The sequence below is a fragment of the Lonepinella sp. BR2474 genome, from assembly GCF_051851555.1.
GTDB lineage: Bacteria > Pseudomonadota > Gammaproteobacteria > Enterobacterales > Pasteurellaceae > Lonepinella.
Genome location: NZ_JBPDVH010000003.1, coordinates 115,344 through 172,154 on the forward strand (window position 1 = coordinate 115,344; position 56,811 = coordinate 172,154).

Genomic DNA, 56,811 nt, shown 5'->3' on the forward strand with positions numbered 1-56,811 from the left:
CAAGGCTGTTTAGGGCTAGATTTAAATTCAGGCGTGGAAAGTGCCAAAGGCATAAAAAGTGCGGAGAAATTGACCGCAGTTTTTGAGAAAATTCATCAATATTAACCTATAAAAACGCCCCAATACGCTCTACGCATTGGGGCTATGTGTATCATTTTAACAACTTATTTTTCAGTTTCGTTGGCACTATTATTCACAATATGCAAATCCATTTGATCATAAGGAATGGAAATGCCCGCCTCGTCATAAGCCACTTTCACGTCCTCTAACATGGCCCAATAGACTTTCCAATAATCTGAATTTTTCACCCAACCACGTGCAATTAATTGTACACTGCTCGCCTCTAAGGAACCCACTGCAATCACTGGCTCAGGAGTTTTTAACACCATGTCATTTTTCGCAAAAATGGCAGCCACAATGTCTTTCGCTTGTTTAATATTCGACTCATAAGAAATATCAAAAGTTAAATCCACACGACGAGTCTCATTCAAGGAATAGTTAGTAATGCTATCGGCAAACACTTTGCCGTTTGGCACTAATACGGTTTTATTGTCACCTGTTCTAAGCTCCAACATTAATAAGCCCATTTGATGAACCGTTCCCGTGGTGCCAGACGTTTCAATAAAATCACCTTTATTAAAAGGTTTGAAGATCAGCAACATCACGCCCGCTGCAAAATTCTGCAAGGAATTTTGTAAGGATAAACCAATGGCTAAACCCGCCGCACCAATTAATGCCACTAGCGAGCTAGTATTAATGCCTAACTGGGAAAGTGAGGCAATCACCGTGATTAAAAGCAATAAGAAATAACTGATGGAACGCACAAAACTTTGTAACATTTCATCTTTGGTCGAGGCTAAGGCGGCTCGTCCTAATAAATTACTCACCACTCGAGTGATGATTTTCCCCACATAAAAGATGACAATCGCCAATAAAATTTTGGTACCATAAGGAATAATCCAGTCGTTTAATAAAGTGCCTAAATCCATATTCGACACTTCTTTCAGAATTTTTCCTGTTTCACCAATCACATCTAACTGTGCGGTTTCCGTTGCATTTTCTGCAGCCATTTTTGTTTCCTCTTTTGATTAAAATAAATTGTGACAAACCTACGTTACAAATCTACGTTACAAGCCCACGGCGGCTTTAATTCTGTCCGCAAACATCCCCACACTCAAAGCATAATAATTAGATCGGTTCCAATCTAAAATCGTGCGGAAATTATTCGATACTAAGAATGCTCGTCCCACTTGCTTATCGGGTTGCACTAACCACAAATTCGCTGAAGATAAGGCATTCAGTTTTTGCGCCTCTGCGCTGTTTTTTAGCATAATACCTCGGGCTTGCCAATCTTTCAGCGAGCGTGCTTTACCTTTTTCTGTTCCCGATAAGGCTAAATCAACCGGTTGAGTAAGCTGTACTTCCACGCCCCATGGTAAACGGTGATCCCACCCTACGGTGTGCAAATAGTTGGCAATAGAGGCAAACACATCATATTCATTTTTCCAAATATCTTTACGCCCATCGCTGTCACCGTCTGCGGCATAGTTTAAATAAGAGGTCGGCATAAATTGGGTTTGTCCCATTGCACCAGCCCATGAACCTAGCATTTGAGTTCGATTTAAATAGCCTTGATCAAGCATTTTCATGGCATTAATAAATTCTTGGCTAAATAATTTTTCACGACGGCCATCAAACGCTAAGGTCGCTAATACGGAAAGCACATCAAAATTACCTTGATAATAACCAAAACTGCTTTCCATACCCCATAAGGCTAAAATAAATTCTTGCTGTACGCCATATTTTTGGCTCGCTTTTTGCAGGGATGTACGCACATCCCAATAATTATTTTCGGCTTTATTTACTTTGGCTTGCGTAAGGTGTTTGTTAATATAATTTGTCGCTCCATTTGGATTCGGTGGAGCGGGTGGCTGATTTTTACGACGTGCCGCATTGCCTGCTTGTTTTTGATCTAAACGCACCGCACTTTCAATATAACGAATATTATTTTGTGCATTTAAGGTTTTCGCAGATACGCCTTGTCCTGCTGCTTTTTGTTTTAAAAATTGCACGTAATCATTAAAGTTATTTAGGGTACGAGCCTTACTATAGGTGGCATTGCTCCCCAATGCGTTGATCGAATTAGTTGTCTGATTTGATGATGAAGAACAACCAGCTAAAATTAAACTCGCACAAAGTGCGGTGATTTTTAATAATGTTTTCATTTACTTCCCTATTTTCGAATAAATTTATATAAAATTTCTAAACATGCTTTGGGCAATAAGCGTGGTAGCATACGAGATAAAAAGATCGCAAAACCTGATACTGGATCTTGTAATTTCACTTGCGATTTTAATTGATAAAGTTGCCATTCAAATTTGGCTTGCTCAATGCCACGTCGGCGACCCACCATGCCATTCCCTACCCTTGCATAAACCAGTACATCAGGCAAATTGGCGACATTTGTCGGATGGTGAGCGACTAAGTTAATCCACAAATAATAATCTTCTTGCAATCCTTGATAGCCGCCTGCTTTTAATACGGCTTGGCGTTGGTAAGCCACGGTCATGTGATTAAATGGGCAGCGTTTTTTGGTAAATGTCACAATATCGGAGGCTGTGGTCGGCACTTTTCGATAGCTTACAATATCTTCAATGTTTGCACCGAATTCAGCAATTTGACCACCTAAAATCACCACTTCAGGATGTTGTTCAATAAAAGCCACTTGTTTTTCAAAACGGTCAGGATAGCAAATATCGTCCGTATCCATGCGGAAAATCCAATCATGACTGGCCGCTTGAATCCCTTGATTTAAGGCTTTACCTAACCCAACATTTTGGGCTAAGGGGAGCAATTTAAGCGGTAAAATGGCGGTAAATTCATCAATCACCGCTTGTAATGCTGGCGTAATGGCACCGTCTAACACTAACAGAATTTCATCCGCCGGACGTGTTTGCGTCACTAAACTTTGTAAACATGCCCGTAAATATTCGGGTTTTTCCTTAATATATAAGGACATTAATACTGAAAATTTCATTGATTGTTCCGTTTAAATATAGCGTTTTAAATTTATCGCTAATTGAGGCGATATTGTACTGATAATCGCAATCATCAAATGTTTCACGTTATGGCTTAAACCAAAGATTTTAAAATAATAATAACCGGCTTTACGAGATAAATTCATGGCATGTGGATAAGACAACATATATAGCGAATTGATCGCAAAATTTTTCGCTTGCTGTTCGGTTTTGACATATTGTCGTCCGATAATCTCAATGGCTTTCTCGGTATTGACTGTATTCGTCGATACACTGGATCTTTGCGTATGAAATTGACAAATACTTAACGGCAGATCAACATACTTCGGACGAAAATCTGCTGAACTTACGGCTTTTAATACAAAATCATAATCTTCCAATGATTTCAATTCAGTCGATAATCCGCCTAACTGCCAAAAGAATGTTTTCTTGATGGCGATCATCGGCATGCCACCTATTTTATTGGCCAATAAAATCTTCTCTAATGAAATTTCATTGTCTTTTATTGGTTGAGTGATGTAGCTAAATTTCTCATTTACCATTTCACATTTGGCAGGATGATAAATAAAGTTCAGCGTTGGATTTTGCTCAATGGTTTCGGCAATAATTTGACATTTTCGCTCATCAAAACGATCATCATCGTCTAAAAATAATAACCACTCGCCTGTTGCCATTTTGGCACCATTATTACGACTTTGAGCGGGTCCAACATTTTGTTCATTACGAATAAGTTTAACCTCAAAGCTAAAAGTGCGGTCAATTTTTAACGGATTTGGCGAACAATCATCAACCACAATGACATCAAAATTCTTTGCGGTTTGTTGTTCTAAACTCACCAATAAACTATTGACTTCCAGATTACGATTATAGGAAGGTATGATAATACTAAACATGATTTTTTCTCACAATTTGTTTACCCTGCCCACCAAACAACGAAATAAACATTAAAAAGATAAACATAATCCCAGGGTAAGCGTAGGTATCGGCTTTGACATTTAATAAACTCAACAATAACAAGCTAGATAAAATAAATTTCCAACTACCATTAAACCAGTTATCCGCAATCCGTTTCACAAAATAACCTGTCACCACAAAACAAACCGCAATATAACCGATACCACCATATAATGCCTGACGAATAAAGCCAGAGTCCGATCCGCCGTAATAACCTTTGCCGTTCAGATTATAATATAAGCCGTCACCTATCATCAGTTGTTTTAAACTTGGCATAAATAAATGTTTTTGCATTAGGGTATCCGTGGAAGAAGATAACCCAGTAGAAATACCAATAAATTTAGACGCTGGACGATCTGTCCCATAAATCAAATTAATCAAGGGTTCTAAAGCATGTTCAATATAAAGGCTTGATTGATAATTTATGGCTAAAACAAAAATTAATACACCAAACAATATTATCGGCAAAATATAATCTCGTTTAAAATAAAGGACTAAGCTGAAAACGGAGAGTAATAAAAATGTTCTGCCTGAAATCAATCCGATACATAACATTAAAAACACATAAATCCCTTGCAATTTAGCGTGCTTCTCGGCATAAGCTAATAAAAAATGCAAAAGCATTAAATAAAAGGCACTTAATTGGAAAAAGGCGGATGATGTTATGTTGTATAAACGATATTCCTGCTCCGATCCTGTAAACTGCGGTAAAATGGCACTGGCATTTGTACCTAATGCAATGCTGACTAAAAACGGAATACCCGTTAATGCTAAAACACCCATAATAGACTGTGCCACTATTCCTATTTTAATATCTCGAATAAATAGGCTTTTTTCTTGTTGCAGATAAAATAAATTATAAATTGCAATCCCCAATATAAATATCACCAACAGTTTAATATACATACTCAGTACACCAAACTCTGCTGTACCATTAATCAAAATCGGGATCACGGAAACAAGCACTAAAGCAGCACAAACGAATAAACTGTCTGCTGGAATAATCACTTGATTAATTTGTTTTTTATACCATTTATAAGCCAACCATAACACTGCAATAACACCAGCGACTAGACTCATTCGGATAAAATGAAAAGCCCAAGGATCATAAAGATAAAATAAATTAAATAATGCTGACATTATAAATTTCTCTTAATCGCTAATAGCTTTTTGGCTGGAAATTTCAGCCATTTTTGCCACCAACTATGTTTTAAGGCGGCACGTAAATCGGCTAAATTACTGGCTAATTTGGGGTTTTCAATCACCATTAACGGACGAATCACGATAATATCTAAGCCTAATTGTTTCTCAAACCAAATAAAATCATCTGCCAACCAAAAGATTTTTTGCTGTTGTTCAATGTAATCTAAGAACTTTTGACAAGCCGATTTTTTTATTAAATAAGCCACCGTGCCTGCAAAATAATTTTTATAAGGATAAGCATAACGATAACCCGTTGTCGCTATCTTCTTTTGCAGAAAACGAAATGTGGTTGGATAATTAATCTTCAACTCAATATCATCAAAGGTTGGGATTTTTGATTGTCCGACTAGAATAATATCGGCGGTGAAGTTTTCAGTTAAAAGTGCGGTCAAATTTTGCTGAAAATTTTCTGCCAACAACGCATCATCTTCACAGACTAAAGCATAGTCATTTGCTTGAACAGTCTCATCATCTACAATTTTTTGATAAATCGCTAAATGGCTTAAAGTACAACCAATTTCACCTTTAGTCACTTCTCGTCCGTAGGCTTGTTTAAACCCATTAAAATCAAAACGGCTTTCTAATTCTGATGGTGACAAATTCATGGTATTAATGGCATTAAATACGTTAAAATCTGCTGTATCTGGTTGAGAGAAAAATAATTCCCTACGCTGTATGTCTTTTTCTAAAGAAATTAAAAATTTTCGCATTTTACACCGCACTTTATTGTTCAGTTGTGTTAGTCACCAACATATCGGTGATCGGATATTTAAAATAATAAATTAACGAAATCAATAAACGAGTTAAACTGGCTCCAATAAGGGCATAAGCCAAACCATATAATTGAAGATCACGTAATAAATAAAATAAAACCACAAATACCACAATAGCAATTAATTGTCGCACAAACAATAAAATCTGTTTGCCAAATAGCAACATATTTTGTGATAGCACCCAAGATAGACCAGCAATAATCGCATTCACAATAAACCAAATTAACACCGGTGCGACTTCAATATATTTAGCACTGAAGAAAAACGCAATCACTGGCTTGGCTAACAACGGCACCAGAATTAATGCTCCAACGCTAATTAACGCAATCACGACTAACACGGATTTAATTCGATTTAATTTATTTAATAAGCCCGAATAATAATAATCCGCCAACATATTAATAAATTTGGTCATTAAGCTATCAAAAGCAATACACACCGTGTAAAGACCTAACGTATAATGGCCAAGAAAATACACCACCAAAAATTTATCTAAACTGGCAGTGGTCGCCCCAAAGGTTTGCAATACATTTTGCTTAAACCAAGTGGTGAAGAAAAATTTGCGATCAATGGAAACCACTTGATTACGTTGGGTAAAATCTTTATCAATTTGATATAAATAAATAAGACAAAAAATAGCCTGAATAGTGCTGTATAAGGTTAATAAATACAGGGCAATTTGGAGTGGTTGCTCCTGAAATAACAGATAAGTCACGCCATACACCAACACCAACAAAATCGGTTGTTGTAAGGTTAAACGACGATAAACGATCATCTTAGGATCAATTTTACTTTTTTCCAGCGTAACGGTTAACACGGCGGTTAATAGTACATTCAACATAAATAAGCCGTAATAATCCGTCACATTAAAGAAAAACACGGCGATACTTGCGACCAATACAGCTAAGGCTAAAAATAACAGAAAATAACCTTTCCAATGTGTATATTGGTTATTCCGCATACTCAAAGCAAACGCAAAACCAACTCCCCCAGTGGCAAACGTAGTCACATAAGAAACCGAAGTCACAAACAACTGATGTATTCCCCGAGCTTGTACCGATAACAAGCGAGCTAAGATAAAAGAGCTAACCAAGGTCAACCCCATACTGAATACCGTTACCGCAATGAGTTTAATAAAATGATTATTTTTCATAGAGCGTTGTGTAATCTATGTCTTTTGTCCATTGCTGATAATAACCTGAATTTTTACCATAGGAATTATCACACACTTGATTTGGAATACCCAATAAACAAGAAAAAATATGTCCATGTAATCGGCTGGTAATCACATTATCATAGCTTAAAAAAATCCTTTGACAGCGTTCGATCACGTTTAACGCATGTTGATACCACAGATCGTTAATTTTATTTTTCATAAACGCTAAATGAAATTTATTGGCGATTTTGGAAAAACGACTACACCATAATTCAAATTTCAAATCACTTGGTAATAAAATATCTTCCCAATCTTTCACGTTATCTAGGTTAGCTAATTGAGCTTGAATTTCTGTTTCAATATAGCTTTTTTCAATATCTTTGCGTAAAAAATAGAGTGTTTTTTGCACCGCACTTTGGTGCAAACTGCGGTCTTTTTGTAGCAAGTTTCCGTAAAGCTGATGAGCCATATCAGGCGACAAATAACTATTCTTCGAAAAATGGCTTTGCATTAATTGAAAGGTTTTACTATCACGTGCAAATAAATGCAGATCAGAATGAGAGGAAAATAATTCTGCGGCTGCCAACATGGCTTTTTGATTGGAAAAATGAGCGGTTTGTGGCAATAAAATGATCCGATTATGCGGAAATTCACGCACAATTTCTTCCCGCATTTGTTGAATGAGCGGATACAGATCACCAAAGTTTCCGCCACCATGACACAAAATCGTGGTATTCGGTTGAATATATTTTTTGACTTCATGAATATCAAAAGCCTGCAATGAGCGTCTTAAACGAATCTTGATGTGATAATCTTTGAAAAATTGTTCCGTGCCAGCATAGATTAATAAATCCCCGACATTTAAATGTAACGGATAATCAAAATACAGCACGTCATTTTTATCTATGATTAAGCTGTTAATTTGTTGTAATTTTTGTTTTAATGATTGTAAGATTTCATTCATTCGTCAATCAGGTTCCACAGCGAAAAGTCAGTTCACAAACGCATATCATAGCATTTTTCACACTGTTTGACAGCGTTTTAATGTGGGGAATTTCCCTGTGGCTAGATCGGAGAAGATGCGGAGCATCGTTACCATGCTTAACCCTGCACGTGAGTGCAGGGTATCTCACTTGCCCAACGCCCCAAAATCCCGTAAAATCCCCCTAAAAACCACCGCACTACAAGGTTCGCACAATGTCCTATTACGCTGATTCACCACTTAACACCTTAAAACACCGTTTTCATCTGTTGCCGGAATACGAAAAAATGTCTTTTGTGCGGTTTGCCAAAATCACCTTGGCGAAACCTAGCCCGAAAACCGTGACGACTTGTCCCCATTGTCAATCAGACCATTTTGTCAAAAATGGCTTTAAATATTGTGCGGATGACAGCGGCACGAAAACCCAGCGTTATTTGTGTCGGGGTTGTGGCAAGTCGTTTGTGGAAAATTCAGGGACGATTTTGTATGGCAGTAAACGGGATTTATCCACGTGGAAAGAATATATCCATTGTTTGATTAAAAAAGAAAGCTTGCGAGACGCCGCAGCGATTTGTGGCATTAGTCTCGCCACGTCGTTTGCGTGGCGGCATAAAATTCTCGACACCTTGCAATACATGATGGAAGATATCACCCTAGACGGCGTTGTGCAAGCGGATGAAACCTTTTTCAACATCTCACGCAAAGGTGCGCATCGGGCCTGTTTTCCCGAAGATGACAAAGATTATGGCGATCCGCTTAAGGTTTATGAAGAAACGGATGAAGATCTCGCCAAACAACAAGCAGAACGTGCCATCCTCAAAGCTGCTCAACAAGAGACGCAGAGAAAACGAGGGATCTCGGACCAAAAAGTGGCCGTAGTTTGTGCGGTGAGTTTAAACCGCTCCATTGCCAAAGCCGCCAATACAGGGCGAACCAGCTACCAACAATTAAAAAGCGTGTTAGACGGCAAAATCAAACCCAATTCGATTTTAGTCAGCGATTCGGCAGCGATTTACAAAAAATTTGCCAAAGAAAACAACCTAGAACACCACGCCATTCCGAGAGGCAAACATAAACAAGACGGTTATCATTTAGCTTATCTGGGTAGCTATCACGCCAAATTAAAAAATATGATTGAAAATCGGTTTAAATGTGTCGCCACCAAATATTTAAATAACTATTTGGCATATCACAATTTTATTGCTAGCGGTGCGAAAACGAATGCGGAAAAAGAAACCCTGTTATTAGATTTTATCCGCAACACGCCGTGCGTGTCCAAAGTACGAGATTTCGCCAAACGCCCCGCCTTTCCGTTTCCGATGGAAGACGATCCCGAAATCCTGAAAAAAGAGCAAGAAATAAAGGCGAAAGCCGCAGAAAAACGCAAACATACCATTGCCGTTCGTAAGGAATGGAAAGAGCGAGCGAAGAAATATACGTCATCGTAAATTTTTTCCACTCTTACATTAACTCCCAAAGAAAAAGGACACCTTTTACAGTGTCCTTCCCTTTACGACCTAAGCCGAAATTTAGCGCTCTAAGGCGATTGGGTTTATTATAAGATCGGTTTCATCATTTTTCAACAATATTTTTGCATTTAATGCGATTATGACGTGTTTTTGAATATCCGCTACGATGTTTTTAGGCAAATGCAGGCTTAATTTTTCTGCTCCATTGATGATGTAATAAAGCCTTTTAGTGCTAATCGTGGTAATCCGTTCACATAACGCCCAACGTTCTCTTTTATCATAAAAGTCCGTGATCTGAAATAATTCAGGATCTAGGGGAACGTGATATTTCATCAAATAATTTCGATTACTTTCATTTGACGAAATCGGCACAACTAACGCACTTTTACCATCAATATTGCCATTTAAAACCGCAACGATCCGTTTTTTACGCATTTCAGGCGGTATATGCCCATCACAATGTTCAGTTTCTGACCATTGACCGAAATCACATTCTAAAATTTCGCCCACTTTAGGACGATGTTTAATTGCCATTGTTATTATACCTAAATTTCAAATTAGTTGTATTTTAACACATTTGTTTTTTTATACAATGTATTTACTGCAATTTTCACCCCAACAGTTTATCACTTCACCTATTCAACTTGTATATTTTTCAATCACAACTTGTGCAAAAAAAAAACAATGATAGAATGCGAGCAAATTTTGTAAGTATAACTTCAAAATGAAATAAATCATTACCGACAAACGTATTAATAAAGGTGAAATTATGAATAATGTATGTACATCGTTTCCTTGGTCAACAGTCGAAATAGCCGCTTGGGTTGTAACAACGCTCATAGCTATTGTCCCTATCTGTTTAACAAGATATACAAATAACTTAAATACTAGAAGGGATCTCTCAAACGAATTAAAAGACTACCTAAATCAATTAGATAAATTAGAGAATGATCTAATTGATTATGTAAAACTAACCCAAAACACCTTAGAAGATATATTATTTAAAGATGAACAAAACTCTAATAATTCAATTCAAAATATCGCTATATATGTATTACATAAAAGTAGAGAACCTAGTGATTTTTTGAAAACATATTTACAAGAATATAGTGAAGATATAACCCTAGACATACTAGATGACATAAAAATAATAGATGAAGAACTAAATGAAATTGTAGGTAAATATAAAATAAAAAAACTATCTAAATATCACGAAAACCTAATAGAAAAAATAAAAACAAAGAGAAAATTTATCATTCTTATTAGATCAAAAATTTGGTATTCAAGGGATTTTTTACGAACATCGACCACAAATAATATAGAAAAATCAGATGAAAACATTCTCAAAGATATTCAAAAAAATATTGATGATATATTTGCTTGGTATTGGAAAAAATTAAACACTAGTCAAACTAAATTTAAACAATGTGTAGAGAAAGAACTCGAAGAATTCAATAAACAAAAACAGGAAAATAAAAAACACCGCCTAACAAAGACTGGTAACCCCCCCAAGACAAATCTTAAACGGCGTAGCCCAAACTGTTATAACTTAGTGTTGATGATTTGGGTGTTTTCCCTGATTATATTTACAAGGTATGTATTTTTAAATTAATTTTCAAATTTTTTTGTAAATAATTAAAAAATATCTTCCTTTTATTTTAATCTACGATAACATCCAAATTTAATAAATATTAAATAATCATAACAATAAATAATATTTGGAGAAAAGAAAAAAATGAAACTCATTAAATTAAGTTTAGCATTAATTGCATTATTATTTATACAATCAACTTTTGCAAAAACAAATTCAGATAATGAAAAATATGGTTGCCAAGCCAGCACTGCTTATCTTAAACAAACTTATTCTGATTTTTATTGCACACCTGATGGTACTAAGTTATTTACCTATGGTAAAGTTACTAAGGAAATGAAAAATATTAAAAGTACCTTTAGAAATAAAACATATACTTACAAAGACTTAATTAAACCACTAGACTATAATAAATTAATTGGGTTTGAAGAATTTAAAATGGATTTTGATAGCTTTTACTTTGAATTAGATAAAAAATTAAATAATCTAACAGAAGCACAATTTATGCAAGTTTTAAAAATAAGAGGCGATTACTTGGAAAAAATATTGAATAATAGATTTTATAACCAAGGTGTAGTAAATACATTATTTGGAATAGATAAAAGAATTATCTCTTTGTTTGATAAATTCAAAGTAAGCCAAGAAAATCAAAAATTATTTAAAACTGGTTCTGCTGAAAAAATAAAAACCCTAAGAGTTATGAGTAACTATATTGAACTTACTCCATATTAGTATGCTCAACTAAAAAGGCAATAATATTTATTATTGCCTTTTTATTATATATCTAAGTATTAAAAGATCCAGTATTTACATTATTTGTATAATTTAATGTATCTTGTTCTTCTTCATCTGTTTTAGAGGGTTGTGTCTGTTGTTGTATTGAATATCCATTTTTTTGTATTTCATTAAATGCCTGTCTGGTTTTATCCATATCAGCAACAGCCATAATTTTATTAGGGTTTTCACTAATATTACTGCTTAATCCATTTTTATTATGCTTTTCCAATATTTCATCAATAGTTAAATTTGTGGCTTGATGAAATTTTTCTAAAATTTCACTATTTGTAGCAGTTATAGAAGTTCCTCTTATTAGTGGTTTATATTGAATATTTGGATTATCTTCTAATGATTTAATTTTCCCTAAAATATACAAATCTTTCTTTGTTAATTCTTCACCATTATTAATTCTTCTAAACATATCATAAACTTCAGTCCCTTTAATATTTTCATCAATATGCTGGGAAATTGCCACTGTCACATGATAGTAATTATTTCTTTCTTCAAGTGTTTTTTGATAATAATCTTCATCAAAAATGGTTTGATCTGGTTGAATTTTAGGATTGTTTTCCAAATCTTTTTCCATCATCTTATAGATTTGTTTTCCTGCCTCTCTATCAAACCACATTCCCTCAAGAGCATTAAGCATTAAATTCTTATCTTGTTTTTTCTGACACTCTGCAAAAATTTCTCTAAAAATAGGATTATTGAGAATATCTTTATTTTCTCCAGCCAAATACATGGTCACCTGAGCATGAAGAAGTTGACCCATTGGGGTATTATGCTCTATTCTCATCACTGTGCAGGTGAATATTCTTATATCTACATTATAATCTTTTGTAATTTTTCCCACTTTTTCAAATTCTTGAGAAAAAGCAGAAAAACTTTCATAAAGTGATTTATTGGTAATTCCTTTTATTTCTTGGTTAAATAAATTTTGGCTTTTCATTTCATTATAAGCCACTTCATCTTGTAACCTATCTAAAGAAACTAAATCCAGAAAAGAATAATTTTTTGCTTTGGTTAAATATTGTTTTTCTTCCTCAATAGATTGTGCTAATTTTTTTCTATTTTCATAGGTGTCTGGCTCAATTATTAAATTTCCAGTTTGATGATCATAGAAAGCATATATTCCTTTTTCAGCACTTCTTGCTATGGTTTGCAAAGTCATTTTCACTTGTTCTGTGGTAACTTCTCTGCCAGATAAATAACTTTGTCTTTTTCTGACTAATTCAACATATTCAGGATCATAAATTGAATGACTAAAATTTTGTAATGCTTTTGGATTAGACTGTAAACCCTTATTTAAAATATTAGCATTTTTTTGATCATTCACATAATAAGCTGTGACTTCTGCTTTTCCTGCTTTAGTCAATTTATCACTATTTTCACCAAATGTGTTAATGGCTAAATCCAGTTTATTTTTTTCAGAAAGTTGATTAAAATCTTCTTGTGTTTTAATATGATCCAATACATATTTCACCATTTCCAATCCTTTCAACATATTCAACTGCTGCAGATTGAATTGCTGACTGGCTTGATTTTCTTGCTTTTGTTTTTTATTTTCTTCTTTTTTTTCTGCTGTAACTTGCACATTATTTCCAGCCAATATTTGCTGAAGTTGTTTTAATTGGAGTTGGTGAGTTTCTGCTATTTTTTGGAAATTTGGATTGTCTTTTAATTTGGTTTCCATTTGGCTTAATAAATGTTTTTTCAGGTCAATAGACAAAGGCATATTGGCCACCACATTCATAACATTAAACACCTGTTCAAGATCGGTTTCATTGGCTAATTTAGGGATTTGGGCAATAAATTGCTGAAGATTAAAATTCTGGCTCATAGGTTATTTTTTATCTTAGTTTTGCTGGATTATTGTTATTTTAGGATATTTTGTAAACAAATCCTAAAATCATCAACACTAAGTTATAACATGTTGGGAAAAGGGGTATACAATGATTGGAAAAGTTTAATTTTTTTCCACCGCACTCCACTGTTCAAAGACAAAAACTGCACATCTACCCAAATTTATTATCGAAAAAACCTCATGTCGGGAACCCCTTTCACCCCATTTTTGTGATCTTGATTCCAAATTTGATATGCCATTGTGGTGTTTAAATTGCTTTTCTTCTATATTCCGGCAAAACAACAGGAGAACCCAAATGAACCTCAAACCCACTCGCTACATAGACCTCACCACCGACTACGGTTTTAAACGTATTTTCGGCACGGAAGTCAATAAAGATTTACTCATTGCATTTTTAAACGAAATTTTCAAAGATCGCAAAGTGATTCAAGACTTAATCTACAACCAAAATGAACACCAAGGCGACAGCATTGAACAAGGTGCGGTGATTTTTGACCTCACTTGCACCGCTGAAAACGGTGAACAATTTATTATCGAAATGCAATGCAGTTCGCAAGTAAATTTAAAGAAACGTATGTTATACTATGGCAGTAAACTGATTGCCGACCAAGCCCCCAAAGGCGAACGGCGTTTTTGGACCTATAACATCAGCGAAGTCTATGTGATTGTGTTAATGGATGGCTTTCGCTTAACCCATCAAACCGAACAGTATTTGCACGACATTGCATTATGTGATAGAAATACAGGAACGGTATTTTATGAAGATTTAGGGTTTACTTATATTGAATTATTGAACTTCAATAAAACAGAAACCGAATTACAGGGCGATTTGGACAAATGGCTGTTTGTGTTAAGAAATATTTCCAAACTAGACAAACTCCCCGAATTCCTCAGCAAACCCGTATTTGAAAAAGTATTCAAAATCGCCGAATACGTCCAACTAAGCAAAGGAGAACGAGATATGTACAACGTCAGCTTAAAACGCAAATGGGATGAATATTCTTTGTTGGAGTCTGCGAAAATTGAAGGATTACAGCAGGGGTTAGAACGAGGAAAACTAGAAGGCATTTACGAAACAGCTAAAAATATGCTGGCTTTCAATATGGATCAGCAAATGGTGGAGAAGATAGTGAATTTGCCAGTGGAAGAAATTAAAAGACTATCTTGATTTGAAAACGTTTTAGCCTAAATCAGCAGATTAAACCCTAAATACAAAAGGCGGACTAATATGCCCGCCCATTAAAATTCCTCAATCTCAACTAAATCCGACTCACATCAAACTTCGCCAAATCAATCCGATCTACGGTTATTGTTCAAATACAATCAAATGATCTACCCCCAAAAGTTGGACTGATAACCAACCCAATAAGGTGCACAACTATTTTGCCTACAATCCCATTAGATTGTAAATTCACAGTCTATTAAGACAGAATTATTTCTTCCACAATCTCGGATCAAGCTGATATTTTTTCAAACTTGGATGTTCATCGACATAAAACACGGGTTCTTGTTTGGCTTTTAATTGACGTTGATAGTCTTTCAAAATAATCCACACCACTGGCGAAAGCAGAATGATTGCCACCAAGTTTACCATAGCCATAATCGCCATCACGGAATCTGCAAAATCCCACACAATCGTGGCGGAATTCACGGCACCAAAATACACAAAGAACAACACCACAAGACGGAAGACCAAGACTAACCAAGGGCGGTTTTTGATAAAACGAATGTTACTTTCCGCATAGGCATAGTTGCCGATAATGGAAGAAAAGGCAAATAGGAATAAAATAAACGCCAAGAAATGCAAACCAAACTCGCCCACATGAAACTGCAAGGCGTGTTGAGTGAGCGAAATACTTTGCAAGCCAGATGTAGCGTAGTCGTCGGATAATAAAATGATAATCGCCGTACAACTACACACCACAATGGTATCCACAAACACCCCCAACATTTGGATTAATCCTTGGCTAGCCGGATGTTTAACGTCTGCCGTGGCGGCCGCATTCGGTGCAGAACCCATACCCGCCTCATTGGAGAATAAGCCCCGTTTAATCCCCATCAGCATGGATTTTGACAACACGGCGCCAAAGAACCCACCCGCCATAGCAGAGAAATCAAAGGCGCTGGTGACGATATCGGATAAAATCGCTGGCACTTTTTGGATATTCATGCCTAAAATAATCACCGCAATAATCAAATAAAATAATGCCATAGTTGGCACTACTTTGGCCGAGAATCCGCCAATCCGTTTAATTCCACCAAAGATAATTAATCCGCTTAATACAACCAACACAATGCCGACATAATGAGCATCCCAATGCCAAGCGTTATGCGTGGCCTCTACAATTGAGTTGGCCTGCACTGCATTAAATGCAAAACCAAAGGTGAAAATTAACGACAAAGCAAAAATCACCGCCAACCAAGGTGCACGCAAGCCTTGTGTAATATAATAAGCAGGCCCACCACGGAAGGTGCCATCTTTATCTTGTACCTTAAACAACTGTGCCAAACTGGATTCAGCGAAAGCACTAGACATGCCCAACAATGCTGTCATCCACATCCAAAACACGGCACCCGCACCACCAATGGCAATGGCTGTCGCCACACCGCTGATGTTACCAACACCTACACGACTGGCCAATCCGGTTGTAAACGCCTGAAACGGACTTAAAGAATCCCCATCAGATACCCGTCCAGACCACATTTCACGCAAACTCTGTGGCAACAAGCGCAACTGCACTAGCCCCGTCGTAATGGTAAAAAATAACCCTGCTCCCAACAACAGCACAATGGTAATATCCCACAATGGCGTGCTCAGTGTTTGGTTAAACCAGTTAATGCCTGATTCAATTAGCTCAAAAAATTCTGTTAACATAATTGTTCCCCTATCAATAATAAAGTTTAGAATGATATTTACAGTTATTAATAATAATGTCTAGAGCTATATCTAGAATAATCAATAAAAATGAACGATGATTATATATTCCATAAAAAATATATTATTTTTGTGAGTTTTATTTAATTATCAATGAAGTTATTTGATAGAAACAGAAAAGCCTTGAAAACTCAAGGCCTTTGATACTTTCTGATACTTTATGAGATTTGTTAGTGGTGGAGCTGGCGGGAGTTGAACCCGCGTCCGAAATTACTCTATCTTCAGTACTACACGTTTAGTCAGTCTTTAATTTCGCTTACCCCCTGCGGACAGACACGCAAAGAATAAACTAGCTTGATTTAATTTAGTGTTTCGATCTCCAAGCCGAAGCGTCCACACGATCTCGTTTTGGTTTGACTCCGCTTGATCCCCGTCTTACGAGCGGAAGCTAGGGAGCGAAGGCTAAATACAGGTTATTAAGCTGCTAAAGCGTATTGTTCGTCGTTTGCGACTATTATTTTGCGGTTTATTTACAAGGCCTACCGCACCTTGACGTGCACTTTGGACTTCGCCAATCCCGTCGAATCCAGAATCAGCCCCAAAATTTTGACCAGTGTAACAGAGATAAGGAAAAAATTAAAGTGAAATGCACCACACTTTTTGGATTGTGTTCCAGTTGCTTAAAGTGCGGTCAATTTTTGCTGATTTTTATAAGGGAATGGACGAGAAAAACACCAACAAAATTGGTGGAGCGATATTCGTCACAAAACCAAAACTAATCGCAAGAGGGACAACCTCCATGCCACCAGAACGCTGAATAATCGGCAAGGTACAATCTAACGCCGTGGCACCCGCAAGGCCTACGGCGGTGGAGCGATAGTTAAACATAAAAAAGGGAATCACAAAGAGGCTGATAATTTCTCTGGAGAGATCGTTAAAAAAGGCAATACTGCCAAATTCAGCGCCCCAAGCGTTATTGATTACCACGCTGGATAAGGAATACCACCCCAAACCTGAGGAAATGGCAAGTCCTTGTGTCATCGGTAAATTGAGCAGCCAAGCGGAAATCAGGCCACCGATTAAGGAGGTGACGATCATAATCAGTCCAGTATAAATGCCTCGTTTATTGAATAAGACGTCACGTAGTGAAATGCCGTTATTGCGTAGTTGAATACCGACAAAGAAAATTAAAGCTATTAAGACATAGGTGCTAGTGCCGAAAGGTAAATGAATGGTGCCTTTGGTGAATAAGCCCACAAAAAAGCCAATGAACACCATGGAACATAATTTGGCACTGTCTAACAGTAATTTCCAACGGGGCGGAATATTATGTCCCAAATGTTTGAGTGGTTTGGGGTTAAGTTTATCAAAGCTGACTAACCCAATGATATTACAAGTAATAATACAGATACTAAAGGTAAACGCCGAAAAACCGATGACCGGTAATTTATGCGCCACATCCTCAAGTTGCCCAAGGGAAACGCCCATGACAAATAAAATCACGTAGAGCAGTAACATCACAATGCGATTAACTGCGGTTAAAAATGCGTGATTTTTTGATTTAATCAAATAGCCCAATAACATGGGAATTAACACAATAAGTAAGCCTTCGAGCATAATTTTCCTTGTAAAAAAATGGCGGAGTGGTATAACATCTATACAACCGAGGGAGAAATAATGTATTTACGTCAATTAGATATAACCAATTTTCGAGGCATTAAACGCTTATCCATTCATTTTAAACCAAATATGGTGTTAATCGGTGAAAATGCCTGGGGGCAGTCTAGTTTATTGTCTGCTTTAAGTTTAGTGTTAAATGGCAGCGACAGACTTTATCAATTTGTTGAACAAGATTTACATTTTTCTCCGCAAGATACACAAGATACACAAGATACACAAGATACACAAGATACACAAGATATTACCTTGTTATTTTGTTTTTGTGAACAGAAACAGCGTGAATATCGAGATAAACATGCTTTATATCGGCATTTATTGATTCCTCATCAAGATGGTTTACAACGATTATATTTACGTGTTTCGAGTGAAAAGCAAGGCGATAATCTCACCACGAGCTATACTTTTCTTAATGAATTAGGCGAAGTTGTAGCGGATAAAAATAACCAAAAAATCGTACAATATTTAATAAAGCATTATCCGGTTTATCGTTTTCGAGATGCTCGTTTAAATCAAGCTAAAATGGCTTATTTGCCATTATCTTGGCAAGGTGATGAAAGTTTAAAACATGAATTTATGGCTGTTGGCCGTTTGTTGCAATATTATTTTTTAGATCGTCAACATACCGCAGATTATGACGTGGATCCGACACTATTGTGGGAACAGTTAAATAGTCTATGTTTACGCTTGCGACAAGATCGCTCAAAGTATATTCAAAAACAATTTATACAATTTTTAAGCACCTTGTTTTTACCACAACCGAAAAATCCCCAAGCCATTCGCCCGATTATTTTGTTCGAAGATTTGGGTGCACATTTACATCCTCGTATGGTCTCCATTGTGTGGGAATTATCGCAATATCTCCCCATTCAACGGATTACTACCACGAATTCGGTGGAGTTAATTTCTCAGGTCAATTTACCTGATGTGTGTCGATTAGTGCGCTATTCAGATCGAACCGTCGCTTATCGTTTACGTCATGGTGATATGAGTAAAGAGGATTTACGCCGTTTAACCTTTCATATTCGACATAATCGTAGCCTTGCTTTATTTTCCAAAATGTGGATTTTAGTGGAGGGAGAAACGGAAGTATGGGTGTTGTCAGAATTGGCTAAATTATTGGATATTAATTTATCCGCCGAGGGCATTCGTATTGTGGAATTTGCGCAAGCGGGGTTAAAACCCTTGATCAAATATGCCAAAGCCATGGGTATTGAATGGTATGTGTTAACAGATGGTGATGAGGCTGGCCATAAATATGCGAATGTTGTGCGAGAATTAGTGGACGAACTGACGGATAGCGTCTCAAACCGCTTAACCACCTTACCTCGTCCTGATATTGAGCATTTCTTTTACACCGAGGGATTTGCCGACGTCTTTATTAAATTAGCGCATTGGCAAGACCATCCCCATCAACCTCGCCCTATGCGTAAAATTATTCAGCGAGCTATTCAACGCACTTCTAAACCAGATTTAGCCATTGCCTTATCAAATGAAATGGAAAAGCAAGGTGTTTCATCTATTCCATTATTATTCAAACGATTATTTTCGAAAGTATTGAATTTAAGCCGAACCCAGTAGGGTTATTTTCTAGGGCGGACAATATAAAGTGCGGTAAAAACTACGCTATTTTCACATGGAAATTTGCCCCAAATTATGCTATAATCTAACTCAAATTCTCCCACTCTCCTTAAGCATAACCGCATTAATTTTATCAAGGAAAAGCCAATGATTAATTCTTTCGTTGTGAGTATTTTTATTCTTATTCGCCTTATCCCACGTTTTCGCAAACTACGACTTGATATGTATCTTATTTTGATACTGATCGTCAGCCTTATCAATTTATGGGTGCCGGTTTCTTTGGGCAGTAATTTTATATTTGCGACATGGTTAGCTTTAATGATGGAGATTGTTTTATTTATCTTTGGTATCATGATCTTATTGGATGAATATGATAGCGAAATTTCTATTCCAGTATTACGTTTATTAAGCTATCTAATAAAACAGCCAAGTTGGCTTTGTTTGCCTTTTTTTCTGTTAAATGAAACACAATACCAACAACGTGATAAATTCATTTCCGAGTTAAATAACAATATTTATACGTTTTAAAATAGGTAAGGAACAATCTTATGCAACCAGATTCAGAGATCCATCAATTAGACGATATTATTGCCATTTTTAATCAATGTTTTTATAGCGAATTCAACACCAAATTAGTCAAAGGCGGTGATGAACCGATTTATTTACCGGCGGATGATCAAGTGCCTTACCATGCAATCCATTTTGCCCGAGGCTTTTACAGTAGCGCTTTGCACGAAATTGCACATTGGTTAGTGGCGGGCAAAGAACGCCGTAAACTGGAAGATTTTGGTTATTGGTATGAACCTGATGGCCGCTCTGAACAACGTCAACGGGATTTTGAACAAGCCGAAGTCAAACCTCAAGCGCTAGAATGGATTTTATCTACTGCGGCCAATTTCCGTTATTTTGCCAGTTCAGATAATTTAAATGGTGAAGTCGGGGATACCATGCCGTTTAAATTAGCGGTGTATGAACAAGTTAAAATCTACGCTGAAAAAGGCCTGCCAAAACGAGCAGAAACCTTACGCAAAGCCTTGTGTGCATTTTATGGTACGGAAGATAGGATTGATCTGGCGAAGTTTGATGTGAGTCGGATTTAGTTGAGATTAAGGAATTTTAATGGGCGGGCATATTAGTCCGCCTTTGAGCCTATAACAAAACTTGTGTAAATACCTGTTTCTGAGATAATAATCCCCCAAATAATCTACTCCCAAAAACTGTCTCTTTTTAGGCTAATTTTATCACCACTTTTCCGCTGCCATCAAATCACTTTCTCTCCCCTCAATCCACCGTTCACCCTGTGCTGTCTGTTCTTTTTTCCAAAAAGGCGCTTTGGTTTTCAGGTAATCCATTATAAATTCATTCGCCGCATAAGCATCACCACGGTGAGCGGTACTCACGCCAACTAGCACAATTTCATCTCCTGTATGCAGCAAGCCTACACGGTGAATCACGGCGATCCGTTGCAAATTCCAACGTTGTTTGGCCGCTAGTACGATTTCATGTAGCGCTTTTTCAGTCATGGCGGGGTAATGTTCTAAATATAAACTCGACACCTTGTCGCCCAAATTCATTTCCCGCACTTTGCCCACAAAAATCGTGGTTGCACCGACGCTATGTTGTTCCGATAACCAACGATACACCGCATTTTGATCAAAGGGTTGTTCTTGTACTGTAATTAAAATATCGTCCATTGCTTACCCCCCCGTCACCGGCGGAAAAAACGCAATTTCATCGCCCGATTGCACCGCACTTTCTAACGGCAACAAGGTTTGATTAATCGCCACCAGTAATTTACCTTTTTGCAACGCTAACGCCCATTTATCGCCTTGTTGAGCCAAATGCTGACGCACGCTTTCTGCGGTGTCAAATTCGGCATTCAGTTCCAACTGCTCCACGCCGAGCAATTCTCTGGTTTGAGCAAAAAATAAAATTTTTAGCATTATTCCGCCTTAAAATTCCCCGATTTTCCACCGCACTTTTCCAATAAACGTACGCCTGAAATAATCATATCTTTTTGCACCGCTTTGCACATATCGTAAATCGTCAACGCCGCCACACTCACTGCCGTTAAGGCTTCCATTTCCACGCCTGTTTTGCCCGTGAGTTTACAAAAACTTTCAATTCGCACCTGATTTTGCTCGGGAAGTGCGGTTAAATTCACTTCCACTTTTGACAGCAATAACGGATGACATAAAGGAATCAATTCCCACGTCCGTTTGGCGGCTTGAATCCCTGCAATTCGGGCGGTGGCAAACACATCCCCTTTGTGGTGATTGCCATTAACAATCATTGCCAAGGTTTCGGGTGACATTGTCACAAAGGCTTCTGCTCGTGCTTCTCGTACGGTATCTTGTTTCGCTGACACGTCCACCATATTGGCTTCACCGTTTTGATTAATATGAGTTAATTTTGTCATTCTGTTATCTCTTTTTTGGCTATGTTCGAATTTTATATTAATATTGTAGGGGCGTATTGCATACGCCCTTTTAATGCTTGCCCCTATTTTTTTAGGGCAAATTTGCAAATTCGAGATGAGGGCGTATGCAATACGCCCCTACAATCATCTCCTAAATTAAATATAATCAACACAAAAAAACAAATATTGACTATTCTTTACCCACCAATACTAGCTAAATTAGCTCTTACACCGCTATCGCCTTGATGTAAATAATGATGCTCACGCTTACCCTGTAACGCAGCAAAAAGCCTTGCTTGTAACAATAGTTGCTGATTATCCGATTGTAACAAATCCCGAATATCCGTCCCTTCTTCACCAAATAAACATAAATGTAATTTGCCTTTCGCCGACATGCGCAAGCGGTTACAACTGGTACAAAAATGTTTTTCATAAGGCATAATCAAGCCAATCTCCCCCTGATAATCGGGGTGAGAAAATACTTTCGCAGGGCCGTCTGTTCGCCCTTTGGGTTGTAATTGCCAACCTTGTTGCACTAATTTATCCGCTAAAAGCTGCCCTGAAAGATGATGACGTTGGAAAAAATGATCCATCTCCCCTGTTTGCATTAATTCAATAAACCGCATTTGAATCGGACGGTATTTAATCCACGCCAAAAACTGCGCAAGTTCGCCGTCATTGTAGTCTTTCATCAGTACGGAATTAATCTTAATTTTCTGATAGCCCACCTCAAAGGCACGCTCAATGCCTCGCATCACATCATCAAATTTATCTTCGCCTGTAATGCGGTGAAATTGGCGGGGGTTGAGGCTATCCACACTGACATTAATGGACGTAATCCCTGCTTTTCGCCACGCTGCCACGTCTTTTGCCATCCGATAGCCATTGGTGGTCAATGCCAAGGTGTGAATATTCTCTATATCGGCAATATTTTCCACGATTTCAACAAAATCTTTGCGTAAGGTTGGTTCGCCCCCCGTGATCCGCACTTTTTCTGTTCCCATGGCAGCAAAAGCACGCACCACACGGCGAATTTCGTCGACATTGAGGAATTTATCCCGTTCAGGATGGGGCTGATAACCATTGGGTAAACAATAGTTACAGCGAAAATTGCAGACATCCGTAATGGACAGCCGCAAATAGTAATATTCTCGTTGGAACGGATCAACTAACCGCGCCGACAAGTTTCGGATAGGAATATTGTGCATTAAATACCTTTATAAAAAGAATAGGACAAACCGTTTCCAGCGTATCCCCGAGCAACCGCCAACCCATTTGGCGATCACTGGCATTGCTACCTTATCTATATTGACGTAGGCACACAAGCTCGGTATATGAAATTATCTTTATTCTAAAAGAGATAGCTCAAAAGTACAACTTAAAAGCCGAGGATTAACGCCATTTAGGTATAAATATACAGAAATTCCTTTTCTTCAATTATAGCTTAATTTATATAGCGTAAAATAACCTTTCTAAACGTAGGGAAAAATGGTAAATTAACACCGCACTTTTATCACAGGAAAAATAAATTATGCCGAACAACAGCTCGCTCAAACAAGTTAAACACCTCGTCGCCATCGGGGGTGGTCATGGTTTAGGGCGTGTGATGTCGGCGTTAAGTTTTCTCAAAGAACAACTCACTGGCATTGTGGCGACCACCGATAATGGCGGGTCCACAGGACGCATTCGCCACGATCACGGCGGTATTGCATGGGGCGATTTACGCAACTGCTTAACTCAAATTATAGCCACCCCCACCACCGCCTCGGCTGTGTTTGAATATCGCTTTTCTGGCACGGGGGAATTGGCGGGGCATAATCTCGGTAATTTGATTTTAAAAGCCCTTGAAGATATGCAAATTCGGCCTACGGATGCGATTAATTTAATTCGTAACTTCTTGAGAGTAAAATCCTTTCTTTTACCCATGTCAGATGAACCTGTACATCTGGGTGCCACGTTGCCCTCGGGCGAAAATATTCTCGGCGAAGTGGCCATAGACAATCTACAACAGCTCCCAGCGCGACTTTTTCTCTACCCCAATGTCAACGCCTCCCCCGAGGCGATTCAAGCGATTTTACAAGCTGACGTCATTTTACTTGGCCCAGGCAGTTTTCTCACCAGTATTATGCCAACCCTTTTATTACCCGAAATTATCCAAGCGCTCAAACAAACCTCTGCGCATATTATTTTTATTGATAATGTAGAACACAGCCCCGCAGCCCATTTATCCTTACATGACCGCATTCAGTGGATTAATCAAACCGTAGGCGAAAATATTGTGGACGGTGCCATTACGCCAGTGCCGATTGATGAAACGGCATTAAATATTAAGCTGTTAGTCCGTAAACTAAACGCAGATGATGTCACCTATCGTCATGACCGTGATTTGCTTTGTTCAGCGATTAACGATATGCTCGTGGCGTTAAGATAAAAAAGCCATTCTATTGAATGGCTTATGTCGTGCTTAGGCTTTGGTTAAATCCTTAACCGTGGTGGTTGCCGCATTATTCATCACAGATTTCACGCCATTTTTAGCTGATTCTTGTAAGGAATAATATTGGCTACGGCCAATTTCTTGATGATTTTTGGCTTTTAACACAAAATAAGGCTTGTCGTTTTTCGCTACTCGATATTCAAATAGAGTTTCATCTGCCCCATTTTTTTGTACAGACGCAATACCATTTTCTGCTGCTGCACGGGTTTTATATAATTCACTGGTTAAAATAACCTGACTATTTGCGGCTTTTAAATTGAACATAAACTGTCCATCGCTCGCTAATTTTAATTCATACCAACCTAATGCCATTGTAAACTCCTTGTTAATAGAAATAATGTTCAAGATCAATCATAGGCTATTTGCTGATTTTTTCAACTGTTTTTTACAAAATTTAGTTAACTAAATTCAGTTGGTTTAATACAGAATTTCGCTGAAAAAATTCACCGCAGTTTGGCAAGTATTTCACATGAATGGGCTGATTTTGGTAAACAAAATCTAAACCGTAGGCATGCAAATAAGTGCGATCAATATTTTCCGTTTTATCGCCATACAGTTCGTCCCCTAAAATCGGGCTACCTAAACTTTTCATGGCGACTCGCAACTGATGGGTTTTGCCTGTTTGCGGTGTTAATACAAATAAGCGTAAATTTGGCTCACAACTGACGGAATAAAAACGAGTAATCGCTGGATTTTCTTTAGTCTTCAGCAATTTCCATGCACCACGCCGTGCCTTTTCCATATCTCCCACAATCAGGCCTTGTTTCTTTTTCGGTTTATGCGCTGACAACGCTAAATAGGTTTTCTGAATTTGATGTGCTGCAAACAAACCCGACAAGCGAACAGCCGCCGGTTGGTTTAAGGCTAACATCAGCAAGCCCGACGTCACTTTATCTAAACGATGAACCAACCAAACTTGCGCCACGCCAAGTTGATTTGCCACGATTTGCGTTAAGCCTCTCTCATTATCATCTTTGTGAACACTTAATCCGCAAGGTTTATTGATGATGATAAAATCTTGATGTTGATATATAATTTCTAGCATAATAACCTCATTACCCTATCTTAAAGGAAAATACATCATGAATAAAGATCTCCGCTTTTATTTTGTCCGTCACGGTCGCACCATTTGGAATGAAAAAGGTTTAATGCAAGGCTCAGGTAACTCCAATCTCACCGAACAAGGCGTACAAGGTGCGGTGAAAACGGGGGAAGTTTTGCAAACTATTCCTTTTGTCGCTGCCTATTCTAGCTGTTTACAACGGACTATCGACACAGCGCATCATATTTTAGGTGAGCGTGATGTACCTCTTTTTCAGCATAATGGGTTAAATGAACATCATTTTGGCAGTTGGGAGGGAACCTTAGTGGACAATATTCGTCAACATCCCGAATTTCAACAGATGGTCAATGATCCTAAGAATTATCAAGCCCGCTGTAATAACGGTGAAACATGGCAACAGTTAGCAGAACGTGCCACCAAAGCCATTCAAGACATTATTAAAATTCATGATAAAGGCAATATTCTAATTGTTTCACACGGCCATACACTACGTTTATTGATCGCCTTATTGAACGGTGCCACGTGGCAAAATCACCGTGAAAATGGGAAAAGTGAAACGCTAGCCAATACCTCGATTAGCGTGGTTCGTTATGTGCAAGAGGAAAATGCGCAAGGACGATTTATTGTGGAAAAAGTGAATGATGTGGGGCATTTGGGGTAAATAACCACAGCATATAAACAAAAAAGGACGCTAAACAGCGTCCTAATTTCCTATGCTTTAAATATTAAAGCGCAGATTTTGCTTTTTCAACTAAAGCAGCAAAAGCCACTTTATCGAATACAGCGATATCAGCTAAAATCTTACGGTCGATTTCAACAGAGGCTTTTTTCAAGCCATTGATGAATTTGCTGTAAGATAAACCGTTTTGACGAGCGGCAGCGTTGATACGAGCAATCCATAATTGACGGAATTGACGTTTACGTTGACGGCGGTCACGGTAAGCATATTGACCAGCTTTAATCACTGCTTGGAAAGCAACGCGATACACACGTGAACGTGCACCATAATAACCTTTAGCGGCCTTAAGAACTTTCTTATGACGCGCTCTTGCAATAACACCACGTTTTACACGAGCCATTATTTAATCTCCTAATGTATATGTTTAACTAAAATTTACTAATGAACGCTTGTGCTTAGGCGTATGGCAAGCACGCTACAACTAAAACTTGGTCTGCTTTCGCAACCATAGATTTATGTCGTAGATGACGTTTACGTTTAGTGGTTTTCTTAGTCAAAATATGACGTAAGTGAGATTGTTTACGCTTGAAACCGCCAGAAGCTGTTTTCTTGAAACGCTTCGCAGCACCACGTACTGTTTTAATTTTAGGCATTGTTTAATAACTCCGCATTGTTTTGTTTAAAAAAGATAAACAGGCGAATATCCGAGGATATTACTTGTAAGGCACTGATTTATCACGCTATTGACAGAAATGTTCATTTCTGTTTTCATAAAAACCCGTAGGCTGCTGAGTGTGCCTACGTGGCTTTAGATTTTTTATCGAATGATTGCTCAATTCAATAAAAAATTATTTCTTCTTCGGTGCAATCACCATAATAGCTTGGCGACCTTCTAATTTCCCTGGCGCCGACTCCACCACCGCAATGTCTGCGGTATCTTCTTTCACTCGAGCCAACACATCTAAACCAATGTCTTGGTGAGCCATTTCACGACCACGGAAACGTACAGTAATTTTTACTTTGTCGCCATCTTCTAAGAATCGAATAATGTTACGCAATTTGACTTGGTAATCACCAATATCGGTACCGGGACGGAATTTAATTTCTTTTATTTGAACGACTTTTTGCTTTTTCTTCTGTTCTTTAGCCGCTTTTTCTTTCTCGTAAATAAATTTACCGTAGTTCATAATACGACAAACTGGCGGTTCAGCATTTGGGCTAATCTCAACTAAGTCTAACTCAGCTTCTTCAGCTTTTGCTAATGCTTCTTGAATTGATACGATACCTACTTGTTCGCCGTCTTGGTCAGTTAAGCGAACTTCTTTCACACGAATTTCATCATTAAGGCGATGAGCTCGGTTGGTCTGAACACGTTTTACAGGTTTGATAGTCCTATTCCTCTCGTCAATTTATTTTACCTCATACTTTTCCGTTCATCACAGAATAGATGATTTCTTTCCTTGCTCCGTTAACATGAGCAAAACAGGCGAAATTCTACGAGATTTTTTGAATTTATGCAATAAAAGAATGCTTTTTGTACATAAAAATTTCACCGTTAATGGTTTTCCAATAGCTCACACAATTTTCGACCAAAAGGTTCACGCCAATCTCGCATTAAATCGGGCAATTTATTGGGATCTTTTTGTTTTAACCAAACCCATTTCATTAATTTCTCTAAACTTTTACGGCTTGCAATCACTTCACTGGCGAAATTGTGCGGTGCAATTTCTTGGAGTTTTTCACGTAAGGCTTTGATCGCTTTTTTATAACGAGGATCTTCGGAAAATCTCACCATGGGTGAGGGATAATCCGCAGGATCAAGGCGTTTTAATTGCTCAATAAGTTGTAGCATTTTTTTCCCATGAATACGGACTTCTTGCGGATTAATGCCAAGTTGTAATAATGCTGAGGTATTTTTCGGATTGTGCATGGCCACTAAAAATAAACTTTCTGCACGAACGACGAAATTTAATGCAAGATCACGTTTTATCGCCTCACCTTGTCGCCAACTTGCCAACAGTTTTAATCGCATTAATTGCTCTGCATTGAGTTTATAAGCATTGGGAATATTCACATAAGCCTTATCGGGGTCTTTGCTTTTTTGAGCTTTTTCCAGTAATAAATGGCAATCAAATTGCACCGCACTTTGTATGCTGCACTCCCCTTGCCATGGCATTTGCGCCAGTTGCGAGGCCATTTTATGATACAAAGGCAATAAATACCACACGTCAGCGGCCGCATATGCTAATTGTTTTGCGGATAATGGACGAGCAAGCCAATCCGTACGTGATGCCCCTTTATCCAAGGCAAGGTCAAAATAATGCTGAATCAAGCTAGCAAACCCTGTGGAATTGGGAAACGCCAAGAAATTCGCCATCATTTGCGTATCCAGTAATGGTGTGGGCAACTGTTGAAAATAATGCTGAAAAACCTCCAAATCTTCCGAACAAGCGTGTAACACTTTCAGCACATTCTGGTTCGCTAATAAAGCAATAAAAGGGGAAAAATCGCTGATATCATTCGGATCAATCAAGCTCACTTGCTCACCATCATACAGTTGAATTAAGCCTAATTTGGGGTAATAACTGCGTACACGAATAAATTCGGTATCTAAGGCGACAACCAAATGCTGTTGAGCTTGCTCACAAATTTGAGCAAGCCCCTGATTATCCGTGATTACCTGAAAGTGCGGTGTATTTTGGATTTCTTTTATCATCATTCATTATTCGGACGTTTGGCCAATTCTTCATCACGCAACACACGGCGTAAAATTTTGCCAATATTGCTTTTCGGCAACTCGTCACGGAATTCAATTTCTTTTGGAATTTTATAGCCAGTTAAATGCTGACGGCAATGTTGACGCAGTTCATCACGGGTTAGGCTATCGTCTTTTTTCACCACGAAAACTTTTATCGTTTCACCCGATACCTCGTGAGGCACACCAATGGCGACCACTTCTGCCACTTTGTTATTGAGCATGACCACATCTTCAATTTCATTTGGGTACACATTAAAACCTGAGACTAAAATCATGTCTTTCTTGCGATCCACAATACGTAAAATGCCTTTTTCATTTATTGTGACAATGTCACCGGTAGCCAACCACCCATCTTTTAACACTTCGCTAGTAGCCTCTGGACGTTGCCAATAGCCTTGCATCACTTGTGCGCCTTTGACCCAAAGCTCACCGGCCTCACCTAATGCCGCCTCACTACCCTCTTCTTTTAAAATCTTAATATCCGTATTCGGCACCGGTAACCCGATACTGCCATCATGTACCAAACAATCCACCGTTGAGGCGGCAACCAAAGGCGAACATTCGGTTAAGCCATAGCCCTCAATAATATTACAACCGGTCAACTCATGCCAACGTGTCGCAATGGCTTGCTGTACTGGCATGCCACCACCTACGGTTAATTTTAATGCAGAAAAATCTACTTCTTTGAAATTTTCATTATTTAACAATGCATTAAATAACGTATTCACGCCAGTTAAGGCCACAAAACGGTGTTTTTTCAATTCTTTAATAAAACCCTCAATATCACGTGGATTAGTAATCAATACAGCCGTAATGCCAAGCTCAATAAATAATAAACAGTTAGCACACAAAGCAAACACGTGATACAACGGCAACGGCAAAATAGCAGTACGCTCACGTTGATTACCTCCCACAAAAGGCTCGGCAATCCAACGGGCTTGCATGACGTTAGCGGTCATATTGCCATGGGACAACATAGCACCTTTCGCCACGCCGGTGGTGCCACCGGTATATTGCAAAAAGGCGAGATCCGAGGGTTCCAATTCAGGGCGCACATATTGACGATTTTTTCCCACGCTCAACACTTCACGAAAGGTCACTGCATTGGGCAATTTGTATTTTGGCACCAATTTTTTCACATATTTCACCACAAAATTGACCAACGTCCGCTTACCAAAAGAAAGCTGATCGCCCATACGGGTCAAAATCACATGCTTAACGGCGGTGTTAAACACCACTTTTTCCAAGGTGGAGGCAAAGTTAGACACCACCACAATGGCCACCGCACCGCTATCTTGTAACTGATGTTCTAATTCTCGTGGCGTATAAAGCGGATTGACATTCACCACCACTAAACCCGCACGCAACACGCCAAACAAAGCTATCGGATATTGCAATAAATTTGGCATCATTAAGGCCACTCGGTCGCCACGTTTAAGCTGTAATTCATTTTGTAGATAGGCCGCAAAAGCTCGGCTGCGTTCTTCCAGTTTACGGAAAGTTAGCACCTGTCCCATATTAATATAAGCGGGACGATCAGGGTGTTTTTGCACCGCACGTTCAAACATATCCAATAGATGATGATATTTCTGAATATCAATCTCTTTTTCTGCCCCTTGCGGATAATTATCAAGCCATAACTTTTCCATACCAATCCTTTTTATTCTTATTTAATGTTACTGTAAGACATAACGCACTTTAGGTTGCGCTAACCAAAGCCCGCCAAAACGTCCCCAACGCATACCAAAACCAAAGCGGTAATCGTCCCAATCATCAGGATCATAATAATATTCTTGCACAAAACGCCATTGTTTCAACGTATCCACAGCGACCACGGGATAATGATAATCCGCCTGATCAATTTTGCCGGTTTCTTTGCCGGTTAATTTGCCTTTCACCGTAATATATTGATCTTTCAAACTGATAGGATCCACAAAGCCGTCCACATAGGCAATAAAACGTCCATTACTGCTCCCGTCTATCACTGGTTTAGCTGAATAAGAGGACACTTGCAAACTCAACACTTCAATTTTGGTTTTATCTTTCAACGCATTTACCGCCAACACTTTGCCGCCCAAACGCACCTGTTTACATTGGCAAGCATAATGATCCGCCTCAATATCTTTTAGATTTTGAATGGTAAATTCATCTTTTTCCAACCCTTGCGGGGGATTGACACACCCCACTAACCCACTCACCGTCAATAAAAGTGCGGTGAAAAAAAGGCCTCTTTTTATCATAACTCCTCCTTTCTGGTTGGAACGCTATTCTCTACCTGGTAATTTCTGCCAAGTTACTTCATTGCGCAAATAAATCGGTTCAATGTCCGTGGCGGAAATCATCTCTTGATTAAACCACATTGGCATAGCGACAGATAGCATATATTTTGCAGATGGCAAGGTAATTTCACTGCTGTTGCCTAACTCGCTCAATAAAGGATAGGACTGCCACCCCGTGCCAACAGTCGCCCACGGCCCTGTTAAAGTTTGGCATTGTTCTAGCAAATTTTCTGGCGAACAAACTTGCTCACGCAACATTTCTTGCCAATGCAAAAACTCGCCAAATTCGCCCCGCACTTTTTCTGCTTTTAAGGCCGAAAAATACACTTCATTCATACGAGCGTCAATGGCACAAAGCACTTGCTCCGCCTGCTGTTGCACATAAGCCGCTTGTGCCATAGCCGTTAAATTGGACACCGCGATCACTGGCAAATCGGCCCCAAAGGCCAAACCTTGCGCCACGCTTGCCCCTACTCGCACGCCGGTAAAACTACCCGGCCCACGACCAAACACTAACGCATCCAACTGATTTAATGTCAAGCCAGACTGCCCTAAGATTTCATCCACCATAGGCAAAATACGTTTGGTATGGGTGCGCTGTGCCACTTCATCTAAATAAGTGATTTCGCCCTGATGTAACAACGCCACGGAACAGGCCTCAGTTGAGGTATCCAGTGCAAGTAAAGTCGGTTTTCCCATGATTATTTTATTTTTCCTTTGTCCTATTTGGGTGTTGTTTCCGCTAACACCTTATATATGGCGTTCATCTCGTCCGACCATTTTACTAGATTTGGAAAACTTTTGCCAAAATCTATGCCTAATTTTTCCGCACGAAATGCCCACCAATCAATCACACAGACCGCACAAATCGTGCCGATATTTAATTCGGTACCAAATTCCGCTAAATTTTGTTCCAACTGCGCAAAACTGCGTAAATTCCGATCCATTAATTGCTGATGACGACCTGTCCACCATTCGGTTTCTGGTCGTAGCATTTTTTCCGAAATAATCGGCAACGTATTTTCCATAATGCCATCAGCTAAATTATGCAACGCCAATACATTCCAACGGGCTTTGCCCTCTTTCGGAAACAAGGTCGTATTTTTGCCTTTATTATCCAAATATTCTGCAATCAACAAACTACCAAATAACCAACGCCCACAATTACGTTGCAACGCCGGCACACGTCCTAGCGGATTATCTTGATTATGGGGAGATTGGGGATCAAAAGAGGATTGAATCGGCAACATCTCAATTTTATCTTGCAACTGATGATGTTGAATCACGGCTAAGACTTTACGCACAAAGGGGCTAGTGGTGGAATACCAAAGTTTCATAAAATTTCTCCTTAACGATATTTTCTCCATTATAAGAAAAAAGGATACTGATGAGTATCCTTTTTTACCAATATTGATTAACCGATTTTATAACCCCCGCCTTAAACCCGTCTTGAACTCGTTGTTACCGTTCCAATGACCTGTTTAAACCCACAACAAGGGCATTGACAAAGTTTATCATAATAATCTGTCTGATGTTGATAGACATCCGTTGTGTACTCATGATAGCCATAATATGTCCCACGGTAACGTTGCTATGAAGAATATCCCTGTTGGGAACCTTTGTAGATAGAGGACAGTTGCTTATAGTAGGATATAGGTGCGACTTCCGCACAATATTCACCTATATGAGATTGAAACGCTAATTTACGTGATTGTTGATACAATATATAGGCAACACCCCACGCTATTAAAGCGATTTTCCACCAATCTTGTTGACCAATTAAAAAGAATGGATATATAGCAACGGCAGCAGCGGCCAAAATATAGAGTAAATACTTATTTTTCACTTTTTTAAGACTCTGTTCTTTTAGAATTTTACGGAGATAATCGGCCTCGTCTTCTGATTTCGCATTAAATAACAAGTTCAACAGCGTTTTTCTGCTCGTTTTCTCATTAATATTAGCGGGATCAAAACCACTGGCATTATTCTTTTGATTAAAATTCGTTTTCAACGTGCTATTAATCACATTCGCCACCGTCGGCGGTAAATCAACACGTTGAGAAATTTGTTTTAATAGAAAAGGAAAAATATAACGCATAATCAATCTAAACATAAATACTCCTTTGATAATTAAAGCAAGGCCATAAAAAAGGATCAAAAATCCCCATATCACTTGAAAAAATTATGCCATTTTACCTGTAAAAAAATCAGTATTTTGTGGGGTTATTGGAATAAATGGGATCGGGAGCAGGGGGAAGACCGAGGAAAAAGATCGGGCTACTGTTGTAACCCTTGCAAAAAATGAACGACTTTATCTAAATCCCTCGTCCGTTTCGCATTTGGCAAACTTTTCAAAAAGGTTTCACCATAAGGACGATTAACCAATCGACTGTCACAAATAATCACCACACCACGGTCTGTCACATCCCGAATTAATCGCCCGACCCCTTGTTTTAAAGCAATTACGGCCTCGGGGATTTGTAAATCATTAAAGGGTTCGCCACCCTGTAACTTACAATCTTCAATACGGGCTTTGAGCAAGGGTTCGTCAGGTGAAGTGAACGGTAATTTATCAATAATGACTAATGATAAGGCGTCCCCTCGCACGTCCACGCCCTCCCAAAAACTGGAGGTGGCGACCAGTACGCTGTGCGGTTCGTGGATAAAATGATCAAGCAATTTGGCTTTGGCCATTTCGCCTTGTAATAAAATCGACAGTGTGCTGTTTTCACGAAAATATTCCGCTAAGCCTTTCATCATAAAATAAGAGGTGCAAAGCACAAAACAACGTCCTTTGTTTGCCTCAATCACCGGTAATAACATTTCTGCGAGCTGTTGTAGGGTGTGTTTTTGGTTGCTACTTGGCAAATAGCGTGGCACGCATAACATGGCTTGTTCGGGGTAATTAAAGGGACTTTGTAACACCTTTTGATCGGCCTGTTGAATGCCTAAACGTTGGCAAAAATGGTTGAAACTGCCACCCACTTCAAGGGTGGCGGAGGTGAAAATCCATGCCGCTTTTTGATTGGCCAGTTGTTCACCAAATTTATCGGCAACGGTCAACGGCGTGATATGTAAGCCAAATTGACGATTAAAGGTTTCATACCAATAGCAATAGCCGGTAATACTGGTATCAGACAGGCGGGTGAGCTGTGTTTTTACGGCGTTAATACGATCAAAAATGCTGTCTAAAGTTTGCGAACGCCCTAAAGCCAGTTTTACCACTTCGGCAGTAAAATCTAATTTCTCTTGTAAAATTTCTAGCCCTTTTTGCACCGCAGTTTGTCGCAATAAATCCCGCCAATTCCCCCGCTGATTGCCCTCACCAAGCAACAGGCGAAAATCTTGCACCATTTTTTGCAGATGATCGCTTGCCACCCCCAACTGCTGCATATCTTTCACTTCGGTACGATAGACAATTTGCAAATCTTTACAAATATCAAACAGTTGACGTGACGTCAGCGATTGCCCGAAATATTGACTGGCAATGTCTGGCAGTTGATGGGCTTCGTCAAAAATAATCACTTCCGCATCGGGAATCAGTTCCGCAAAACCACTTTCTTTCACCGCCATATCGGCACAAAATAAATGATGATTGACCACCACCAAATCCGCCGCCAAGGCTTTTTTGCGAGCCAATGCCACATAACAATCGCCGTAATGCGGGCAATCGGTGCCTAAACAGCTATCGGTAGTGCTGACTAATTGCGGTAAAATCGGGCTGTCTTCTGCTAACGTGCTACATTCCGACAAATCCCCTGTTTGGGTGGCAATTTGCCATTTTTGCACCTTGCTTAAATCCACCAAAATGGATTTATCCCCCACCAAGCCCATATATTTCACCTGTTCCATCCGTTCCAAACAAAGATAATTGGCACGCCCTTTCAGTAAGGCGATTTTGCCTGTGTAATTTAAGGCTTGTTTAATGGCGGGTAAATCTCGTTTAAACAGTTGATCTTGTAAATTTTTTGAACCTGTGGAAATAATGGTTTTCTTTTTCGCCAACAATGCAGGGGCAAGATAAGCGAAGGTTTTGCCTGTGCCTGTTCCCGCCTCGACCACAAGTGCGGTGCGATTTTTGATCGTTTTTTCCACCGCAGTTGCCATATCCAACTGTTCTTGACGAGGACGAAAACCGCTAATCTGTTGGCTTAAGGCCCCAGTTTCGGAGAAAATTTGGATAATGTCGAATGGCTGCATGTTTATTTATCTCGTTATTCCTTTGGTGGTATTGTATCATTTTGAGCAAAGAAAAAGGCAAATTTATTCTTCCCTTTCAAACTTGTTGAAAATAATTCTTATTTAGTTTAATCTAAAGCGGACTGCTTTGTGGTCAAATAACGTGGTAAATAAAATTTCACATTCATGAGGAAAGTATTACAATGAAAAAATTACTGAAAAAAAATGCGATTTTAACGGGTTTTGCCGCGGCTGGCTTGATGTTATCCAATGTCGCCATGGCCGATCTTTTAGTGTATAACGGTCAACCGAAAAATACAGGGGTTGAAAAAGCGGCGCAATTATTTAGTGAAAAAACCGGCATTAAAGTTGAGTTAAAAGCGGGCAAAGGTTCGGACTTCGTTAACCAATTAAAAGAAGAAGGCGATAAATCCTCTGCCGATATTTTTATTGCCGAGGGGGCTAATTTATTCTTAACCTTAAGTGATGCAGGCTTGCTTGCGCCTGTGAGTGAAACCGCATTAAACAATGTGAAAAGCGACAATGTGCCACCGGCCCCGAACAAAGATTTTGTGACGATTGGCGTGCGTGGTCGTGTGTTAGCTTATAATCCGACTAAAATTGCGGAAAAAGACTTGCCAACGTCTTGGACAGAAATGGTCAATGATCCAAAATGGAAAGGCAATTTCTCTTATCACCCTGCCTCTGGTGCATTAGTTGAGCAAGTGGCAGTATACCAAAAATTACACGGCGTAGAGGCCACCAAAGCCTTTTTGAAATCCCTTAAAGCCAACGGCCAATCCATTAACGGGCATTTAGATGCCTTGAAAAAAGTGGATGCGGGCGAGTTAGGCGTGGCGATCATTAATCAATATTATTTAGAGCGTTTATACAAAGAAAAAGGGCAAGAAAATGTGCAAGCAAAAATCCATTATATGCGTAATGCGGATGCGGATTCTACCTTGGTATTTTCAGGCGCAGCGGTTTTAAAAGCCACAAAACAAGCCAAAGAGGCCCAACAATTCTTAGATTTCTTAACCAGTAAAGAAGGACAGGAAGTCTATGTTTCTACCTCTGCAGAATGGCCAACCAATGCAAAAGCGGTCTCACCCGTGGGCTACTTAGTGCCATTGGATAGCCTCAATCCACCGAAAGTCACGCTAAACAGTAAAGCCGAATTAGATGAGGCCAAAGCGTTGATTAAAGAGGCGGGCATTAAAAAAGAAGACAGTGCAAAATAAGCCAAAATCAGGGATAATATTGTCAAATATTCAGTTTTTGTATTGATTATATTTGTGATGTAATTGTAGGGGCGTATTGCATACGCCCTTTTGCTCGATCTGTCTTGGGCGTATGCAATACGCCCCTACAAGATCAATACAATATTTATTTACATCCATCAAAAAAAGGAAACATTATGCACCGCACTTTCGTCCAATCTATCAGCCATGAACTCAGCCTTTATCACTATAATGACATTCCCGTATTGGAAGTAAACCACAATGTTGGCAGCGCCAAAATTGCTTTGCAAGGCGCCCATTTATTCAGTTGGCAACCACGCCATGCCACACAAGATGTCTTTTGGTTAAGCGAAATTGAGCCATTTAAACAAGGCTCCGCCATTCGTGGCGGTGTGCCAATTTGCTTTCCGTGGTTTGGTAATAACGGCACGCCTGCCCATGGCTTTGCTCGCACCCATTTGTGGGATTTAACAACGCATGAAATCAGCCCGAATCAAGTAAGTTTGACATTCTCTTTGTTCGCAGAAGATAAAACGCTGATTGCCACAATTCAAATGTTATTTTCTGAACAATGCGAACTCATTTTTACCAATTATTCGCAAGAGAATGCGCAATTAGCGTTACATAGTTATTTTAATGTGGGCGATATTCAACAGGTGCAATTACACAATTTACCAACCACAACCTTTAACTCATTGACAAAACAACAAGAAACTGTGCCATCACCACGTACCATTGGGGAAAATGTGGATTGTATTTATTCCGCTCAACAAGGCGCAACGATTATTGAAGATCAGGCTTATCAACGTACGATTACGGTTGAACATCAAAATGCCTCCGACACTGTGGTATGGAATCCATGGCATAAACCGACGAGCAGTATGTCAGAAACGGGTTATCAAACCATGGTTTGTGTGGAAACCGCACGGATTAAACAGGCTTTACAGCAGGAAAGTGTTGGGGTAAAAATTCAGGTAAAATCCACCGCAGTTTAACCTTAACGCTCAGGGTAGCGATCACTTTCGCTACCTGACTTCCCTCTTGAAATTTCCCAATTTATCACCATTTTATGATTAACAGTTTCAAAAATTCATAAGGAGAAAAGATGAAAACCTATCAATTTTCACTGTCAAGAGCGCATGTTATCGCACAACGTATTAGCACATTAATGAAAGAAACGGCACAACTGGCTTTGCAAAAATACAGTTATCACCTTGATAAAAACGATATGCTTTATTGGGAAAGTGAAAGCAAGCGTCAGGCGGTATTACAAAAAATTGAGGACAATAGTCAGCAATTTTTACAATATGAAAACGACTATATAAAATTTAGCGAAATATTGGCACAGTTACGTAAAACCATTGCGCAGGCCAATCAAAAAACGGGGATTTCCGATCGGTTAACGGATATTCGTCTGCTTGATACGCAATTAAGTTTTCTAAATGATATTCAACAAAATGGTGATGTGGCCGATGACAACGCCACTGATTTTGTCAACGAAATGCAAGATCGTTTAACGATTTATGCCAAATTAGAAACGGAATCCGCCCGTTATAATGCCATTGAGCGTGATTTTCCGCTATTAATTAAAACAGAAAATGCGGAACAAACCGCTTTGCGTCAACAAAAAATGGCACAATTAAAGAATCAACGTATTCGTTTGAATGATGAAATTCGGGATCTGAACGGTGCAACCTCCATTCAGATTGAATTAGATGACGCCATGGCGGAAGCCTTAAATCTGGCCTAATAAAATATAAAACGGTGTGGTTGCGACCGCAAAGAGGCGCCCTCGGGCATCTGTTTGAAAACGCACCTGAACAATACCGAGCTACTCTAATTGAACATTAGAGTAACAGATAAAATGATGGGTATCGACCCGCCTAAGATGAATTGCCTTGTTTCTTTGTTGGTTGTGATGTCATCTAGGTTGCGTAATGTATATTGTCATACCCTTTTGTTGGTTGCTGATTGTTTATTGCTAGTTGAGCTTTCGGTATTGTTCAGTTTTCTTTATTATTATGGGAGTTTTTATGAATCAAAACATTATTCCAAATACGAATGACCAACGCTCTACACTATGGATTGCTTATGCCTTATTTGGGGCGGGCATTCTGTTTGGCGGATTACCCGCTATTGCGGGCGTCATTCTGGCTTATATTAAGAAAAATGAAGTGTTTGGGGCTTACCAAGATCATTATCGTTTCTTAATCCGCACGTTCTGGGGAACCCTATTGGGTTTCGTGGTGGGTGGCATTCTTTCGATTATCGGCATTGGTGCATTGATTATTTGTGCGGCATCTATTTGGTATATTTTCCGCATTGTCGTCGGCGCATTGCGTTTAAAAGAAAATGCGACAGTGACACCGACAGGCTGGTTTAAATAATTATCAGCATAACAAAATAAACCCTGTTTTAAACAGGGTTTATTCATTCTCTTATTTATCCAAAAACAACGCCGCTGCCCCACGCACGCCGCCTGAATCGCCATATTTGGCTTTTTTAATCACTGGCACTTTAGCACTTCGCATTAAATGGGCGGGTAAGGCGTTTGGTAAGGCCTCATAGAGATAATCAAAATTAGATAACCCGCCACCGAGAACAATTAAGTGCGGATCAAACGCAGTAATAATATTACCAATAGAAATCGCCGCCAATTCCACAAAAAGATCCACAAATTCCACCGCAGTTTTATCCTTGGCATAAAAGCGATCTATAATGTCTTTGGCTGATAACTGTTCACCTTTTAAATCATGATATAACAATTCAAAACCACGACCCGATAAATAAGTATCTAAACAGGCTTGATTGCCACAACCACAGCGGTAAATCGGTGCTTTGTCCCAACCGAGTAATTTTAAGGCGTGATAGTTTAATTGCAAATGGCCTAATTCGCCCGCCATGCCCACTTTACCGGAATGTACTTTGCCGTTAAACACCAATCCGCCACCAAAACCCGTACCTAAAATTAAACCTAACACAAAAGGATAGTGCTGATTTTCGCTGTCCCACGCCTCCGATAAGGCAAAGCAGTTGGCATCATTTTCCGCACGCACTTCTCGCCCTAATAATGCCGACAAATCTTGCAAAATCGGCTTGTTGTCCGCCACTCGAATATTGGTAATTTCCGCTAACCCTGTTTCACGGTTAACAAAACCGGGTAAGCCCAAGCCTACCGTGCCTTTTTCACCGAATTTTTGATCCGCCCGATTCACTAAATCCACAATCGCTTGCAACCATTGTTGATAGCTGTCTTTCGGGGTTTCAATGCGTTCGCTGTATTGTTTTTCTAACTGTGCATTAAAGGCCGCCAATTCAATTTTGGTGCCGCCAATATCTAATCCATATAACATAAAAAACTCCTGTTTTTTTTCACCGCACTATTTGACAAATAATAATCTATTTTGCTGAAAAATCTGTTTCTTTTCAAGATAAAAGAACATGACGGCATGGACAATCCAAGCAATCAAGGTGCTAATCAATAAATCAATCGGATGGTGCATGCCTAAACGTAAACGGCTCACCAACATCAATACCGACCACAACAAGACGCCCCCCACTAACACTTTAGAGGCAAAACGACAGCGCCCCATAAGTTGGGTAAAGCCCACCGCTAATAATAGCCAACTGGCGGAAAAAATCGTATGGCCTGATGGGAAAGAATAGCCTGTTTCTCGCTCACGGTGATGAACTAACCAAGCGGGTGTTTCAGTTTTATTGGCATAAAATTGGCTGACAATCACCGCACGTTGTTCACGGGTTTGATCGTAAAAATAGTCCGTTGACACACCGCTTTGTTCTGCCAAGGCACTGACATAAGGACGAGGTTCGGCAAACACCGTTTTGGCAGCGGTTTTAATGCCTTGCGTGATCACCATCGAAATGGCCATAATGATCACCGCACTTATCCATTTTGATTTGCTGGAAAAAAGTGGCAAAAAACATAAGGCCAACACCGCACAACTTATCACCGCATAAGGCACACTCCCCGTTTCGGTTAACCCATATAAAATATAATCAAATGCGGTTAAATCACCATCACCTTGCCATTGCCATGAAAAAATCCACGCAAAAAATGGCACAAGGCAAAGTAAAAAAGTATATAATGAAAGGCGTTTTAGCATAGCGGCTGTCCTATGTAATAAAGTATGTAATGAAATGTAATTGAGAAATCTATTTTATCACTAGAAAACTAAAAGCAAAATAAGGATTTATTTTATGGCGAAAATTCAGCTTGTGACTGAAGCCAATTTACCGACCGAATTCGGTATTTTTAAGATTGTCGGATTTGAATTCCCTGAGAGCAAAAAAGAACATGTGGCCTTGGTGATGGGCGATATTCGAGATGGTCAACCGGTGTTGGCTCGTATTCATTCCGAATGTTTAACCGGCGATACGCTGTATAGTTTAAAATGCGATTGCGGTTTTCAACTCGCTAGCGCCTTGCGTCAAATCAGTGAAGAAGGCCGTGGTGTGTTGATTTATCACCGAGAAGAAGGCCGTGGCATTGGGTTAATTAACAAAATTCGGGCCTATGCTTTGCAAGATCAGGGCATGGATACCATTGAGGCCAATTTAGCCTTGGGGTTTGCCGCAGACGAACGTAATTTTGCGGTTTGTGCGGATATTTTTGCGTTATTAGGCGTTAATCAAGTACGCTTATTAACCAACAATCCGGCGAAAATTGAGACCATGAAAAAAGCAGGCATTAATGTGGTTGAACGGGTGCCGTTAAACGTGGGTGAAAATCGTTACAACACCGCTTATTTAGACACCAAAGCGAAAAAAATGGGGCATTATATTGTGCATCATCAAGGCGAGGCAGAAAATAGCGAAAAACATTTTTTAAATTGTCCCCATTGTTTGTCGGAAATTCCATCCAAATAAGCCCCAATTTTATGACATAGATCACAAAATTTGTGACTAATTGCAAATTTTTATTGTTGCAAGATTGTTACAATTATAAAATAGCGGATTATTATTTCACATGCTTGTGATGTTTGTTTTTTGAAGGACACATAACTATGGCTACGCCACAAATTCTTATCGTTGAAGATGAAACAATTACGCGCAATACCTTAAAAAGTATTTTCCAAGCGGAAGGTTATCATACCTTTGAGGCTTGCGACGGTAATCAAATGCAACAAATCCTCGCCAACAAAGAAATCCATTTAATCGTGATGGATATTAATCTACCGGGTAAAAACGGCTTGATGTTAGCCCGTGAATTGCGTGAACACACCAAAACGGCACTGATGTTTTTAACCGGTCGTAATAACGAAGTGGATAAAATTCTCGGCCTAGAAATCGGCGCAGATGATTACATCACCAAACCGTTTAACCCAAGAGAATTAGCCATTCGGGCCCGTAATTTGTTACAACGTACCATGGGCGAGGAAAAAGACGATCCGAAAGTCGATACCTACCGTTTCAATGGTTGGACGTTAGATGTCAATCAACATGCGTTGATTAACCCAGAGGGTGAAATTCTGAAATTACCACGCAGCGAATTTCGTGCCATGGTACATTTCTGCCAAAACCCCGGCAAAATTCAAACCCGTGAAGAATTATTGAAAAAAATGACGGGACGTGACCTGAAAGAAAATGATCGCACGGTAGATGTCACCATTCGTCGCATTCGTAAACATTTTGAAGATCATGCGGGAACACCCGAAATCATCTCCACCATTCATGGTGAGGGTTATCGTTTTTGTGGTCACTTAGAATAACCCCTTTCAAGCGACATTTAAGTGCGGTGAAAAATTTAGCCGAATTTTTACCGCACTTTTTCTTGATTATTCCCCTTGTTTATTTGTACATTGCCCCGATATTAGGTAGAATTGTCTTATCTTTTGAAATCAACGAAATACTATGACCAAGAAAAAAAATAAAGTCGGTTCCAATACTATTGCGTTAAATAAACGGGCTAGACACGAATATTTTATTGAAGAAGAAATTGAGGCGGGTCTTTCCCTGCAAGGTTGGGAAGTGAAATCCATGCGTGCGGGCAAAGCCAATATTAGTGACAGCTATGTGATTTTTAACAACGGGGAGGCCTATTTATTTGGGGCCACCATTCAACCCTTAAGCGTGGCCTCTACCCATATTGTGTGCGACCCTACTCGAACCCGTAAACTATTGTTAAGCAAACGAGAATTAGATAGCCTATTTGGCAAAGCAAATCGTGATGGATTCACCATTGTGGCCTTGTCGCTGTATTGGAAAAATGCGTGGGCGAAAATTAAAATTGGCTTGGCCAAAGGCAAAAAATTACACGATAAACGTGACGATATTAAAGATCGTGAATGGAAAGTTCAAAAAGATCGAATTATGAAACATGCCCAGCGTGGCTAATCACTCATTTTAATTAACTACTTGGAGAATATGAATGGCACAGGATCAAGATCCTTGGGCAGCACCGGGAACGAATTCAGACAATTCCTCGGCGCAAAAGCCAACTAATCAACCCACAGATGAACCGAAAAAATCGCAAGATAACGAGCAATCGCCGCCCGATTTAGAGGAGGCCTTTACCAATTTGCTGAAAAAATTATCCGGCAAAAATAAAGGTAATGGCTCAAATAATACCCCGAACAATAAATTACCCGAAATTAATGTCGGTAAATTATTGCCCCTTGCCGTATTGGTTGGCGCCGTGGTGTGGGGATTAAGCGGTTTATATACGGTGAAAGAGGCTGAACGTGGCGTAGTAACACGTTTTGGTCAACTGCATGCGATTGTGCAACCGGGTTTAAACTGGAAACCGACATTTGTGGATCAAGTGTTGCCGGTGAATGTTGAACAAGTCAAAGAGCTGAAAACCCAAGGCTCCATGCTCACGCAAGATGAAAACATGGTGAAAGTTGAATTAACCGTGCAATATCGTGTGCAAGATCCGGCCAAATTCTTATTCAGCGTGACCAATGCGGAAGATAGCTTGGGCCAAGCCACCGACAGTGCGTTGCGTTATGTGGTCGGTCACATGACCATGGATAATATTTTAACCACTGGCCGTTCCGTGGTGCGTGAAGATACGTGGAAAGCCCTCAATGAGATCATTAAGCCTTATGATATGGGCTTGGAAGTGATTGATGTAAACTTCCAGTCTGCTCGTCCACCGGAAGATGTGAAAGACGCCTTTGATGATGCCATTAAAGCACAAGAAGATGAACAGCGTTATATTCGTGAGGCCGAGGCCTATGCCCGTGAACGTGAGCCGATTGCTCGAGGCAATGCGCAACGTATTTTAGAAGAGGCCACGGCGTATAAAGAACAAATTGTGTTAGATGCCAAAGGGGAAGTGGAACGTTTTCAACGTTTGTTGCCGGAATTTAAGGCAGCGCCTGAGGTATTAAAAGAACGCTTATATATTCAAACCATGGAAAATCTGATGGCCAAAACGCCAAAAGTGATGATGGATGCCGGCAATAATTTAACCGTGTTACCTATGGATCAGTTATTACGCCAGAAACCAGCGAGCGTGCCAGAAACGGACGTACAGCGTTTTGAAAAAACCATTCCAAGCTCAAGTAATAGCAGTAGCAGTAATAATAGTGCGGTCAATTCTCAGCCAGTTTATAACGTGCCAAGCTCAACCAACAATAATCGCCAAGGGAGATTTAACTAATGCGTAAATATTTAACTTCCATTGTGATCGTATTAGCCTTGGTGCTTTATTCTAGCCTTGTGGTGGTACAAGAAGGCAGCCGTGGCATTATGTTACGTTTTGGCAAAGTGCAACGTGACGTCGATAACAAAGTCAAAGTCTATTCACCGGGTTTGCACTTCAAAGTGCCGGTATTAGATAGCATGAAATTGCTTGACGCTCGAATTAAAACCTTAGACGGCCAAGCGGATCGTTTTGTCACCGTGGAGAAAAAAGACCTTTTAGTGGATTCCTATGTCAAATGGCGAATCAGCGATTTTGGCCGTTTCTTCACCACCACGGGTGGCGGTGATTACACCCAAGCCTCGAATTTATTACGCCGTAAAGTCAACGACCGTTTGCGTTCTGAAATTGGTTCCCGCACCATTAAAGACATTGTGTCTGGCACCCGTGGCGAATTAATGGCAGATGCGAAAAAATCCCTCAGTACAGGCCAAGACAGCACGGCAGAATTAGGAATCGAAGTCATTGATGTGCGAATTAAGCAAATTAATTTGCCCGATGAAGTGTCCTCCTCTATCTATCAACGTATGCGTGCCGAACGTGACGCCGTTGCCCGTGAACACCGTTCACAAGGGAAAGAAAAAGCCGCCTTTATTCAAGCGGATGTGGATCGTAAAGTCACGTTAATTACGGCCAATGCGAATAAAACCGCACAAACCTTACGAGGTGAGGGCGAGGCTACCGCAGCCAAATTATATTCTGACGCCTTTGCACATGAAACCGAATTTTACAGTTTCTTACGCAGTCTAAAAGCCTATGAAAACAGCTTTGCGGGTTCGGATAACATGATGATCTTAAAACCGAATAGCGAATTTTTCCGTTATATGCAGGCACCAAAGAAATAATTTTAAAAAAGTCTAATCACTGGATTAGGCTTTTTTATTGAGCTTTAAACTAAAAAATAGTAAAGTATCTAGGTTAATTTTTTTAAACACTAACAGGAAATGATTATGGGAAAAAGTGTGGTTGTCCTCGGCGCCCAATGGGGTGACGAAGGAAAAGGCAAAATCGTTGATTTATTAACCGACCGAGTAAAATATGTGGTGCGCTATCAAGGCGGCCATAATGCAGGTCATACCTTAATTATCAATGGCGAGAAAACCGTATTGCGTTTAATTCCAAGCGGTATTTTACGTGAGGGCGTCACTTGCTTAATCGGTAACGGCGTGGTGCTTTCTCCCTCTGCTTTAATGCAAGAAATGGGCGAATTAGAAAGCCGTGGTATTAAAGTGCGTGAACGTTTATTGATTTCCGAAGCCTGTCCATTAATCTTGCCTTATCACGTGGCAATGGATCACGCCCGTGAGGCAGCCTTAGGCAATAATAAAATTGGCACCACTGGCCGTGGTATCGGCCCTGCTTATGAAGATAAAGTGGCACGCCGTGGTTTACGTGTCAGCGATTTGTTTAACCGTGAAAAATTTGCGGAAAAACTGAAAACTATTTTAGATTACTATAATTTCCAACTGGTCCATTACTACAAAGCGGAACCCGTCGATTATCAAAAAACCTTAGATGATGTGATGGCCGTTGCCGACGTATTAATTGGCATGGTGGCAGACATCAGCACCCTATTAGATACCGCTCGCAAAAATGGCGACAATATTTTATTTGAGGGCGCACAAGGCACCATGTTAGATATTGACCACGGCACCTATCCGTTCGTCACCAGCTCCAACACCACCGCAGGTGGTGTGGCAACGGGCGCTGGTTTTGGCCCTCGTAACTTGGATTATATTTTAGGCATTATCAAAGCCTACTGTACCCGTGTGGGTGGTGGTCCATTTGCCACCGAATTATTTGATGATATCGGTGCTGAAATTGCACGCAAAGGCAACGAATTTGGTGCGGTCACCGGTCGCCCACGCCGTTGTGGTTGGTTTGACGCCGTTGCCATGCGTCGTGCCATTCAAATTAACAGCATTTCAGGGTTCTGCATGACCAAATTGGACGTATTGGATGGCTTTGATGAAGTCAAAATCTGCGTCGGTTATAAATTACCGAATGGTGAAATCGTGGACTTCGCTCCCCTTTCTGCCAAAGATTGGGAGGGCGTTGAGCCAATTTATGAAAGCATGCCAGGTTGGAAAGAAAATACTTTCGGCGTCACGGATGTTAATCAATTACCGCAAGCCACCCGTGATTATGTCAAACGCATTGAACAAGTCACTGGCGTACCGGTGGCGATTCTGTCTACTGGCCCTGATCGTGTTCAAACCATGATTTTGCAAGATCCTTTTGCTGTTTAATCACCACCCACTCCCCCATTCTGCGCAATGGGGGACGACTTAGGATAAGCCATGCTAACGGAACCACCGCACAACGTTCGAGGTTATTTCAATCCAATAACCCTCAAACGGCTCTTTTACGCCGTCGTAAGTTTGGCGTTTCTTGTGCTTGCGACGCTTATCCTTATCGACCAATATGTTGGCTACAAAGTCCGCCATGATATTTATCGCAATGTCAAGGACACCCCCTACCGTCCCTATGCCGTGGTATTAGGCACCGCCAAATATGTCACCAAAAACACCCCAAATCAATTCTATAATTATCGTTTAGAAAGCACAAAAGCCTTATTTGACTCGGAAAAGATTGACTATATTTTATTGAGTGGGGACAACCGTACATTACAATACAACGAACCCCGCACCATGCGACGAGATCTGATTAAAATGGGCATTGCCCCGCAATATTTATACCCCGATTATGCCGGCTTTCGCACCCTCGACAGCATTATTCGCGCCAAAGAAGTCTTTCATGCGGAACCCATGATTATCATCTCACAGGCATTCCATTGCGAACGAGCCTTATTTATTGCCCAATATCACCATATCAATGCCATCTGTTTTGCCGCAGACAACCCCGATATCTACACCCTCACCCGCTTTCGTGAAATTTTTGCCCGCTTCTTAATGGTATGGGAATTACTGACCGAAAAAAAACCGCACTTTTTGGGGGAACCAGAACCCTTGCCGGCCCCGTTAAATCGGTTAGCAACGGAAGAATAGTGCGGTGGGAAATAGGGGGAAATTATCCCGCACTGACGTACGGGGCGACGCATGTCTAACTACGCCGTAGCTCGATCACGCAAGATATGGAGTATCGTTACTATGCTTAACCCTGTACGTGATGCAGGGCATTTCACCCCGACCACTTATCACTTCATTAATTTATTTTGTATACATTTCAATCTCAACTTGTGCAAAAAAAAACAATGATAAAATGCAAAAAATTTCACGGTTAAATAGTATTTTTGTAGGCTATGAGATACCAAATCTATAATTTTCTTCAAAAACAAAGGAATTTTTATGACAATAGAAAAAAACACACTTAACCGCTGTAAACTTTGGGGGGTATTATTTGTAACGTTACTTCCGCCACTATCCTACTTGCTTTATCTGCAATACACTGGAGATACTAGTGATGCTGCCATTTTACTATTTGTTCATTTTTTACAACTCTTTTCGGTGCTAATTTTATGCAGTATATCCAAATTCATTATAAACACAAAAGACAAATTTTGGCATAAAACCTTAACCATATTATTTATGATTTTTATTTATATCGGTGAAAATTATTGGATATATCATCTATTCAAAGATAGTTTACAAAATTCACATTATATATTTCTCGGTACTACATTTCTTGATCTTGTAATCAGTATGATCTATGTTTGGTGGGCTGATACTTGGGTTCAAAAACTAGAAAAATAACAAACTGTTATAACTTAGTGTTGATGATTTGTGTTTTCCCTGATTATATTTACAAGGTATGTATTTTTAAATTAATTTTCAAATTTTTTTGTAAATAATTAAAAAAATATCTTCCTTTTATTTTAATCTACGATAACATCCAAATTATTAATAATACAAAACAATAAATAATAAAAAGGAGTAATTTATGAAACTTCTCAAAACAATTTTAGTAGGTTCTTTATTTTTAATTTCTCAAAATGCTTTTGCTTATGGTTGCAATGATTTCTCAAGAAGTAAAAATGAATATTGCACCCCTGATGGTTCAAGATTATATTATTATGGTGAAGTCACCAAAGAAATGAAACAAATTAAAAGTACATTTAGGGGAAAAACTTACACATATAAAGATTTGATTCAGCCTTTAAATCCTGATGAAATAGTTGGTTTAGAAGAGTTTTCAAAAGATATTGATAGTTTTTATTGGGAACTAGATAGAAAATTAAATAATCTAACAGAACCCCAATTTATGCAAGTTCTACAAATTCGTGGTGATTATGTAGAGAAAATATTAAATAACAAATATTACAGTCATGATATTATCAATTCCTTAATAGGAATAGATAAAAGAATTATATCTTTATTTGATAAATTCAATGTAACAAAAGAAAATCAAAACTTATTCAAAAAAGGTTCTTCTGAAAAACATAAAATATTAAATATAATGGAAAACCATATTAAATTACAAACATATTAAATTACAAACATATTAAATTACAAACATTTTAAAAAGTAACAAGAAGCAATAATATCATTATTGCTTCTTGTTACTTTTTAAGCATTAAAGTGAGCCTATCCCACATTTTGTGTAAACACCAATTTCACTTAAAGGTGATCATTTAAACGATCACCAAATTCTAGCACAAAATGGTTCAATGCTGCTCGCCAATTTCGGATTGGCATTGAGCATTTGCCAGCTTTTGGCGATTAAGGGGTATTTTGCTTGCCATTTTTGCTCAAAATTAGCTAATTCTTGCAAGGCAACTTGTTCCGTAACGGCTTGATAAATCAGCTTTAAATCCGCTGTTACGGCTTTGTAATCTTTCCAACTGACGTATTTCAAACTATTACGAACCATATGCACGATACAAAGCTGAATTTTCGTTTCAGGAAAAACAGTATTAATCGCATCAGGAAAGCCTTTTAAACCGTCAATGCATGCGATCAGAATATCCTGTACGCCACGATTTTTAAGCTCGGTTAGCACGTTTAACCAAAATTTTGCCCCTTCATTTTCGGCAATCCAAAGCCCTAACAGCTCCTTGCGTCCTTCCAAATTCACGCCAAGAGCGACAAACACGGCTTTATTGATAATCCGTCCACCTTGGCGAACTTTCACCACGATACAATCCAGATAAACAATGGTATACTCTGCGTTAAGGGGTTCATTTTGCCATTCAATAATGCGTTCTTTGACTGAATCTGTTACCCGAGAAATTAAGCTAGGCGAAATATCAGCATCATAAAATTCCTTAAACGAATCAACAATCTCTTGATTACTTAACCCTTTGGCATATAAAGCAATGATTTGCTCATCCATACCCTTGATGCGAGTCTGATTTTTCTTATAACCGAGATGTGAGGTCAACTCAGTATTGAGAGCGGTTTCCACGGTCATTTTTTTCAGCATTCGAGAAAGCTGATTGAGATCTTATGGCGTTTTGAAATTTTTGGCGAGTTCATTAGCCAATAATTTAATTTGTTGTTCATTCATAATGAAAATACCTGTTTTGGTTATTATCTCAGAAACAGGTATTTACACAAATTTTGTTCTAGGCTCCATAAACATTAAGAACTACGGATAAATATATTATATATCAATCATTCTAACATTAAAAAGCAATAACATTTCTGTTATTGCTTTTATCTTTTTAAGCACCTATAACAAAATCTCTCGCACACCACTATAAACCAAATATCCCCCAAAAGCTAAAAATATAACACCCGCCACATTATCAATATAACGACTATATTGACTATAAAAACGTTTTGCTAAAGGACGAGAAAATAACAAAGAAACGGTGTAAAAATAGAAAAAGGTTTCAATCAGAATAATAATAAATGCGGTGACCATTTGCCAGATTTCTTGCATATTGACTAACACCAAAGACATCACACTACTGAAATAAATCACCACTTTAGCATTAGATAAATTGACCCATAAGCCTTTCATGATTTCGGCTTTAACGGTCGTTTTCTGGTTAAAATCCTGTTCCGTAAGTTCAGCAAACACGGTATTTTGCCGACTTTTGGCCATTTTTACGCCAAGATAAGCCAAATAACTGCCACCGAGTAACATAATGACGCCATGTAAAATCGGTAAGGTTTTAAATAAAATCGCCAAGCCTAAAATCGCTGCGGCGGCCCACATGGCCACGCCAAGGGTGATACCCAAAATACCACAAATCGTATTGCGTCTTGAATTACTGGCCGCCATGCGACTCACATATAAAAAATCAGGGCCGGGGCTTAATAAACCGAAAAAATGCACAATAATTAAATTCAGCATGTTACACCACAAATGACATCAAAAAATAAGCCAACACGGCATAGCCAGCGGCCAGCACATCATCAACCATAATCCCAAAACCGCTTTCTAATTTTTGATCAAAATATTTAATCGGAAAGGGTTTCCAAATATCAAATAAACGAAAGAGTACAAATGCCAATACATTGCCGATAATCAAATGTTCGGCGAATAATCCAACCATGCCAATTTGTACAATCCAAATGCCAACAAATTCATCCCAAACAATGGCACCATGATCATGAATACCCATATCATCAGCGGTTTTTTGGCATAAATAACAGCCTACAAAAAAGCAAACTGCGGTGAAAATAATGAATATTTTTAATGGTATGATTTGCATGAATAATATACCAATCAATAATCCAGCCAAACTGCCCCAAGTACCTGGGGCGGGATGAATTAAACCTGAACCCAAGCCCACCGCAAGCAAATGCACAGGGTTGGTTAAGCGAAGTCGTTGTAATGGGGTTTTTATGCTGTCTGTCATGATTTAAAATGTTCAAAGCTAGAGATATGTAAATCTACCATTTTTCCCTGTCGTTGGTAAGTCATATTTTGCTGTGGATTTTTTTCCACGATACGACCAATACAGGTATAAGGCACCTTTAATGGGGCTAAATAGTGATCCAATAAGGCTTTTTGATGATCGGGAACCGTAAAGCAAAGTTCATAATCTTCGCCCCCTTGCAAAGCAAATTGCTCCGCTTGTTCTCGTCCATATAACTTGACCAAGGCAGGAGAACAGGGTAAATCTTCTAGATTTAACACCGCACTTACCCCACTTCGATCTAAAATATGCCCGAGATCACCGACTAAGCCGTCAGAAAGATCTAACGCACAATAGGATAATTGATGTTGCGTTAAAGCTAATCCAAGGGAAATTCTAGGGGTCGGTCTGAGATTGCGTTGAATTAAATAGCTTTCTTCTAAATTCACCGCACTTTTCTTGCCTTGATACAAATCGGAAAGCAAATAAAAACCGGCTAACCCATCTCCGATTGTCCCAGATACATAAATCCAATCCCCCACTTTCGCTTGATCACGGCGAAGTGCGGTGTTTTTTTCCACAAATCCTTGGGCAGTAATGGTAATAGACGGCACGCTTCCACTGGTGGTATCGCCACCAATTAAGGCAACATGATGCTCATTCAAGATTTCAAACATGCCCTGACTAAAAGCTCGTAACCAATTTTCATCTGCTTTCGGCAAGGTTAAAGCTAATGAAATCCATGCAGGTTCAGCCCCCATGGCAGCCAAATCGCTTAAATTGGTGGCCACGGCTTTATAACCTAAATCTCGGGGATCAATATTTGGATAAAAATGCGAATTTTCTACCATGGTATCAGTGGTAATGGCCAAGGATTTGCCGGTTGGAATGGTGGTTAATGCACAATCGTCACCAATATTGAGTTGTACATCCACACGTTGTACAGATTGCTGTGTGAAAAAAGTATCAATGAGATCAAATTCAGTTTTCGCCATGATCGTTACCTAAAAAAAGAGTGGGCATAACTAAGCCCACTTTTTCGTTGTGATTTTCTATCGACGCCCTAAAGACGGTGCCACTTTATCTAATACGCCATTGACATATTTATGGCTATCGTCTGCCCCAAAGGTTTTAGCCACTTCAATAGCCTCATTGATCACCACTTTATAAGGCACATCAAGCACATATTTCAATTCATAGGTCGCTAAACGCAAAATGGCTTTTTCAATCGGAGTTAATTCTTCCGACGTGCGGTCTAAAAAAGGTGCTAAGGTGCTATCTACCGCCGCTAAATTATCCACAGTTTGACGGAATAATTGACGGAAATAGGCCACATCTACGCCTTTTAAATCTTGTTCAGACACAAAAGCCAATTCCACTTCTGCGGCCTCATTTTGCGAAACAGCCCAAGAATACAAGGCTTGTACAGCACATTCTCTGGCACGACGACGTGCTGACGGTTTCTTCACTGGTTCAGTCATAGGATTGCCCATTGTTATTTAATTTGATCAAGTAAGTTGATCATTTCTAACACGACTAATGCAGCCTCAGCCCCTTTATTGCCTGCTTTGGTGCCTGCACGCTCAATGGCTTGTTCAATATTTTCGGTGGTTAATACACCAAATGCCACTGGAATATCCGCATCAAGAGAAACATGACCAATTCCACTGCTCGCTTCACCAGCCACATATTCAAAATGGGCTGTACCACCACGAATAACCGTACCTAAAGCAACGATACCGTCATATTTTTTGCTATCCGCTAAACGGCGAACGGCTAATGGCAATTCATAAGCCCCTGGGACTTTCACCAAGGTAATATTTTCATCTTTCACTTGACCAACACGTTTTAACGCATCAATCGCCCCATCCACTAAACTGTCATTAATAAAATGATTAAAACGAGCCACTACGACGGCAATTTTTGCATTGGGTGCGGCTAATACGCCTTCTAATACTTGCATTTTGTTTCCTTTATAAATAAACACTGAATGACCGTTGATTCTAGCACATAATTGATAATAAAAAAAGGAAACCAATTTGGTTTCCTTTCAGTGAAATTCAAAATGAATTATTTCGTTACAGCCTCTTTTACTTCTGCTGCTTTCTCTGAAACGGCGTCTGCTGCGGCAGCCGCTTTTTCTTTCGCTGCATCTTTCATTTCTGTCATTTTGTCTGAGGCTGAATCTTTCATCTCAGTCATTTTGTCTGACGCTGCGTCTTTCATTTCTGTCATTTTTTCTGACGCTGAGTCTTTCATCTCAGTCATTTTTTCTGACGCTGAATCTTTCATCTCGGTCATTTTTTCTGACGCTGAATCTTTCATCTCGGTCATTTTGTCTGAGGCTGAATCTTTCATCTCGGTCATTTTATCTGCTGCCGCATCTTTCATTTCTACCATTTTGTCTTTAGCTTCGCCGGCTTTTTCTACCATGGCATCTTTGGCTTCAGTTGCTTTTTCTACGGCAACATCTTTCATTTCTTTTGCTGCTTCAACCGTCGCATCTTTGGCTTCAACCACGCTTGCTTTTGCCTCTTCTACTTTAGATGACATTTGATCTTTTGATGCTTGATCACAAGCGGCTAATGCGAATACTGAACTTAATACTAATGTTGCTAATACTGATTTTTTCATTGTTTTTTCCCTAAATAAATGTTTGTTTAATAATATCGGTCTTGCCGATGGTTGCATATTGTGAACAATTTTATTGTAAAATGCAAAAAATTTTACACTCTCTTTACAATTCAAGTCATTTGATTAAATCAAATGGTTTCACGTTCGACTAAAAAAACAGAGCAAAGTTCCCTTTGCCCTGTTAATTGCTTAATTTTTATCAATCACCTTATTCATCAATGGTACGCAATAATTCATTGATACCGACTTTACCAAGGGTTTTAGCATCTACTTTTTTCACAATCACGGCACAATAAAGGCTATATTTTCCGCATTTAGACGGCAAACTACCAGACACCACCACAGAACCGGCAGGCACTCGACCATAATGAATTTCACCGGTTTCACGATCATAAATACGTGTAGATTGACCAATAAACACGCCCATGGAAATCACGCAACCATCTTCCACAATGACACCCTCAACCACCTCAGAACGAGCACCGATAAAACAGTTATCACCAATAATGGTTGGATTGGCTTGCAACGGTTCTAATACCCCACCAATGCCTACGCCACCAGAAAGGTGCACATTTTTACCGATTTGAGCACAAGATCCCACGGTCGCCCAGGTATCCACCATGGTTCCCTCGCCCACATAAGCCCCGATATTCACATAAGACGGCATTAACACGCAATTTTTTGCAATATAGGCCCCTTTACGCACGGTCGCTGACGGCACCACACGAAAACCTTCTTCAGCAAAACGTTGTTCGGTGTAATCAGCAAATTTCAACGCCACTTTGTCATAATATTTGGTTTCCGCACCGTCAATCACTTGGTTATCGTTGATACGAAATGAAAGTAACACAGCTTTTTTCAACCATTGATGGGTGACCCATTCGCCATTCATTTTTTCTGCCACACGATAAGTGCCTTTGTCTAATCCCTCAATAACCTGTTCAATAGCTGAACGTGTTTCAGCGTCAACGGTTTTTGGGGTAATCTCTGCACGTTTTTCAAAGGCATTTTCAATGATTGTTTGTAAATTTGACATAAATTTTCTTTCCTATTTGTCGATATAAAATAATTTAACGAGTTTTACCATAACTTGCGGTAAAATTCACCTGTTCTTAACGATATTTTTTGCCGTCATCGCCGTCTTGTTCGGTTTTAAAGCGACGGTGTAACCACATATACTGATCCACCCCTTTCATAATTTCGCTCTCCACCACTTGATTCATCCGAATCGCAATCTCTTTTTCTGAACTCACATCCGTGAAATCCACCGGCGGAGAAATGGTGACGGTATAACCTGAATTATCCTTATTGCGTAACGGTGCAAAAGGAATGACCTTACTGGTGGGGGAGGCTTTCAGTAAATAATAAGATCCTGTGGTTGTGGCGGCATCTTGCACCGCAAAAAACGGAATAAACACCGCACTTTTTTGCCCATAATCATGATCAGGTGCATACCAAATCGTATCCCCTTGGCGGAGTGCTTTTACCATGGCTCGCAAATTTTTCCGATCCAATAAATGCTTATTGGAACGCATTCTTCCCCAAGCCTGTAACCAGTCCATAATCGGCTTGTCATTGGGACGATACACCCCAATCCCTGGGTGATAAAGCCCGACAATTCTCGCCCCTAATTCTAAGGTTAAGAAATGCACGCCCACTAAAATAATCCCATCTTTGGCATTTTCTTTTAGATATTCCACGCCATCAATTTTCGACCATTTTTTAATCCGTTGATCCGACCAAAACCACGCCATGCCAGTTTCAATAATGGCCATGCCCACATTATTTAAATGGGCTTGTAAGACTTCCTCTCGTTGTTGTGCCGACCAGTCAGGAAAAGCCAATTCAAGGTTACGCTGTGCAATTTTGGCACGACGCTTACCGACTTTTAATCGCTTAAATAGCCCACTTAATCCACTGCCAATTTTCACCAAACAAGGATAAGGCAAACATAATAGTAACCAATATAATCCCAAGCCTAACCAAAATCCCCAATATTTAGGATGCAGAAACGCTTTTTGAAACCTTGGATAAGGATGATGATTTTCCGACATAATGCCCCTCAATAAATAAACTCCGCATAGTTTAACCGAATTTCATCGAAATTTTAAGCCAAACTGTTTTATGCTGTGGTAAAATCAGCAAAAATATTTTTATTCTATACTATTAGGACATATTTTATGAATCAATTCTCTGCACAATTTCCCCATGCAAAAGTGTTAGTTCTTGGTGATGTGATGTTAGACCGCTACTGGTTTGGTGCGACTAACCGTATTTCTCCCGAGGCTCCGGTTCCCGTCGTTCGTGTACAAGAAAATGAAGAACGCGCAGGCGGAGCCGCAAACGTCGCCATGAATATTGCCTCACTGAACGTACCAGTTGAATTGCTCGGCTTAATTGGTCATGATGAAACAGGGGTTGCCTTAACGCACTTATTAGAACAACAAAAAATTGAGTGTAATTTTGTTAAATTAGACACCCATCCGACCATTACTAAATTACGTATTCTCTCTCGTCATCAACAACTATTACGTCTTGATTTTGAAGAAGATTTTCATCAAGCCCCGACCAATGACTTATTACAGAAACTAGAAAGTGCGGTGAAAAATGTCGGTGCTTTAATCCTCTCCGACTACGGCAAAGGCACCCTAGCGGAAGTTCAAAAGATGATTCAAATCGCACGCCAA

The 56,811-nt window shown here is 39.3% G+C and carries 62 protein-coding genes, 1 other RNA gene, 1 pseudogene and 1 riboswitch (2 of these 65 running past the window's edge); of the genes and pseudogenes, 24 read left to right on the forward strand and 40 right to left on the reverse strand.

All coding sequences use genetic code 11. The features are described from left to right. A protein-coding gene (trpCF, locus tag ACTG7Q_RS05515; protein ID WP_439241709.1) for a bifunctional indole-3-glycerol-phosphate synthase TrpC/phosphoribosylanthranilate isomerase TrpF crosses the window boundary here: on the forward strand, positions 1-105 show its end. 1,329 nt of this gene lie to the left of the window's left edge; 105 of the gene's 1,434 nt are visible here — the last part of the coding sequence; its start codon lies off the left edge, out of view; the stop codon is at positions 103-105. Between the two features lie 59 nt (positions 106-164). On the opposite strand, the gene ACTG7Q_RS05520 is transcribed toward trpCF, so the two are convergent. Genes ACTG7Q_RS05520 through ACTG7Q_RS05555 form a run of 8 tightly spaced genes read right to left on the reverse strand, consistent with a single transcriptional unit; the run spans position 165 to position 8,088 of the window. Then, entirely contained in the window at positions 165-1,070 is a 906-nt protein-coding gene (locus tag ACTG7Q_RS05520) for a mechanosensitive ion channel family protein (protein WP_439241711.1), read from the reverse strand. A gap of 57 nt (positions 1,071-1,127) precedes the next feature. Further along, entirely contained in the window at positions 1,128-2,225 is a 1,098-nt protein-coding gene (locus tag ACTG7Q_RS05525) for a lytic murein transglycosylase (protein ID WP_439241713.1), read from the reverse strand. Positions 2,226-2,233: 8 nt separating this feature from the next. Beyond that, positions 2,234-3,037, reverse strand: a complete 804-nt coding sequence (locus ACTG7Q_RS05530) for a glycosyltransferase family 2 protein (RefSeq protein WP_439241715.1) — start codon at positions 3,035-3,037, stop codon at positions 2,234-2,236. A gap of 12 nt (positions 3,038-3,049) precedes the next feature. Next, complete coding sequence (locus tag ACTG7Q_RS05535) at positions 3,050-3,931, reverse strand: glycosyltransferase family 2 protein (protein WP_439241717.1); 882 nt, start codon at positions 3,929-3,931, stop codon at positions 3,050-3,052. Continuing rightward, positions 3,924-5,132, reverse strand: a complete 1,209-nt coding sequence (locus ACTG7Q_RS05540; protein WP_439241719.1) for a hypothetical protein — start codon at positions 5,130-5,132, stop codon at positions 3,924-3,926. Before ACTG7Q_RS05540 ends, ACTG7Q_RS05535 begins: the two co-directional genes overlap by 8 nt. Then, positions 5,132-5,905 carry a glycosyltransferase family 25 protein gene (locus ACTG7Q_RS05545; RefSeq protein ID WP_439241721.1) on the reverse strand — a complete coding sequence of 258 codons (774 nt, stop codon included), beginning with the start codon at positions 5,903-5,905 and terminating at the stop codon, positions 5,132-5,134. The genes ACTG7Q_RS05540 and ACTG7Q_RS05545 overlap by 1 nt, the downstream gene beginning before the upstream one ends. A gap of 13 nt (positions 5,906-5,918) precedes the next feature. Beyond that, positions 5,919-7,121, reverse strand: a complete 1,203-nt coding sequence (locus tag ACTG7Q_RS05550) for a lipopolysaccharide biosynthesis protein (RefSeq protein WP_439241723.1) — start codon at positions 7,119-7,121, stop codon at positions 5,919-5,921. Next, positions 7,111-8,088, reverse strand: a complete 978-nt coding sequence (locus tag ACTG7Q_RS05555; RefSeq protein ID WP_439241725.1) for a polysaccharide pyruvyl transferase family protein — start codon at positions 8,086-8,088, stop codon at positions 7,111-7,113. Before ACTG7Q_RS05555 ends, ACTG7Q_RS05550 begins: the two co-directional genes overlap by 11 nt. Before the next feature lie 233 nt (positions 8,089-8,321). Between ACTG7Q_RS05555 and ACTG7Q_RS05560 the strand changes: the two genes are divergently transcribed. Continuing rightward, positions 8,322-9,554, forward strand: coding sequence for an IS1595 family transposase (locus ACTG7Q_RS05560; RefSeq protein ID WP_439241727.1), 1,233 nt, complete (start codon positions 8,322-8,324; stop codon positions 9,552-9,554). An 81-nt stretch (positions 9,555-9,635) separates the two neighbouring features. On the opposite strand, the gene ACTG7Q_RS05565 is transcribed toward ACTG7Q_RS05560, so the two are convergent. Continuing rightward, positions 9,636-10,109, reverse strand: coding sequence for a type II toxin-antitoxin system PemK/MazF family toxin (locus ACTG7Q_RS05565; protein ID WP_439241729.1), 474 nt, complete (start codon positions 10,107-10,109; stop codon positions 9,636-9,638). Positions 10,110-10,344: 235 nt separating this feature from the next. Between ACTG7Q_RS05565 and ACTG7Q_RS05570 the strand changes: the two genes are divergently transcribed. After that, the gene (locus ACTG7Q_RS05570) at positions 10,345-11,187 is read left to right on the forward strand and encodes a hypothetical protein (protein ID WP_439241731.1); all 843 of its coding nucleotides are present in this window, start codon (positions 10,345-10,347) and stop codon (positions 11,185-11,187) included. A gap of 123 nt (positions 11,188-11,310) precedes the next feature. Next, the gene (locus ACTG7Q_RS05575; protein WP_439241732.1) at positions 11,311-11,898 is read left to right on the forward strand and encodes a hypothetical protein; all 588 of its coding nucleotides are present in this window, start codon (positions 11,311-11,313) and stop codon (positions 11,896-11,898) included. Between the two features lie 52 nt (positions 11,899-11,950). On the opposite strand, the gene ACTG7Q_RS05580 is transcribed toward ACTG7Q_RS05575, so the two are convergent. Continuing rightward, positions 11,951-13,783, reverse strand: a complete 1,833-nt coding sequence (locus ACTG7Q_RS05580) for a hypothetical protein (RefSeq protein WP_439241734.1) — start codon at positions 13,781-13,783, stop codon at positions 11,951-11,953. 319 nt (positions 13,784-14,102) lie between these two features. Between ACTG7Q_RS05580 and ACTG7Q_RS05585 the strand changes: the two genes are divergently transcribed. Continuing rightward, on the forward strand, positions 14,103-14,975 hold the full coding sequence (locus ACTG7Q_RS05585) for an Rpn family recombination-promoting nuclease/putative transposase (RefSeq protein WP_439241736.1): 873 nt from the start codon (positions 14,103-14,105) through the stop codon (positions 14,973-14,975). A 264-nt stretch (positions 14,976-15,239) separates the two neighbouring features. On the opposite strand, the gene ACTG7Q_RS05590 is transcribed toward ACTG7Q_RS05585, so the two are convergent. The 3 genes from ACTG7Q_RS05590 to ACTG7Q_RS05600 form a co-directional block, all read right to left on the reverse strand. Beyond that, on the reverse strand, positions 15,240-16,682 hold the full coding sequence (locus ACTG7Q_RS05590; RefSeq protein ID WP_439241738.1) for an alanine/glycine:cation symporter family protein: 1,443 nt from the start codon (positions 16,680-16,682) through the stop codon (positions 15,240-15,242). Positions 16,683-16,916: 234 nt separating this feature from the next. After that, positions 16,917-17,282, reverse strand: a transfer-messenger RNA (tmRNA) gene (gene ssrA, locus ACTG7Q_RS05595). Positions 17,283-17,390: 108 nt separating this feature from the next. Then, entirely contained in the window at positions 17,391-18,299 is a 909-nt protein-coding gene (locus ACTG7Q_RS05600) for a lysine exporter LysO family protein (RefSeq protein WP_439241740.1), read from the reverse strand. 60 nt (positions 18,300-18,359) lie between these two features. On the opposite strand from ACTG7Q_RS05600, the gene ACTG7Q_RS05605 reads away from it, so the two are divergent. The 3 genes from ACTG7Q_RS05605 to ACTG7Q_RS05615 all read left to right on the forward strand — a co-directional run bounded on the left by ACTG7Q_RS05605 (position 18,360) and on the right by ACTG7Q_RS05615 (position 21,040). Then, a complete protein-coding gene (locus ACTG7Q_RS05605) occupies positions 18,360-19,940 on the forward strand; it encodes a DUF2813 domain-containing protein (RefSeq protein ID WP_439241742.1) in 1,581 nt (526 codons plus the stop codon). Between the two features lie 318 nt (positions 19,941-20,258). Further along, positions 20,259-20,468, forward strand: a complete 210-nt coding sequence (locus tag ACTG7Q_RS05610; RefSeq protein WP_439241744.1) for a hypothetical protein — start codon at positions 20,259-20,261, stop codon at positions 20,466-20,468. A 20-nt stretch (positions 20,469-20,488) separates the two neighbouring features. Beyond that, the gene (locus ACTG7Q_RS05615; RefSeq protein WP_439241745.1) at positions 20,489-21,040 is read left to right on the forward strand and encodes an elongation factor P hydroxylase; all 552 of its coding nucleotides are present in this window, start codon (positions 20,489-20,491) and stop codon (positions 21,038-21,040) included. 141 nt (positions 21,041-21,181) lie between these two features. Here the strand turns inward: ACTG7Q_RS05615 and moaE are convergent, their stop codons facing one another. From moaE to moaA, 4 genes are all read right to left on the reverse strand, one after another. Next, positions 21,182-21,634 (reverse strand): molybdopterin synthase catalytic subunit MoaE, encoded by a 453-nt coding sequence (moaE, locus tag ACTG7Q_RS05620; protein WP_439241747.1) that lies wholly within the window; start codon positions 21,632-21,634, stop codon positions 21,182-21,184. 3 nt (positions 21,635-21,637) lie between these two features. Next, entirely contained in the window at positions 21,638-21,883 is a 246-nt protein-coding gene (gene moaD / locus ACTG7Q_RS05625) for a molybdopterin synthase sulfur carrier subunit (protein ID WP_439241749.1), read from the reverse strand. Then, positions 21,883-22,359, reverse strand: a complete 477-nt coding sequence (moaC, locus tag ACTG7Q_RS05630; RefSeq protein WP_439241751.1) for a cyclic pyranopterin monophosphate synthase MoaC — start codon at positions 22,357-22,359, stop codon at positions 21,883-21,885. The genes moaD and moaC overlap by 1 nt, the downstream gene beginning before the upstream one ends. Positions 22,360-22,556: 197 nt before the next feature. Continuing rightward, the gene (gene moaA, locus ACTG7Q_RS05635; protein ID WP_439241753.1) at positions 22,557-23,567 is read right to left on the reverse strand and encodes a GTP 3',8-cyclase MoaA; all 1,011 of its coding nucleotides are present in this window, start codon (positions 23,565-23,567) and stop codon (positions 22,557-22,559) included. Beyond that, positions 23,556-23,704, reverse strand: a riboswitch (molybdenum cofactor riboswitch). (Overlaps the previous gene by 12 nt.) 186 nt (positions 23,705-23,890) lie before the next feature. On the opposite strand from moaA, the gene ACTG7Q_RS05640 reads away from it, so the two are divergent. Beyond that, positions 23,891-24,790 (forward strand): gluconeogenesis factor YvcK family protein, encoded by a 900-nt coding sequence (locus ACTG7Q_RS05640; protein WP_439241755.1) that lies wholly within the window; start codon positions 23,891-23,893, stop codon positions 24,788-24,790. A gap of 33 nt (positions 24,791-24,823) precedes the next feature. Here the strand turns inward: ACTG7Q_RS05640 and ACTG7Q_RS05645 are convergent, their stop codons facing one another. Further along, positions 24,824-25,165 carry a YegP family protein gene (locus ACTG7Q_RS05645; protein ID WP_439241757.1) on the reverse strand — a complete coding sequence of 114 codons (342 nt, stop codon included), beginning with the start codon at positions 25,163-25,165 and terminating at the stop codon, positions 24,824-24,826. An 82-nt stretch (positions 25,166-25,247) separates the two neighbouring features. Next, positions 25,248-25,898 (reverse strand): TIGR01621 family pseudouridine synthase, encoded by a 651-nt coding sequence (locus ACTG7Q_RS05650; protein ID WP_439241759.1) that lies wholly within the window; start codon positions 25,896-25,898, stop codon positions 25,248-25,250. 37 nt (positions 25,899-25,935) lie between these two features. Between ACTG7Q_RS05650 and ACTG7Q_RS05655 the strand changes: the two genes are divergently transcribed. Next, entirely contained in the window at positions 25,936-26,577 is a 642-nt protein-coding gene (locus ACTG7Q_RS05655) for a histidine phosphatase family protein (protein ID WP_439241761.1), read from the forward strand. Positions 26,578-26,641: 64 nt separating this feature from the next. Here ACTG7Q_RS05655 and rplT read toward each other — a convergent pair whose 3' ends face one another. The 10 genes from rplT to ACTG7Q_RS05705 all read right to left on the reverse strand — a co-directional run bounded on the left by rplT (position 26,642) and on the right by ACTG7Q_RS05705 (position 35,832). Further along, a complete protein-coding gene (gene rplT, locus ACTG7Q_RS05660) occupies positions 26,642-26,995 on the reverse strand; it encodes a 50S ribosomal protein L20 (RefSeq protein WP_005596075.1) in 354 nt (117 codons plus the stop codon). A 55-nt stretch (positions 26,996-27,050) separates the two neighbouring features. Then, the gene (rpmI, locus tag ACTG7Q_RS05665; RefSeq protein WP_005596065.1) at positions 27,051-27,248 is read right to left on the reverse strand and encodes a 50S ribosomal protein L35; all 198 of its coding nucleotides are present in this window, start codon (positions 27,246-27,248) and stop codon (positions 27,051-27,053) included. Positions 27,249-27,443: 195 nt separating this feature from the next. Next, positions 27,444-28,004 carry a translation initiation factor IF-3 gene (gene infC, locus ACTG7Q_RS05670; protein ID WP_439241941.1) on the reverse strand — a complete coding sequence of 187 codons (561 nt, stop codon included), beginning with the start codon at positions 28,002-28,004 and terminating at the stop codon, positions 27,444-27,446. A 146-nt stretch (positions 28,005-28,150) separates the two neighbouring features. Next, on the reverse strand, positions 28,151-29,311 hold the full coding sequence (gene rnd / locus ACTG7Q_RS05675; protein WP_439241943.1) for a ribonuclease D: 1,161 nt from the start codon (positions 29,309-29,311) through the stop codon (positions 28,151-28,153). Beyond that, positions 29,311-31,002, reverse strand: a complete 1,692-nt coding sequence (gene fadD, locus ACTG7Q_RS05680) for a long-chain-fatty-acid--CoA ligase FadD (RefSeq protein ID WP_439241763.1) — start codon at positions 31,000-31,002, stop codon at positions 29,311-29,313. Before fadD ends, rnd begins: the two co-directional genes overlap by 1 nt. A gap of 27 nt (positions 31,003-31,029) precedes the next feature. Then, on the reverse strand, positions 31,030-31,593 hold the full coding sequence (locus tag ACTG7Q_RS05685) for a Slp family lipoprotein (protein WP_439241765.1): 564 nt from the start codon (positions 31,591-31,593) through the stop codon (positions 31,030-31,032). A gap of 24 nt (positions 31,594-31,617) precedes the next feature. Then, on the reverse strand, positions 31,618-32,331 hold the full coding sequence (gene tsaB, locus ACTG7Q_RS05690; protein WP_439241767.1) for a tRNA (adenosine(37)-N6)-threonylcarbamoyltransferase complex dimerization subunit type 1 TsaB: 714 nt from the start codon (positions 32,329-32,331) through the stop codon (positions 31,618-31,620). 23 nt (positions 32,332-32,354) lie between these two features. Continuing rightward, positions 32,355-32,969: a glutathione S-transferase gene (locus ACTG7Q_RS05695; protein WP_439241769.1), complete on the reverse strand. Its 615-nt coding sequence runs from the start codon at positions 32,967-32,969 to the stop codon at positions 32,355-32,357. Positions 32,970-33,223: 254 nt separating this feature from the next. Beyond that, a complete protein-coding gene (locus ACTG7Q_RS05700; protein ID WP_439241772.1) occupies positions 33,224-33,745 on the reverse strand; it encodes a hypothetical protein in 522 nt (173 codons plus the stop codon). Between the two features lie 164 nt (positions 33,746-33,909). Further along, positions 33,910-35,832, reverse strand: coding sequence for an ATP-dependent DNA helicase (locus tag ACTG7Q_RS05705; RefSeq protein ID WP_439241774.1), 1,923 nt, complete (start codon positions 35,830-35,832; stop codon positions 33,910-33,912). A 182-nt stretch (positions 35,833-36,014) separates the two neighbouring features. Here ACTG7Q_RS05705 and ACTG7Q_RS05710 point away from each other — a divergent pair, with 182 nt between their 5' ends. The 4 genes from ACTG7Q_RS05710 (at position 36,015) to ACTG7Q_RS05725 (ending at position 39,439) form a co-directional block, all read left to right on the forward strand. After that, positions 36,015-37,052 carry an extracellular solute-binding protein gene (locus ACTG7Q_RS05710; RefSeq protein WP_439241777.1) on the forward strand — a complete coding sequence of 346 codons (1,038 nt, stop codon included), beginning with the start codon at positions 36,015-36,017 and terminating at the stop codon, positions 37,050-37,052. 176 nt (positions 37,053-37,228) lie between these two features. Next, on the forward strand, positions 37,229-38,047 hold the full coding sequence (locus ACTG7Q_RS05715) for a D-hexose-6-phosphate mutarotase (protein WP_439241779.1): 819 nt from the start codon (positions 37,229-37,231) through the stop codon (positions 38,045-38,047). A 110-nt stretch (positions 38,048-38,157) separates the two neighbouring features. Further along, the gene (locus tag ACTG7Q_RS05720; protein WP_439241782.1) at positions 38,158-38,802 is read left to right on the forward strand and encodes a hypothetical protein; all 645 of its coding nucleotides are present in this window, start codon (positions 38,158-38,160) and stop codon (positions 38,800-38,802) included. A 283-nt stretch (positions 38,803-39,085) separates the two neighbouring features. Next, positions 39,086-39,439, forward strand: a complete 354-nt coding sequence (locus tag ACTG7Q_RS05725) for a DUF4870 family protein (protein ID WP_439241784.1) — start codon at positions 39,086-39,088, stop codon at positions 39,437-39,439. Positions 39,440-39,490: 51 nt separating this feature from the next. On the opposite strand, the gene nagK is transcribed toward ACTG7Q_RS05725, so the two are convergent. Both nagK and ACTG7Q_RS05735 read right to left on the reverse strand, forming a co-directional pair. After that, on the reverse strand, positions 39,491-40,405 hold the full coding sequence (gene nagK / locus ACTG7Q_RS05730) for an N-acetylglucosamine kinase (protein ID WP_439241786.1): 915 nt from the start codon (positions 40,403-40,405) through the stop codon (positions 39,491-39,493). 27 nt (positions 40,406-40,432) lie between these two features. After that, positions 40,433-41,176, reverse strand: a complete 744-nt coding sequence (locus tag ACTG7Q_RS05735; RefSeq protein WP_439241789.1) for a phosphatase PAP2 family protein — start codon at positions 41,174-41,176, stop codon at positions 40,433-40,435. 94 nt (positions 41,177-41,270) lie between these two features. Here ACTG7Q_RS05735 and ribA point away from each other — a divergent pair, with 94 nt between their 5' ends. From ribA to ACTG7Q_RS05780, 9 genes are all read left to right on the forward strand, one after another. Then, positions 41,271-41,939 carry a GTP cyclohydrolase II gene (gene ribA, locus ACTG7Q_RS05740; protein ID WP_439241791.1) on the forward strand — a complete coding sequence of 223 codons (669 nt, stop codon included), beginning with the start codon at positions 41,271-41,273 and terminating at the stop codon, positions 41,937-41,939. Between the two features lie 137 nt (positions 41,940-42,076). After that, complete coding sequence (gene arcA, locus ACTG7Q_RS05745; protein ID WP_439241794.1) at positions 42,077-42,781, forward strand: two-component system response regulator ArcA; 705 nt, start codon at positions 42,077-42,079, stop codon at positions 42,779-42,781. Between the two features lie 142 nt (positions 42,782-42,923). Further along, positions 42,924-43,406, forward strand: a complete 483-nt coding sequence (gene smpB, locus ACTG7Q_RS05750; protein WP_439241796.1) for an SsrA-binding protein SmpB — start codon at positions 42,924-42,926, stop codon at positions 43,404-43,406. A gap of 34 nt (positions 43,407-43,440) precedes the next feature. Then, positions 43,441-44,679 (forward strand): FtsH protease activity modulator HflK, encoded by a 1,239-nt coding sequence (gene hflK / locus ACTG7Q_RS05755; protein ID WP_439241799.1) that lies wholly within the window; start codon positions 43,441-43,443, stop codon positions 44,677-44,679. Continuing rightward, positions 44,679-45,566, forward strand: coding sequence for a protease modulator HflC (hflC, locus tag ACTG7Q_RS05760; RefSeq protein ID WP_439241801.1), 888 nt, complete (start codon positions 44,679-44,681; stop codon positions 45,564-45,566). The genes hflK and hflC overlap by 1 nt, the downstream gene beginning before the upstream one ends. 105 nt (positions 45,567-45,671) lie before the next feature. Beyond that, positions 45,672-46,970 carry an adenylosuccinate synthase gene (locus ACTG7Q_RS05765; RefSeq protein WP_439241803.1) on the forward strand — a complete coding sequence of 433 codons (1,299 nt, stop codon included), beginning with the start codon at positions 45,672-45,674 and terminating at the stop codon, positions 46,968-46,970. A 51-nt stretch (positions 46,971-47,021) separates the two neighbouring features. Continuing rightward, positions 47,022-47,729, forward strand: a complete 708-nt coding sequence (locus ACTG7Q_RS05770; RefSeq protein ID WP_439241806.1) for a SanA/YdcF family protein — start codon at positions 47,022-47,024, stop codon at positions 47,727-47,729. 300 nt (positions 47,730-48,029) lie between these two features. After that, a complete protein-coding gene (locus ACTG7Q_RS05775; protein ID WP_439241809.1) occupies positions 48,030-48,434 on the forward strand; it encodes a hypothetical protein in 405 nt (134 codons plus the stop codon). A gap of 187 nt (positions 48,435-48,621) precedes the next feature. Beyond that, a complete protein-coding gene (locus ACTG7Q_RS05780; RefSeq protein WP_439241811.1) occupies positions 48,622-49,170 on the forward strand; it encodes a hypothetical protein in 549 nt (182 codons plus the stop codon). Between the two features lie 128 nt (positions 49,171-49,298). On the opposite strand, the pseudogene ACTG7Q_RS05785 reads toward ACTG7Q_RS05780, so the two are convergent. The 9 genes and pseudogenes from ACTG7Q_RS05785 to lpxL all read right to left on the reverse strand — a co-directional run bounded on the left by ACTG7Q_RS05785 (position 49,299) and on the right by lpxL (position 56,178). After that, a pseudogene (locus tag ACTG7Q_RS05785) lies at positions 49,299-50,187 on the reverse strand (IS256 family transposase). Positions 50,188-50,352: 165 nt separating this feature from the next. Continuing rightward, a complete protein-coding gene (locus ACTG7Q_RS05790) occupies positions 50,353-50,982 on the reverse strand; it encodes a homoserine/threonine efflux transporter (protein ID WP_439241814.1) in 630 nt (209 codons plus the stop codon). A gap of 1 nt (position 50,983) precedes the next feature. Next, the gene (locus ACTG7Q_RS05795) at positions 50,984-51,490 is read right to left on the reverse strand and encodes a phosphatidylglycerophosphatase A family protein (RefSeq protein ID WP_439241817.1); all 507 of its coding nucleotides are present in this window, start codon (positions 51,488-51,490) and stop codon (positions 50,984-50,986) included. Then, on the reverse strand, positions 51,487-52,485 hold the full coding sequence (gene thiL / locus ACTG7Q_RS05800) for a thiamine-phosphate kinase (protein ID WP_439241820.1): 999 nt from the start codon (positions 52,483-52,485) through the stop codon (positions 51,487-51,489). Before thiL ends, ACTG7Q_RS05795 begins: the two co-directional genes overlap by 4 nt. Before the next feature lie 57 nt (positions 52,486-52,542). Beyond that, the gene (gene nusB, locus ACTG7Q_RS05805; RefSeq protein WP_439241822.1) at positions 52,543-52,971 is read right to left on the reverse strand and encodes a transcription antitermination factor NusB; all 429 of its coding nucleotides are present in this window, start codon (positions 52,969-52,971) and stop codon (positions 52,543-52,545) included. A 14-nt stretch (positions 52,972-52,985) separates the two neighbouring features. Next, positions 52,986-53,453 carry a 6,7-dimethyl-8-ribityllumazine synthase gene (gene ribH, locus ACTG7Q_RS05810; protein ID WP_439241824.1) on the reverse strand — a complete coding sequence of 156 codons (468 nt, stop codon included), beginning with the start codon at positions 53,451-53,453 and terminating at the stop codon, positions 52,986-52,988. A gap of 107 nt (positions 53,454-53,560) precedes the next feature. Then, a complete protein-coding gene (locus ACTG7Q_RS05815; RefSeq protein WP_439241827.1) occupies positions 53,561-54,124 on the reverse strand; it encodes a hypothetical protein in 564 nt (187 codons plus the stop codon). Between the two features lie 208 nt (positions 54,125-54,332). Next, complete coding sequence (dapD, locus tag ACTG7Q_RS05820; RefSeq protein WP_439241830.1) at positions 54,333-55,160, reverse strand: 2,3,4,5-tetrahydropyridine-2,6-dicarboxylate N-succinyltransferase; 828 nt, start codon at positions 55,158-55,160, stop codon at positions 54,333-54,335. A gap of 76 nt (positions 55,161-55,236) precedes the next feature. After that, a complete protein-coding gene (gene lpxL, locus ACTG7Q_RS05825; protein ID WP_439241833.1) occupies positions 55,237-56,178 on the reverse strand; it encodes an LpxL/LpxP family Kdo(2)-lipid IV(A) lauroyl/palmitoleoyl acyltransferase in 942 nt (313 codons plus the stop codon). Between the two features lie 126 nt (positions 56,179-56,304). Between lpxL and hldE the strand changes: the two genes are divergently transcribed. After that, positions 56,305-56,811, forward strand: the start of a protein-coding gene (hldE, locus tag ACTG7Q_RS05830) for a bifunctional D-glycero-beta-D-manno-heptose-7-phosphate kinase/D-glycero-beta-D-manno-heptose 1-phosphate adenylyltransferase HldE (RefSeq protein WP_439241836.1). The gene runs 924 nt beyond the window's last position; only the first 507 of its 1,431 coding nucleotides appear in the window; it begins with the start codon at positions 56,305-56,307; its stop codon lies off the right edge, out of view.

Coding starts and splice junctions, on each gene's coding strand:
- ACTG7Q_RS05575 (WP_439241732.1), top strand. CDS start 11,311: ATGAAACTCATTAAATTAAGTTTAGCATTAATTGCATTATTATTTATA.
- ACTG7Q_RS05710 (WP_439241777.1), top strand. CDS start 36,015: ATGAAAAAATTACTGAAAAAAAATGCGATTTTAACGGGTTTTGCCGCG.
- ACTG7Q_RS05525 (WP_439241713.1), bottom strand. CDS start 2,225: ATGAAAACATTATTAAAAATCACCGCACTTTGTGCGAGTTTAATTTTA.
- ACTG7Q_RS05815 (WP_439241827.1), bottom strand. CDS start 54,124: ATGAAAAAATCAGTATTAGCAACATTAGTATTAAGTTCAGTATTCGCA.
- ACTG7Q_RS05795 (WP_439241817.1), bottom strand. CDS start 51,490: ATGACAGACAGCATAAAAACCCCATTACAACGACTTCGCTTAACCAAC.
- ribH (WP_439241824.1), bottom strand. CDS start 53,453: ATGCAAGTATTAGAAGGCGTATTAGCCGCACCCAATGCAAAAATTGCC.
- ACTG7Q_RS05640 (WP_439241755.1), top strand. CDS start 23,891: ATGCCGAACAACAGCTCGCTCAAACAAGTTAAACACCTCGTCGCCATC.
- ACTG7Q_RS05570 (WP_439241731.1), top strand. CDS start 10,345: ATGAATAATGTATGTACATCGTTTCCTTGGTCAACAGTCGAAATAGCC.
- ACTG7Q_RS05720 (WP_439241782.1), top strand. CDS start 38,158: ATGAAAACCTATCAATTTTCACTGTCAAGAGCGCATGTTATCGCACAA.
- ACTG7Q_RS05530 (WP_439241715.1), bottom strand. CDS start 3,037: ATGAAATTTTCAGTATTAATGTCCTTATATATTAAGGAAAAACCCGAA.
- smpB (WP_439241796.1), top strand. CDS start 42,924: ATGACCAAGAAAAAAAATAAAGTCGGTTCCAATACTATTGCGTTAAAT.
- ACTG7Q_RS05535 (WP_439241717.1), bottom strand. CDS start 3,931: ATGTTTAGTATTATCATACCTTCCTATAATCGTAATCTGGAAGTCAAT.
- hflC (WP_439241801.1), top strand. CDS start 44,679: ATGCGTAAATATTTAACTTCCATTGTGATCGTATTAGCCTTGGTGCTT.
- ACTG7Q_RS05540 (WP_439241719.1), bottom strand. CDS start 5,132: ATGTCAGCATTATTTAATTTATTTTATCTTTATGATCCTTGGGCTTTT.
- ACTG7Q_RS05645 (WP_439241757.1), bottom strand. CDS start 25,165: ATGGCATTAGGTTGGTATGAATTAAAATTAGCGAGCGATGGACAGTTT.
- rnd (WP_439241943.1), bottom strand. CDS start 29,311: ATGATAAAAGAAATCCAAAATACACCGCACTTTCAGGTAATCACGGAT.
- ACTG7Q_RS05695 (WP_439241769.1), bottom strand. CDS start 32,969: ATGAAACTTTGGTATTCCACCACTAGCCCCTTTGTGCGTAAAGTCTTA.
- ACTG7Q_RS05715 (WP_439241779.1), top strand. CDS start 37,229: ATGCACCGCACTTTCGTCCAATCTATCAGCCATGAACTCAGCCTTTAT.
- ACTG7Q_RS05685 (WP_439241765.1), bottom strand. CDS start 31,593: ATGATAAAAAGAGGCCTTTTTTTCACCGCACTTTTATTGACGGTGAGT.
- ACTG7Q_RS05700 (WP_439241772.1), bottom strand. CDS start 33,745: ATGTTTAGATTGATTATGCGTTATATTTTTCCTTTTCTATTAAAACAA.
- moaE (WP_439241747.1), bottom strand. CDS start 21,634: ATGGACGATATTTTAATTACAGTACAAGAACAACCCTTTGATCAAAAT.
- ACTG7Q_RS05765 (WP_439241803.1), top strand. CDS start 45,672: ATGGGAAAAAGTGTGGTTGTCCTCGGCGCCCAATGGGGTGACGAAGGA.
- lpxL (WP_439241833.1), bottom strand. CDS start 56,178: ATGTCGGAAAATCATCATCCTTATCCAAGGTTTCAAAAAGCGTTTCTG.
- ACTG7Q_RS05650 (WP_439241759.1), bottom strand. CDS start 25,898: ATGCTAGAAATTATATATCAACATCAAGATTTTATCATCATCAATAAA.
- ACTG7Q_RS05580 (WP_439241734.1), bottom strand. CDS start 13,783: ATGAGCCAGAATTTTAATCTTCAGCAATTTATTGCCCAAATCCCTAAA.
- rplT (WP_005596075.1), bottom strand. CDS start 26,995: ATGGCTCGTGTAAAACGTGGTGTTATTGCAAGAGCGCGTCATAAGAAA.
- ACTG7Q_RS05655 (WP_439241761.1), top strand. CDS start 25,936: ATGAATAAAGATCTCCGCTTTTATTTTGTCCGTCACGGTCGCACCATT.
- hflK (WP_439241799.1), top strand. CDS start 43,441: ATGGCACAGGATCAAGATCCTTGGGCAGCACCGGGAACGAATTCAGAC.
- arcA (WP_439241794.1), top strand. CDS start 42,077: ATGGCTACGCCACAAATTCTTATCGTTGAAGATGAAACAATTACGCGC.
- ACTG7Q_RS05605 (WP_439241742.1), top strand. CDS start 18,360: ATGTATTTACGTCAATTAGATATAACCAATTTTCGAGGCATTAAACGC.
- ACTG7Q_RS05705 (WP_439241774.1), bottom strand. CDS start 35,832: ATGCAGCCATTCGACATTATCCAAATTTTCTCCGAAACTGGGGCCTTA.
- ACTG7Q_RS05565 (WP_439241729.1), bottom strand. CDS start 10,109: ATGGCAATTAAACATCGTCCTAAAGTGGGCGAAATTTTAGAATGTGAT.
- ACTG7Q_RS05770 (WP_439241806.1), top strand. CDS start 47,022: ATGCTAACGGAACCACCGCACAACGTTCGAGGTTATTTCAATCCAATA.
- thiL (WP_439241820.1), bottom strand. CDS start 52,485: ATGGCGAAAACTGAATTTGATCTCATTGATACTTTTTTCACACAGCAA.
- ACTG7Q_RS05600 (WP_439241740.1), bottom strand. CDS start 18,299: ATGCTCGAAGGCTTACTTATTGTGTTAATTCCCATGTTATTGGGCTAT.
- ACTG7Q_RS05590 (WP_439241738.1), bottom strand. CDS start 16,682: ATGTTAACAGAATTTTTTGAGCTAATTGAATCAGGCATTAACTGGTTT.
- nagK (WP_439241786.1), bottom strand. CDS start 40,405: ATGTTATATGGATTAGATATTGGCGGCACCAAAATTGAATTGGCGGCC.
- dapD (WP_439241830.1), bottom strand. CDS start 55,160: ATGTCAAATTTACAAACAATCATTGAAAATGCCTTTGAAAAACGTGCA.
- ACTG7Q_RS05615 (WP_439241745.1), top strand. CDS start 20,489: ATGCAACCAGATTCAGAGATCCATCAATTAGACGATATTATTGCCATT.
- tsaB (WP_439241767.1), bottom strand. CDS start 32,331: ATGGGAAAACCGACTTTACTTGCACTGGATACCTCAACTGAGGCCTGT.
- ACTG7Q_RS05555 (WP_439241725.1), bottom strand. CDS start 8,088: ATGAATGAAATCTTACAATCATTAAAACAAAAATTACAACAAATTAAC.
- ACTG7Q_RS05610 (WP_439241744.1), top strand. CDS start 20,259: ATGATGGAGATTGTTTTATTTATCTTTGGTATCATGATCTTATTGGAT.
- ACTG7Q_RS05545 (WP_439241721.1), bottom strand. CDS start 5,905: ATGCGAAAATTTTTAATTTCTTTAGAAAAAGACATACAGCGTAGGGAA.
- ACTG7Q_RS05560 (WP_439241727.1), top strand. CDS start 8,322: ATGTCCTATTACGCTGATTCACCACTTAACACCTTAAAACACCGTTTT.
- ACTG7Q_RS05775 (WP_439241809.1), top strand. CDS start 48,030: ATGACAATAGAAAAAAACACACTTAACCGCTGTAAACTTTGGGGGGTA.
- ribA (WP_439241791.1), top strand. CDS start 41,271: ATGGCGAAAATTCAGCTTGTGACTGAAGCCAATTTACCGACCGAATTC.
- fadD (WP_439241763.1), bottom strand. CDS start 31,002: ATGGAAAAGTTATGGCTTGATAATTATCCGCAAGGGGCAGAAAAAGAG.
- ACTG7Q_RS05550 (WP_439241723.1), bottom strand. CDS start 7,121: ATGAAAAATAATCATTTTATTAAACTCATTGCGGTAACGGTATTCAGT.
- ACTG7Q_RS05725 (WP_439241784.1), top strand. CDS start 39,086: ATGAATCAAAACATTATTCCAAATACGAATGACCAACGCTCTACACTA.
- ACTG7Q_RS05585 (WP_439241736.1), top strand. CDS start 14,103: ATGAACCTCAAACCCACTCGCTACATAGACCTCACCACCGACTACGGT.
- rpmI (WP_005596065.1), bottom strand. CDS start 27,248: ATGCCTAAAATTAAAACAGTACGTGGTGCTGCGAAGCGTTTCAAGAAA.
- ACTG7Q_RS05520 (WP_439241711.1), bottom strand. CDS start 1,070: ATGGCTGCAGAAAATGCAACGGAAACCGCACAGTTAGATGTGATTGGT.
- ACTG7Q_RS05735 (WP_439241789.1), bottom strand. CDS start 41,176: ATGCTAAAACGCCTTTCATTATATACTTTTTTACTTTGCCTTGTGCCA.
- ACTG7Q_RS05790 (WP_439241814.1), bottom strand. CDS start 50,982: ATGCTGAATTTAATTATTGTGCATTTTTTCGGTTTATTAAGCCCCGGC.
- nusB (WP_439241822.1), bottom strand. CDS start 52,971: ATGACTGAACCAGTGAAGAAACCGTCAGCACGTCGTCGTGCCAGAGAA.
- moaD (WP_439241749.1), bottom strand. CDS start 21,883: ATGCTAAAAATTTTATTTTTTGCTCAAACCAGAGAATTGCTCGGCGTG.
- moaC (WP_439241751.1), bottom strand. CDS start 22,359: ATGACAAAATTAACTCATATTAATCAAAACGGTGAAGCCAATATGGTG.
- ACTG7Q_RS05780 (WP_439241811.1), top strand. CDS start 48,622: ATGAAACTTCTCAAAACAATTTTAGTAGGTTCTTTATTTTTAATTTCT.
- moaA (WP_439241753.1), bottom strand. CDS start 23,567: ATGCACAATATTCCTATCCGAAACTTGTCGGCGCGGTTAGTTGATCCG.